The 54900-nt window shown below is 33.9% G+C and carries 70 protein-coding genes, 2 pseudogenes and 1 riboswitch (1 of these 73 only partly in view); of the genes and pseudogenes, 9 read left to right on the top strand and 63 right to left on the bottom strand.

Translation table 11 applies throughout. The features are described 5' to 3' along the window. The 5 genes in view from BN38_RS02555 to BN38_RS02535 are tightly spaced (at most 25 nt apart) and all read right to left on the bottom strand, a layout consistent with a single transcriptional unit that may run on beyond the window. Positions 1–335, bottom strand: the 5' portion of a protein-coding gene (locus BN38_RS02555; protein WP_044565357.1) for an HAD family hydrolase. It extends 304 nt beyond the left edge of the window; 335 of the gene's 639 nt are visible here — the first part of the coding sequence; its start codon is at positions 333–335; the stop codon falls past the left edge of the window. A 1-nt stretch (position 336) separates the two neighbouring features. Beyond that, positions 337–1299, bottom strand: a complete 963-nt coding sequence (locus BN38_RS02550) for an SIS domain-containing protein (RefSeq protein WP_044565355.1) — start codon at positions 1297–1299, stop codon at positions 337–339. A 25-nt stretch (positions 1300–1324) separates the two neighbouring features. Next, positions 1325–2134, bottom strand: a complete 810-nt coding sequence (locus tag BN38_RS02545) for a PTS system mannose/fructose/sorbose family transporter subunit IID (RefSeq protein WP_044565354.1) — start codon at positions 2132–2134, stop codon at positions 1325–1327. A gap of 8 nt (positions 2135–2142) precedes the next feature. After that, positions 2143–2961: a PTS mannose/fructose/sorbose/N-acetylgalactosamine transporter subunit IIC gene (locus BN38_RS02540; RefSeq protein WP_044565353.1), complete on the bottom strand. Its 819-nt coding sequence runs from the start codon at positions 2959–2961 to the stop codon at positions 2143–2145. 8 nt (positions 2962–2969) lie between these two features. Then, positions 2970–3443: a PTS sugar transporter subunit IIB gene (locus tag BN38_RS02535; RefSeq protein ID WP_044565352.1), complete on the bottom strand. Its 474-nt coding sequence runs from the start codon at positions 3441–3443 to the stop codon at positions 2970–2972. Between the two features lie 124 nt (positions 3444–3567). Here BN38_RS02535 and BN38_RS02530 point away from each other — a divergent pair, with 124 nt between their 5' ends. Then, positions 3568–3957 (top strand): PTS sugar transporter subunit IIA, encoded by a 390-nt coding sequence (locus BN38_RS02530; protein ID WP_044565351.1) that lies wholly within the window; start codon positions 3568–3570, stop codon positions 3955–3957. Positions 3958–3967: 10 nt separating this feature from the next. Continuing rightward, positions 3968–4705 (top strand): GntR family transcriptional regulator, encoded by a 738-nt coding sequence (locus BN38_RS02525; protein ID WP_044565350.1) that lies wholly within the window; start codon positions 3968–3970, stop codon positions 4703–4705. Positions 4706–4761: 56 nt separating this feature from the next. Here the strand turns inward: BN38_RS02525 and ald are convergent, their stop codons facing one another. The 6 genes from ald to BN38_RS02495 form a co-directional block, all read right to left on the bottom strand. Beyond that, the gene (gene ald, locus BN38_RS02520; protein WP_044565349.1) at positions 4762–5868 is read right to left on the bottom strand and encodes an alanine dehydrogenase; all 1107 of its coding nucleotides are present in this window, start codon (positions 5866–5868) and stop codon (positions 4762–4764) included. An 80-nt stretch (positions 5869–5948) separates the two neighbouring features. Then, a complete protein-coding gene (locus tag BN38_RS02515) occupies positions 5949–6605 on the bottom strand; it encodes a metal-dependent transcriptional regulator (protein WP_044565347.1) in 657 nt (218 codons plus the stop codon). 33 nt (positions 6606–6638) lie between these two features. Further along, on the bottom strand, positions 6639–7475 hold the full coding sequence (locus tag BN38_RS02510; RefSeq protein ID WP_044565346.1) for a metal ABC transporter permease: 837 nt from the start codon (positions 7473–7475) through the stop codon (positions 6639–6641). Between the two features lie 3 nt (positions 7476–7478). Continuing rightward, positions 7479–8327, bottom strand: coding sequence for a metal ABC transporter permease (locus BN38_RS02505; RefSeq protein WP_044565345.1), 849 nt, complete (start codon positions 8325–8327; stop codon positions 7479–7481). Between the two features lie 2 nt (positions 8328–8329). After that, positions 8330–9037 (bottom strand): metal ABC transporter ATP-binding protein, encoded by a 708-nt coding sequence (locus tag BN38_RS02500; protein WP_044565343.1) that lies wholly within the window; start codon positions 9035–9037, stop codon positions 8330–8332. A gap of 7 nt (positions 9038–9044) precedes the next feature. Next, positions 9045–10004, bottom strand: a complete 960-nt coding sequence (locus BN38_RS02495) for a metal ABC transporter solute-binding protein, Zn/Mn family (protein ID WP_044565342.1) — start codon at positions 10002–10004, stop codon at positions 9045–9047. Between the two features lie 138 nt (positions 10005–10142). On the opposite strand from BN38_RS02495, the gene BN38_RS02490 reads away from it, so the two are divergent. The 3 genes from BN38_RS02490 (at position 10143) to BN38_RS02480 (ending at position 12867) form a co-directional block, all read left to right on the top strand. Continuing rightward, positions 10143–10970, top strand: coding sequence for a Cof-type HAD-IIB family hydrolase (locus tag BN38_RS02490; protein WP_044565340.1), 828 nt, complete (start codon positions 10143–10145; stop codon positions 10968–10970). Positions 10971–11123: 153 nt separating this feature from the next. After that, entirely contained in the window at positions 11124–12038 is a 915-nt protein-coding gene (locus BN38_RS02485) for an ABC transporter ATP-binding protein (RefSeq protein WP_044565339.1), read from the top strand. After that, positions 12022–12867 (top strand): hypothetical protein, encoded by an 846-nt coding sequence (locus BN38_RS02480; RefSeq protein ID WP_044565338.1) that lies wholly within the window; start codon positions 12022–12024, stop codon positions 12865–12867. The genes BN38_RS02485 and BN38_RS02480 overlap by 17 nt, the downstream gene beginning before the upstream one ends. A 60-nt stretch (positions 12868–12927) precedes the next feature. Here the strand turns inward: BN38_RS02480 and BN38_RS02475 are convergent, their stop codons facing one another. Next, positions 12928–13488, bottom strand: a complete 561-nt coding sequence (locus BN38_RS02475; RefSeq protein WP_195890875.1) for a hypothetical protein — start codon at positions 13486–13488, stop codon at positions 12928–12930. A 102-nt stretch (positions 13489–13590) separates the two neighbouring features. Here BN38_RS02475 and BN38_RS02470 point away from each other — a divergent pair, with 102 nt between their 5' ends. Beyond that, positions 13591–14157: a DUF3783 domain-containing protein gene (locus BN38_RS02470; protein WP_044565337.1), complete on the top strand. Its 567-nt coding sequence runs from the start codon at positions 13591–13593 to the stop codon at positions 14155–14157. 58 nt (positions 14158–14215) lie between these two features. On the opposite strand, the gene BN38_RS02465 is transcribed toward BN38_RS02470, so the two are convergent. Then, on the bottom strand, positions 14216–15394 hold the full coding sequence (locus BN38_RS02465) for a cation:proton antiporter domain-containing protein (protein WP_044565335.1): 1179 nt from the start codon (positions 15392–15394) through the stop codon (positions 14216–14218). Positions 15395–15427: 33 nt separating this feature from the next. Beyond that, a riboswitch (Fluoride riboswitch) is annotated at positions 15428–15499 on the bottom strand. A gap of 82 nt (positions 15500–15581) precedes the next feature. On the opposite strand from BN38_RS02465, the gene BN38_RS02460 reads away from it, so the two are divergent. After that, entirely contained in the window at positions 15582–16727 is a 1146-nt protein-coding gene (locus BN38_RS02460; RefSeq protein WP_044565334.1) for a CD0519/CD1768 family membrane protein, read from the top strand. Positions 16728–17555: 828 nt separating this feature from the next. Here the strand turns inward: BN38_RS02460 and BN38_RS02455 are convergent. The 41 genes and pseudogenes from BN38_RS02455 to rpsJ all read right to left on the bottom strand — a co-directional run bounded on the left by BN38_RS02455 (position 17556) and on the right by rpsJ (position 43559). Beyond that, positions 17556–18140 (bottom strand): ribonuclease H1 domain-containing protein, encoded by a 585-nt coding sequence (locus BN38_RS02455; protein WP_044565415.1) that lies wholly within the window; start codon positions 18138–18140, stop codon positions 17556–17558. Next, positions 18137–19588 carry an alpha-amylase gene (locus BN38_RS02450; protein ID WP_044565333.1) on the bottom strand — a complete coding sequence of 484 codons (1452 nt, stop codon included), beginning with the start codon at positions 19586–19588 and terminating at the stop codon, positions 18137–18139. Before BN38_RS02450 ends, BN38_RS02455 begins: the two co-directional genes overlap by 4 nt. A gap of 8 nt (positions 19589–19596) precedes the next feature. After that, positions 19597–20229 (bottom strand): deoxyribose-phosphate aldolase, encoded by a 633-nt coding sequence (gene deoC / locus BN38_RS02445; protein WP_044565332.1) that lies wholly within the window; start codon positions 20227–20229, stop codon positions 19597–19599. Continuing rightward, positions 20229–21323: a PP2C family protein-serine/threonine phosphatase gene (locus tag BN38_RS02440; RefSeq protein ID WP_044565331.1), complete on the bottom strand. Its 1095-nt coding sequence runs from the start codon at positions 21321–21323 to the stop codon at positions 20229–20231. The genes deoC and BN38_RS02440 overlap by 1 nt, the downstream gene beginning before the upstream one ends. 207 nt (positions 21324–21530) lie before the next feature. Next, complete coding sequence (locus BN38_RS02435; protein ID WP_044565330.1) at positions 21531–22973, bottom strand: PTS transporter subunit EIIC; 1443 nt, start codon at positions 22971–22973, stop codon at positions 21531–21533. After that, positions 22973–23857 (bottom strand): N-acetylmuramic acid 6-phosphate etherase, encoded by an 885-nt coding sequence (gene murQ, locus BN38_RS02430; RefSeq protein ID WP_230197710.1) that lies wholly within the window; start codon positions 23855–23857, stop codon positions 22973–22975. The genes BN38_RS02435 and murQ overlap by 1 nt, the downstream gene beginning before the upstream one ends. Continuing rightward, a complete protein-coding gene (locus BN38_RS02425; RefSeq protein ID WP_044565328.1) occupies positions 23829–24812 on the bottom strand; it encodes a MupG family TIM beta-alpha barrel fold protein in 984 nt (327 codons plus the stop codon). The genes murQ and BN38_RS02425 overlap by 29 nt, the downstream gene beginning before the upstream one ends. Further along, a complete protein-coding gene (locus BN38_RS02420; RefSeq protein ID WP_044565327.1) occupies positions 24813–25658 on the bottom strand; it encodes a MurR/RpiR family transcriptional regulator in 846 nt (281 codons plus the stop codon). A gap of 86 nt (positions 25659–25744) precedes the next feature. Continuing rightward, positions 25745–26386 carry an HAD family hydrolase gene (locus tag BN38_RS02415; RefSeq protein WP_044565326.1) on the bottom strand — a complete coding sequence of 214 codons (642 nt, stop codon included), beginning with the start codon at positions 26384–26386 and terminating at the stop codon, positions 25745–25747. A gap of 150 nt (positions 26387–26536) precedes the next feature. Then, entirely contained in the window at positions 26537–28075 is a 1539-nt protein-coding gene (locus BN38_RS02410) for a GA module-containing protein (RefSeq protein ID WP_044565325.1), read from the bottom strand. Positions 28076–28534: 459 nt separating this feature from the next. Next, a pseudogene (tnpA, locus tag BN38_RS02405) lies at positions 28535–28996 on the bottom strand (IS200/IS605 family transposase). Between the two features lie 312 nt (positions 28997–29308). Beyond that, complete coding sequence (gene rplQ / locus BN38_RS02400) at positions 29309–29650, bottom strand: 50S ribosomal protein L17 (protein ID WP_044565324.1); 342 nt, start codon at positions 29648–29650, stop codon at positions 29309–29311. Positions 29651–29659: 9 nt separating this feature from the next. Continuing rightward, on the bottom strand, positions 29660–30619 hold the full coding sequence (locus BN38_RS02395) for a DNA-directed RNA polymerase subunit alpha (RefSeq protein WP_044565323.1): 960 nt from the start codon (positions 30617–30619) through the stop codon (positions 29660–29662). 33 nt (positions 30620–30652) lie between these two features. Next, positions 30653–31246, bottom strand: a complete 594-nt coding sequence (gene rpsD, locus BN38_RS02390; protein ID WP_044565322.1) for a 30S ribosomal protein S4 — start codon at positions 31244–31246, stop codon at positions 30653–30655. Positions 31247–31258: 12 nt separating this feature from the next. Beyond that, positions 31259–31651, bottom strand: a complete 393-nt coding sequence (gene rpsK, locus BN38_RS02385) for a 30S ribosomal protein S11 (RefSeq protein ID WP_044565321.1) — start codon at positions 31649–31651, stop codon at positions 31259–31261. Positions 31652–31660: 9 nt separating this feature from the next. Continuing rightward, on the bottom strand, positions 31661–32005 hold the full coding sequence (gene rpsM / locus BN38_RS02380) for a 30S ribosomal protein S13 (protein ID WP_044565319.1): 345 nt from the start codon (positions 32003–32005) through the stop codon (positions 31661–31663). Positions 32006–32014: 9 nt separating this feature from the next. Beyond that, positions 32015–32128, bottom strand: coding sequence for a 50S ribosomal protein L36 (gene rpmJ, locus BN38_RS02375; RefSeq protein WP_004818043.1), 114 nt, complete (start codon positions 32126–32128; stop codon positions 32015–32017). Positions 32129–32148: 20 nt separating this feature from the next. Next, the gene (gene infA, locus BN38_RS02370) at positions 32149–32367 is read right to left on the bottom strand and encodes a translation initiation factor IF-1 (protein ID WP_044565316.1); all 219 of its coding nucleotides are present in this window, start codon (positions 32365–32367) and stop codon (positions 32149–32151) included. Between the two features lie 121 nt (positions 32368–32488). After that, complete coding sequence (locus BN38_RS02365; protein ID WP_044565314.1) at positions 32489–33148, bottom strand: adenylate kinase; 660 nt, start codon at positions 33146–33148, stop codon at positions 32489–32491. Between the two features lie 3 nt (positions 33149–33151). Then, on the bottom strand, positions 33152–34426 hold the full coding sequence (gene secY / locus BN38_RS02360) for a preprotein translocase subunit SecY (protein WP_044565313.1): 1275 nt from the start codon (positions 34424–34426) through the stop codon (positions 33152–33154). 15 nt (positions 34427–34441) lie between these two features. Next, the gene (gene rplO / locus BN38_RS02355) at positions 34442–34933 is read right to left on the bottom strand and encodes a 50S ribosomal protein L15 (protein WP_044565312.1); all 492 of its coding nucleotides are present in this window, start codon (positions 34931–34933) and stop codon (positions 34442–34444) included. 9 nt (positions 34934–34942) lie between these two features. Beyond that, the gene (gene rpmD, locus BN38_RS02350) at positions 34943–35125 is read right to left on the bottom strand and encodes a 50S ribosomal protein L30 (protein ID WP_044565311.1); all 183 of its coding nucleotides are present in this window, start codon (positions 35123–35125) and stop codon (positions 34943–34945) included. A gap of 10 nt (positions 35126–35135) precedes the next feature. Then, positions 35136–35645 carry a 30S ribosomal protein S5 gene (gene rpsE / locus BN38_RS02345; RefSeq protein ID WP_044565310.1) on the bottom strand — a complete coding sequence of 170 codons (510 nt, stop codon included), beginning with the start codon at positions 35643–35645 and terminating at the stop codon, positions 35136–35138. An 11-nt stretch (positions 35646–35656) separates the two neighbouring features. Then, positions 35657–36022, bottom strand: coding sequence for a 50S ribosomal protein L18 (gene rplR, locus BN38_RS02340; RefSeq protein WP_044565308.1), 366 nt, complete (start codon positions 36020–36022; stop codon positions 35657–35659). 10 nt (positions 36023–36032) lie between these two features. Next, positions 36033–36572: a 50S ribosomal protein L6 gene (gene rplF / locus BN38_RS02335; protein ID WP_044565307.1), complete on the bottom strand. Its 540-nt coding sequence runs from the start codon at positions 36570–36572 to the stop codon at positions 36033–36035. A 10-nt stretch (positions 36573–36582) separates the two neighbouring features. Then, positions 36583–36978 (bottom strand): 30S ribosomal protein S8, encoded by a 396-nt coding sequence (rpsH, locus tag BN38_RS02330; protein ID WP_044565306.1) that lies wholly within the window; start codon positions 36976–36978, stop codon positions 36583–36585. An 18-nt stretch (positions 36979–36996) separates the two neighbouring features. Then, a complete protein-coding gene (locus BN38_RS02325) occupies positions 36997–37182 on the bottom strand; it encodes a type Z 30S ribosomal protein S14 (RefSeq protein WP_044565305.1) in 186 nt (61 codons plus the stop codon). A gap of 11 nt (positions 37183–37193) precedes the next feature. Further along, on the bottom strand, positions 37194–37736 hold the full coding sequence (gene rplE / locus BN38_RS02320; protein WP_044565304.1) for a 50S ribosomal protein L5: 543 nt from the start codon (positions 37734–37736) through the stop codon (positions 37194–37196). 12 nt (positions 37737–37748) lie between these two features. Further along, entirely contained in the window at positions 37749–38057 is a 309-nt protein-coding gene (rplX, locus tag BN38_RS02315) for a 50S ribosomal protein L24 (RefSeq protein WP_044565303.1), read from the bottom strand. 9 nt (positions 38058–38066) lie between these two features. After that, on the bottom strand, positions 38067–38435 hold the full coding sequence (rplN, locus tag BN38_RS02310; RefSeq protein WP_044565301.1) for a 50S ribosomal protein L14: 369 nt from the start codon (positions 38433–38435) through the stop codon (positions 38067–38069). 18 nt (positions 38436–38453) lie between these two features. Further along, positions 38454–38714: a 30S ribosomal protein S17 gene (gene rpsQ, locus BN38_RS02305; RefSeq protein ID WP_044565300.1), complete on the bottom strand. Its 261-nt coding sequence runs from the start codon at positions 38712–38714 to the stop codon at positions 38454–38456. A gap of 5 nt (positions 38715–38719) precedes the next feature. Continuing rightward, positions 38720–38926 carry a 50S ribosomal protein L29 gene (gene rpmC, locus BN38_RS02300; protein ID WP_044565298.1) on the bottom strand — a complete coding sequence of 69 codons (207 nt, stop codon included), beginning with the start codon at positions 38924–38926 and terminating at the stop codon, positions 38720–38722. A 2-nt stretch (positions 38927–38928) separates the two neighbouring features. Continuing rightward, positions 38929–39357 (bottom strand): 50S ribosomal protein L16, encoded by a 429-nt coding sequence (rplP, locus tag BN38_RS02295; protein WP_044565297.1) that lies wholly within the window; start codon positions 39355–39357, stop codon positions 38929–38931. 24 nt (positions 39358–39381) lie between these two features. Beyond that, positions 39382–40128, bottom strand: coding sequence for a 30S ribosomal protein S3 (rpsC, locus tag BN38_RS02290; protein WP_044565296.1), 747 nt, complete (start codon positions 40126–40128; stop codon positions 39382–39384). A gap of 9 nt (positions 40129–40137) precedes the next feature. Next, positions 40138–40476: a 50S ribosomal protein L22 gene (gene rplV / locus BN38_RS02285; RefSeq protein WP_044565295.1), complete on the bottom strand. Its 339-nt coding sequence runs from the start codon at positions 40474–40476 to the stop codon at positions 40138–40140. Between the two features lie 9 nt (positions 40477–40485). Continuing rightward, on the bottom strand, positions 40486–40773 hold the full coding sequence (gene rpsS, locus BN38_RS02280) for a 30S ribosomal protein S19 (RefSeq protein ID WP_044565294.1): 288 nt from the start codon (positions 40771–40773) through the stop codon (positions 40486–40488). A 9-nt stretch (positions 40774–40782) separates the two neighbouring features. Next, on the bottom strand, positions 40783–41616 hold the full coding sequence (rplB, locus tag BN38_RS02275; protein ID WP_044565293.1) for a 50S ribosomal protein L2: 834 nt from the start codon (positions 41614–41616) through the stop codon (positions 40783–40785). An 11-nt stretch (positions 41617–41627) separates the two neighbouring features. After that, positions 41628–41921 (bottom strand): 50S ribosomal protein L23, encoded by a 294-nt coding sequence (rplW, locus tag BN38_RS02270; protein ID WP_044565292.1) that lies wholly within the window; start codon positions 41919–41921, stop codon positions 41628–41630. Then, positions 41921–42544, bottom strand: a complete 624-nt coding sequence (gene rplD, locus BN38_RS02265; RefSeq protein ID WP_044565291.1) for a 50S ribosomal protein L4 — start codon at positions 42542–42544, stop codon at positions 41921–41923. The genes rplW and rplD overlap by 1 nt, the downstream gene beginning before the upstream one ends. Positions 42545–42555: 11 nt before the next feature. Continuing rightward, on the bottom strand, positions 42556–43191 hold the full coding sequence (rplC, locus tag BN38_RS02260) for a 50S ribosomal protein L3 (RefSeq protein WP_044565290.1): 636 nt from the start codon (positions 43189–43191) through the stop codon (positions 42556–42558). A 56-nt stretch (positions 43192–43247) separates the two neighbouring features. Further along, positions 43248–43559 carry a 30S ribosomal protein S10 gene (gene rpsJ, locus BN38_RS02255; protein ID WP_044565289.1) on the bottom strand — a complete coding sequence of 104 codons (312 nt, stop codon included), beginning with the start codon at positions 43557–43559 and terminating at the stop codon, positions 43248–43250. Positions 43560–43930: 371 nt separating this feature from the next. Between rpsJ and BN38_RS02250 the strand changes: the two genes are divergently transcribed. Together BN38_RS02250 and BN38_RS02245 are read left to right on the top strand one after the other, a co-directional pair. Beyond that, positions 43931–44275, top strand: coding sequence for a CidA/LrgA family protein (locus tag BN38_RS02250; RefSeq protein ID WP_044565288.1), 345 nt, complete (start codon positions 43931–43933; stop codon positions 44273–44275). A 1-nt stretch (position 44276) separates the two neighbouring features. Beyond that, positions 44277–44981 carry an LrgB family protein gene (locus tag BN38_RS02245; RefSeq protein WP_044565287.1) on the top strand — a complete coding sequence of 235 codons (705 nt, stop codon included), beginning with the start codon at positions 44277–44279 and terminating at the stop codon, positions 44979–44981. Positions 44982–45082: 101 nt separating this feature from the next. Here the strand turns inward: BN38_RS02245 and BN38_RS02240 are convergent, their stop codons facing one another. The 9 genes and pseudogenes from BN38_RS02240 to BN38_RS11650 form a co-directional block, all read right to left on the bottom strand. Further along, positions 45083–47230, bottom strand: coding sequence for a hypothetical protein (locus BN38_RS02240; protein ID WP_044565286.1), 2148 nt, complete (start codon positions 47228–47230; stop codon positions 45083–45085). Then, entirely contained in the window at positions 47223–48134 is a 912-nt protein-coding gene (locus BN38_RS02235) for an ATP-binding cassette domain-containing protein (RefSeq protein ID WP_044565285.1), read from the bottom strand. Before BN38_RS02235 ends, BN38_RS02240 begins: the two co-directional genes overlap by 8 nt. Positions 48135–48164: 30 nt before the next feature. After that, positions 48165–49322 carry a hypothetical protein gene (locus tag BN38_RS02230; RefSeq protein ID WP_044565284.1) on the bottom strand — a complete coding sequence of 386 codons (1158 nt, stop codon included), beginning with the start codon at positions 49320–49322 and terminating at the stop codon, positions 48165–48167. A gap of 349 nt (positions 49323–49671) precedes the next feature. Beyond that, positions 49672–50136: a hypothetical protein gene (locus BN38_RS02225; RefSeq protein ID WP_049944423.1), complete on the bottom strand. Its 465-nt coding sequence runs from the start codon at positions 50134–50136 to the stop codon at positions 49672–49674. Between the two features lie 43 nt (positions 50137–50179). Then, complete coding sequence (locus BN38_RS02220; protein WP_044565283.1) at positions 50180–52147, bottom strand: FtsX-like permease family protein; 1968 nt, start codon at positions 52145–52147, stop codon at positions 50180–50182. Continuing rightward, on the bottom strand, positions 52144–52902 hold the full coding sequence (locus tag BN38_RS02215; protein ID WP_044565282.1) for an ABC transporter ATP-binding protein: 759 nt from the start codon (positions 52900–52902) through the stop codon (positions 52144–52146). The genes BN38_RS02220 and BN38_RS02215 overlap by 4 nt, the downstream gene beginning before the upstream one ends. A 99-nt stretch (positions 52903–53001) precedes the next feature. Beyond that, complete coding sequence (locus tag BN38_RS02210; RefSeq protein ID WP_195890874.1) at positions 53002–53754, bottom strand: sensor histidine kinase; 753 nt, start codon at positions 53752–53754, stop codon at positions 53002–53004. Positions 53755–53941: 187 nt separating this feature from the next. Continuing rightward, positions 53942–54622, bottom strand: coding sequence for a response regulator transcription factor (locus BN38_RS02205; RefSeq protein ID WP_044565281.1), 681 nt, complete (start codon positions 54620–54622; stop codon positions 53942–53944). Positions 54623–54791: 169 nt separating this feature from the next. Continuing rightward, positions 54792–54900: pseudogene (locus tag BN38_RS11650) on the bottom strand (IS200/IS605 family transposase); the annotation flags it as partial.

Below are 54900 nucleotides of genomic sequence, written 5' to 3'. Positions count from 1 at the left end.
CTGCTTCCTGCTGATGCAAGGATTATTCTTATCCTTTTTTCATCTAATTTTTGAAAAAGTTCTTCCAAACTTGGTCTAGAATACTTCTTAAAGTCAATTTGATGAGTTTTTTCATAATCATCTAAATATGTTTTTTTAAGCTTTTCTCTAAGTCCCTCATCATTAGGAACAAGAGTTTCCCATATTTTTATAACATTACTTCCTACAAAATCATTGATATCAGTAGAACCAGGCTCAATATTATTTTCTTTAAAGAAATTCATTCTTCTTTGAAAATAAAATTCCTCCGAGTTTACCAATACACCATCAATATCAAAGATAACAGCCTTAATCATATTAATAGTTTAATTTCCACATATATCTACGTTTAGATAAAGAGTGTCCACGTACTTCCGCTAATTCTTCAGCGTATACTCTCATTACTGATGAAAGAATTAGTGGGTTGAAGTAGTCCACTACTTCTGGATCAAACTCGCTTGATAAAGCATAGTCTTTTCCATCAATTACTGATACATTTGCATCAAATCTTAGTAGGAATTCTAATAATCTTTCATCAAGTTTTCTTGTTTTACCATCGGCCATGAATACTAAGAATGGTACATCTTTATCTGTAATTTCAAGTGCCCCGTGGAAGAACTCTCCTGAGTGAATGCTAGCTGAATCTATCCATTGCATTTCTAGAAGTAAGCACAAGCTTGTAGCATAGGCAGCTTCAAAGTTAGGACCACTACCTAATACATAAATAGGAGAAGCTTCTTTAAATGATTGTGCAAATTTTATAGCTTCATTTTTTGCGGCTTTTGCTGATTTTTCAGAAACTTCTGCAACTTTTGCAAATCCTTCTTGGAATTTGTCGTAATGTTCAACGCCTTCAATTTGATTTACTATCTCAACTGCTAATTGCAAACAATATTGCATTTTTTCAAGTTTTTCCCCGTAATTAGCATGGAATCCATGAACGATTGGGTATTCAGCAGCTTCTGCTATTGGGGATTTACCATCATTGGTCAGACAAATTGTTGTAGCTCCTAAACTTCTTGCTTTTTTGGTTGCCTCAACAGTTTCTGGTGTAGTGCCACCTAATGATGCAGAAATAACTATTGAAGATTCTCCAATATCTTTTGGTGTGTCATAATTGAATTCATTTGCTGTTAGATGACCAGTTTTTATATTTGAGTTTCTTGAAACAAAATAAAATGCTGGATAAAGATCAGCTTTTGAAGCTCCACAACCTACAAAATAAATATTATTTTTTGTGCCTTTTTTTAATACTTCCTCGATTAATGATTTAAATTCCATTTTTATCTCCTTTTAACTTTCTTTTCTATCCTAAAATTCCAAAGTAACTTAAAACAATTCCACCGACAATAATTAATGTGAGTATTAATCCTGTATTAACGTGCTTCTTGTTTAATTTATACATAAGCATCGTAAGAGCAAGTGGTAAAATACCTGGCATTATTGAGTCAAGTGTTTCTTGTAATACAAAACCCTCTCCAAATGTAATTGGTGTAGTAATGTTAACAAGATTTGAGATCATTCCTCCCACTACTATAAGCCCCATTAGACTTGTAACGTAGAATACTTGGTCCATCATTCCGCCTTTAAGAAGTCTATCTAAAGATTTTGTACCTTGTTCATAGCCTAATTTACCACCGTACCATGTGACTAATATTGAAGGTATAGCAGAAATAATCATTGCTAAAATAGGCCCCAAGATACTTCCTTGTTGTGCTAAAGATATTCCTAGCCCAAAAGCTATTATCCTAACTGTTCCCTGAAAGAACGAATCTCCAATACCTGATAATGGCCCCATAAGTGATGTCTTAATATTACTGATAGCTTCTGGAGGCACGTCTTCAGGATTGTTATGTCTCTTTTCCTCCATAGCTGCGGTTATTCCCATTACAAATGAGGTAGTTTGAGGGGTGCAATTAAATAATTGCATGTGTCGTCTATAAGCTTCTTTTTTTGCTTCAATTTCAGAAGAGTCTTTATAAATTTCATCTAGTATAGGTGCCATTCCGTGCATATAACCCATGTTCATCTGACGTTCATAATTCCATGTGTTTTGAATAGCCCAGGAAGACCAAAAGAATTTTTTATATTTCCAATTATTATTTTTCTTATTCATAAAATCTCCTAAAAACCATCTGGTGTATCAAGAATATCCATATCGTCTGATTCTATTGTAACTTCCGGACCTTCTGTACTGGTATATGCTTTGCCTTTAGATCCGAACTTTAGTTCTCTTAATATTAAGGCTATTACAATAGCAAATAGGGATATAGCTGTTAAATCTAATTTAAAGTATGCGGCCATTAAAAATCCAGCAAACATATAAACAGCATTTTTGTTGTTCATCATCATGCTCAATAATAAAGCAAGTCCATATGCAGGCATTATAGCTGCAGCTACTTGTAGACCGTTTGTCAACCACTCTGGTATTATCTCAATGAAATTTTTAACAGCATCTGTTCCTAAATATATTGAGAAGAATATAGGTATAAAATATGATAGTGAGTATAAAACAACTCCCCATGTAATGTGAGCTCTGCTAGCTTTAGCAAATTGCCCATTATCTATTAAGTCATCGACTCTATGATTTAGTCCTGATAGAACAGTTCTTAATAGGGTTCCTAAAAATTGTCCTAAAACAGCAATTGGAATAGCAATAGTTAAAGCTTCCTCAGGACTAGCACCCGTTAATATAGCAAATGAAGATGCTATAATAGAACCAAGCACCATATCAGGTGGAGATGCTGCACCTATATTTACCAAGCCTAATGATACCAACTCAAGTTGAGCACCAATCAATAAACCAGCTTGAACATCACCTAGCACTAGACCAACTAACGTTGATCCTATAAGTGGTCTTTCAAAATTTAATCTTCCTAAAAGCCTAGAATCCAGCATACAGAAGATGCCGACTAGACCAACCAACAAGGCCTTTATGAACATAAGTCCTCCTATAAAATATTTGTAAGTTCTTTCCTTGGTGAACTTGGAGTTTGTTGAGAATAAATTTTGTATCCAAGGCTTACAAGTTCTTTTGAGTTCTCAACATCTTCATCTGTTAAGAAAACTGCTTTATCAAACTCATTTGATCCATCTTTTTTAGGAATTGCACCGTAATTAATTTCTTTTAAGTTAGAATTAAAAACTTTCATAAACTCTAAGCAAGTATATGTATTAGCAAAAATAATAGCAGTTTTTTCTTTCAACTGAGACAATTTGACTTTTCTATCCAATGCTTCTTTTAAAGTAAAGATATGCATTTTCTTTCCTTCAGGTTTTGCAAGAGATAGAATAGATTTTTCTGCATCACTTGATCCAACTCTGTCATCTATAACCACTATTCTTTCAATCCCTAGTGAGTTCAGCCAACCTACGACTACTTGACCATGTACTAGTCTGTAGTCAATTCTAATAAGACTAATCATATAACCTCCAATCTTTATGGTATGGTACCATCTTCATATTGGTATGATACCATCACTAAAATCATCTGTCAAATGTTGTAACCTTTTTTAAAAATGGTATGGTATATTTAACAAAGGAGATTATATGAATACAGGATTAATAATATGTACACACAAAAGAACTGGAGTCGAAATCAAAAATTCAGTTGAAATGATTACAGGAATGGGTGACAACATTGAAGTTATTGAATTTCTAGAAGATAATAGTCCAGAGGAAGTTAGAGAAAAATACCAAAGTGCAATAGAAAAATTAAATTCTAATAAGGTTATTTTTCTAGTTGATATTAAGGGTGGGACCCCATTTAACTGTGCCGCAAGAATGAAAATAGAGAATCCTTCTTATGAAGTTATTACAGGTGTCAATATACCAATGGTTATATCATTTCTAATGGCAGGTGAAAACGAAGATATAGAGCAAATAATTGAAAATTCAATCAAAGAAGCTAAAGATTCTATTGAAAGATTAGCTTTTTAATAGGAGTGAAATGGAAAAATTAGATACCAAATCAACAATACCATTATATAAACAAGTTGCTGATATAATGATCAAAGAACTAGATAAAGTTAAATCAGAAAATAAAAGTGAAATTATAGGTACTGACGACAAACTATTAGCCGAAAGAAATCTTTCTGAGCATTTCAACGTAAGTAGAATAACTATTAGACAAGCAATGGATATGCTTGAAGAAAAGAACTATATAAATCGAATACAAGGTAAGGGCACTTTTGTTAATAGAGATAAAATTGTAAAGCCACTACAAGAATCCAAAAGTTTTACTAGCTTAATCTTAGATAGCGGACATATGCCTGGTGCTAAGCTAAAAAGCGCTAGTATCCAACTAGCTAATGAATTAGACCAAGAAGTATTTAATATAACTAAAGAAGACTACGTATTTGTAATGAAAAGATTAAGATTTGTAGATGATGTACCATGTGCATACGAAGTCACTCATTTTAAGAAGACTTTTTCAAACCTGGGAGACTTAGATTTTGATAATAAGTCTCTATATGATTTTATGCAAAAAGAAATGGGATATGACTTTCACACTGTAGAAAAGACAATTGAAATTGTATATGCAGATGAAGAAATATCAAAAATTTTTAATATAGATCTCAATACACCAGTAGTTTTATTAAAGGCAATAGTAGCAAATCAAGATGGTGAAATTACTAACAATGTATTCGAGTACCTTTTATCTGATAAATTTATTTTCAAAGTATAAGACTCATTAATTGAGCCTTATTTTTTTGAAAATTTTATAATTATTTTATTTATTTACTATAAAGCAGCTTCCTTGTATTCCATATCCAAGTCTTCAGCTACTGGTTCGTAGGCTATGTAGCCATTGAATGTATTTATTCCTGATTTGATTTCTGGGAATTTTTCGCTTGCTTCTTTTAGACCCATTTCTGCTACAGCTTTGGCATATCTTGTTGTCGCGTTTGATAGGGCGTAGGTTGATGTCATTGCTACAGCTCCTGGGATATTTGCTACTGCATAGTGGGTTACTCCGTATTTTGTAAATATTGGGTCAGTGTGGCTGGTTGGGTGGTTTTTGGTCAAATCTGTTGATCCACCTTGGTCTATTGCCACGTCCACTATTACTGAACCTTCTTTCATTTCTTTAACATATTCTTCTTTGATTAGTTGAGGTGCTTTTCTTCCTGGGATTAGGACTGTAGATATTACAAGATCTGCTGTTTTTACACTTTCTTCTATATTTAGTGGGTTTGAGTATAGGGTTTCAATCTTATCTTGGAAGATATTTGTTAACCTTGTTAGAGCGTCAATATTTACATCTAATACTGTTACCCTTGCTCCCATTCCAACAGCTATTCTGGTTGCTCCAGTTCCTACAACACCTGCTCCTACTATTACAACGTGTGCTGGTCTAACTCCTGGTACTCCTTGAAGTAGGATTCCCCTGCCTCCTGCTGGACTTGTAAGGTATCTTGCTCCTTCTTGGACAGCCATACGTCCAGCTATCTCTGACATTGGCCTTAGTAGTGGGAGTTTGCCATCTAAGTTTAATGTTTCATATCCTATTGCTGTAACTTTTTTGTCTACTAATTCTTTGGCTAATTTCTCGTTGCTTGCCAAGTGCAAGTATGTATATAGAATTTGTCCTTCTCTTAGGTATTGGTATTCTTCTTCTAGTGGTTCTTTTACCTTGTATATGAAATCAGCCTTTTCCCATACTTCTTTGGCAGAGTCTAATATTTTGGCACCTGCTTCTATGTAGTCGCTATCTTCTATGCCAGAACCAAGGCCAGCACCTTTTTCAATATAAACTTCGTTATGTTTAGCTAGCTCTGCAACTGCTCCAGGTATTACAGCAACCCTGTTTTCTTGGTCTTTGATTTCTTTTGGTACTCCTATTATCATTTATAACTCCTTGTCGTTAATTCATAAGCATCTGTATTTTCATTTATATACTATATCTTACCCAATATATTAAGCTTATTTCAGTCAAATTTTAATTCTCGCAAATATATATCTTTGCTAGCTTTTGGAGATATTCTCTTTTTTTGGCCCTTGCTTTCTATTATTACCGTATTATCAAAACTATCGTAGGCTAGAAGTTTTATTTTGCTACCAATTTTTATGTCCATGGACTCACAGTAGTCAAGTAGTTCTCTTTGGTCTCTGATTCTTTCAACTGTGTAGGAAGTTTCTGGACTTGCTTGGTTCATCTTTACTAAGTGCCTAGGGGTCTTTTCGTTGTTTATAAATATTACAGATCCATGCGGACAATAGTCTGGATATCCCAGGTATGCATTCAATTTATCTAATAATTCATCATTGGTTACAGATTGCAAGGCGTTTGCTACAGAGTGGACATCTTTCCAAGAAAATTCTAATTCCTTTTCCAAAAAATACTCCCATAGTCGGTGCTTAGACAAAATATTTTTTGTTATTTGCACCCCCTCATTTGTAAGTAAGTTTTCTTTGCTATCTTTTACAAGGCCTTGTTCCTTTAATTTTTTTAGCATTTCTGTAACCGATGATGGAGCTAAATCTAGATGGGTGCTTATAGATTTGTTGGTTACTTTTTCTCCCTCACTCATAAGCTTATAAATGGTTATTAAATATTCTTCTTTTTGTGAATTTAGCTCTGACATTTTTATATCCTTATCTATACCTAATTACTAGCCTTAACTTGTATATTTAGTATACTTCTTAGCAATAATTATAGCTAGATAAGTGAACATATTGATAAATGCAATGAAGCCTGCTATGGATACATTCAAATATATGGCAAGATAAAATCCTATTATGGAATTGATGCTTGCTATTAAGCTAGCTGCGATTAAGCTTGCTTTTAAATTTTTACAAATTTCTAAACTACTTGCTCCAGGCCCAATAAAAAATGATATGACTAAGATAGCACCTACACTATTGAAAGATACAACAGCACTTATACTTGTTAGGCTCATCAAACCATAAAATAGAAAGCTTGTTGGTATACCTAGTAAGTATGCAAAGTCCTTATCAAAGGTTGAAATTTTAAGTTTTTGATAATTACTTATTATAAAAATAAGGGTTAATAGCATAATTGCTAGTCCATATAAGATGGATGTAGGAAGCTGATGGCCAAATATATTCGTGGTTACTAAAGAAGAGAATAAAACTTCTCCCATCAAGACCACATCTGTATCTAGATGAACATTTCTAAAAAATTTACTAATAAGTATAACTGCAAGTGCAAATAGTATTGGGAATACCATGCCAATTGCATCGTCATATTTGCTTATCCCTTTTTTGCCAATGGATTCTACAAGATATACAGTAAGCAAACCCATTAGAGATGCCCCTATTATTAGTAAGGGAGAGTCTAGGTCTTTTACTAAGAAATAAGCTAAAACTATGCCCAATAATACCGTATGACTTATGGCATCTGTAAGCATAGATAGATTTCTTAATATCAAAAATACGCCTAGTAAGGAACAAGTTATTGATGTTATTATCAAAACTATCAGTGAATCAATCATAACCTAACTCCTTAGCTTTAAAATTCTTGTAAATGTTATTATAATAATCGCTATTATTCCTTGGCACAAAATAATAGTAGGTCCTGTCGAAAATCCTGCATACGCTGTGGAAATTATGGATCCAAATGTCGAAGCAATTACGGATAAAAGGCTAGATAAGGCTAAAACCCCAATAAACTTATCTGTAAGCTTAGAAGCAGTAATAGTAGGTATTATTAATAGTGAGCTAATGAGTATGACACCACAAGTTTTTATACCTAAGCCTATTACTAAGATTGTCATAAATAAAATTAGATAATCTAATTTATTTGTATTAATCCCCATTAAATGTGCAAATTCCTTATCAAACAAATAACATTTTATATCCCTGTAGTTAAAAGCAACTATTAATAAACATAGCAAAAAGGCTATAGCAAGTAAGATTATATCTTCTTTCATAAGATAGGCCGCTTGGCCAAAAATATATTTATCAAGCCCCGCCTTGCTAGCTTTTGAGTAAGACGGATTACCTTGAATATAGGACTTGAGTACCAAACCCAAGCCGAATAATCCAGTCAAGCAAATAGCCATATTTGCATCAGGTCCAATTTTGCTGTTTTTATTGAAATATTGGATCAAAAAATATGAAAGACTTGCTGTAATCATTGCCCCTAGCAGCAAAATAGCGGGATTTCTTTGATTGCTTAGCATAAAGCTTAAAATTATGCCTGGATACGTTGAATGACCCAAAGCATCTCCAATAAGTGATTGAGACTTATATACATTAAGAGAACCTACTATAGCAGATATCATAGCTAGAAGAGAAGTGCCTATTAGTATTATTCTAAAAGAATATAAACTTAAAATTTGCATAACTAGCTCCTAAAACCACGGTTTATAACTTCATCTATATCATTAATAAATAATGGCCCACTGTATTTGATATCCTTGTTTAATACAACTAGCTGATCAAAGTATTTATTTAAAGTATATATATTGTGGTGAACAGCTAGGACTGTCTTGCCTTTATTTTGTAATTTCAAAAACTCATCTGCAATTATATCCTCAGTTTTCATATCGACTCCAGTTAAAGGCTCATCTAGTATATAAATATCAGCGTCAGAAGCCAGGGCCCTAGCTAAAAAGACCCTCTGCTTTTGTCCACCTGATAAGTTATTTATCTGCCTATTAGCTAAATCTGATATGCCCATCTCTTCTAGGGAAGCTCTTGCCTTATCTTTATCTTCATCAGATAAGCGGCCAAATGTCCTCATATTCTTATAAAGACCCATGGTTACCACATCCATTACAGTTGTGGGAAATTGCCAATTTACAGCATCCTTTTGAGGTACATAAGCTATAGATTTTCTCACTTGGTCCAAATCTTTGCCCAAGATTTTAACTTCACCCTTATCTTTTTTTATAAGGCCAAGAATAGCTTTAATAAAAGTGGACTTGCCAGCTCCATTTGATCCAACTATTGCACACCTTGTATTAATGGGAATTTTTAAATTTATATCATTTAAAACCAAATTATTCCCGTAGGAAACTTTAAGATTTTTTACTTCTATAGCATAATCCATTGTTAGCCTACTTCAAATTATCTACAATCAAATCTATGTTGTGCTTATACATTTTTATATATGTGTCGGCCTCTCCACCTTTACTAGATAATGAATCTGAATAAAGTTCTTGTCCATCTCCGCCAACTACCTTTGTTTCAAATCCCTTGCTTTTGACTATATCAGCCAATTTTTGCATTCTTTCAGGATTTGTTGTTGACTCTGCAAAGATAGCCTTTATCTTCTTGTCGGCAATAAATGTTGCCGTATCTTCTAAGTCCTTGTTTGATAGCTCAGAATCAGTAGATACTCCTTGTGGTGCCATAACCTCTATGTCATATTTTCTTGAGAAATAATTAAAAGCATCGTGAGGCGTTATAAGATATCTTTTATCTTCTGGCAATTCATTTAATCTATCAACTACATAAGTATTTAGATCATCAAGTTCAGCTAAGTATTTACTACAATTATCATCAATCATATCCACTGTTTTTTGGTCATCTTTATATAGTTCTTTTAACTTATTAGCTGTATTAGTAAAAGCCTCTTTATAAAGATCAATATTGAACCAAAAATGTGGATCCACTATTGTTTCTCCATCTTCATCCATTTGACCTATATCTTTTTGATCAAATGTCTCTGTTATAGGATATCCCACACTTTCCAAAGCATCTACCATCTTGCCTTCAAAATGAAGACCGTGATATAAAACAAGGTCAGCTTCTTTAAGCTTCTTTAAATCCTCTGGTTTTGCAACATATAAGTGTGGATCTTCTCCAGCAGGGATTATCAAATTGACATTGGCCTTATCTCCAATAAGTTCATTTACCATATCTTCTATAAAAGTTGTAGTAACAGTAACTGTTTTCTTATCAGCTTGCTCATTTGTACTAGAATCTACTCTTTCACTATTCGATTTTGATTGATTATTACCACAAGCAACTAAACATGATAACATTAAAAATATAGTTAAAATTCTTTTTTTCATATATGACTCCTTTAAATTAAAAATTTATTTAATAATATTATAATATCTTTTTAGATGATTGCAAATATATTTTTAGGTTCGCCTAAACATTTTTATCTTATACTATGTTTCTGATAATTATGAAGGTATAGTCATAGTATGATTAAACTAATAACCATTGATGTGGATGGCACCCTAGTTACTCCACTAAAAAGACTTACGAAAGAAAATATAATAGCCATTGACAAGGCTCGTGACATGGGTGTGCACATAGCCTTAGCTTCTGGTAGACCTTATTCTGGGGTAAGGGGGCTAGTCAAAAAGTTGGGTCTAGATAGGAAAGATCATTTTTCTGTTTGCCAAAACGGATCTTATATATTTGATAATCTTACAGAAAAGCCAATTTCTGGGACCTACCAATCCCCATCTGATTTTGAAATAGTAGATGATTTGGTTAAGAATTTTAATGTAGAAGTTTCTGCTATGGATCATGAGGGATTTTATTCTCGCCACAAAAACCCTAGCATTTACACAAGGATAGACGCAAAAATCTCCAAATTACCCATAACTCGTATCAATTACAGCGACTTTCCAAAAGATAAAAAATTGGGTAGAATTTTAATTTTGGGTAGAAAGTCTGCTATTGATAAACTTTACAATAATATGCCCAAAGAACTTCAAGAAAATTACTATGCAGTTAGAACCGCACCATTTTTGATAGAAGTAATGAACAAGAAAACCAACAAGGGTTATGCTATAGGAGTTATGGCTAGCAAGCTAGGGATTAGCCAAGATGAGATAATGAGTATAGGAAACGAAAGAAATGATATACCTATGCTAGAACAAGCAGGTTTTGCCGTGGCCATGGAAAATTCCGTCGAAGAATTAAAACCCCACGCAGATTTTATTACCAAAAGTAATCTAAAATCCGGTGTCGGTTATGCTATAGAAAAACTTTTAACTAACAATTTAGAAAAATTTATTTAAACGCTGATTAAAACAATCAGCGTTATTTTTATGTCCATTTATTATTTGGCTTTTATTAAATTATTTCATTTTAATTTTACATTATATAAAATTATGTTATACTATATTTATAAAATAATATAATAACATTAAAAAAAGTAAGGTGGTATATTAATGAATGATATAGTCTTAGAAACTTATGAACTAGAGAAAAGATATGGTAAATTTATTGCAGTGGACAATATAAGTCTAAAAATAAAGGAAAAATCTATCTATGGTTTAGTAGGCGAAAATGGAGCTGGTAAATCCTCTCTTATGAAGATGCTATCAGGCTTATCTAATAAAACAAAGGGAGAAATCAAATTATTAGGAAAGGATGTCACTCGTCATTCATTGGAGTTTATGCAAGTAGGCAATTTAATTGAAGCTCCTTGTTTATATGATAATTTAAATGCTTATGAAAATTTAAAGTTAAAGTCCTTAGCTTATGGAATTAAAGATGAAAATAAAATTTCATCCATTTTACAAACTGTAGGTTTATATAATCAGAATAATAAAAATGTTAAAAGTTTTTCTTTAGGTATGAAGCAAAGACTTGCAATAGCTATGGCTATGGTCAATTCACCAAAATTATTAATCTTAGATGAACCAATCAACGGGCTCGATCCTCAGGGTATTATTGATATAAGAAAAACACTCCAATATATAAATAAAAAATATGGAACTACTATTATCATTTCTAGCCATATTTTAGATGAACTTGCTAGACTTGCAACTGATTTTGGGATAATCTCTCACGGAAAATTAATTGCAGAATTTAGTTCAAAAGATTTGCACGATAGATGTAAATCAAGAATAGAGATAACTTGCAATGATGTAAAAAAAGCTTCTTATATATTAAGAGAAAATACCTATCAAAATGAAATTATTAGTAATAAAAAGTTAATTATGACAAATCACTTTAATAAAACTCATCTAATAAATTCTTTACTAGTGAATAATAATATTGATGTCTATTCAATCTATCTAACAGAAATGAGTTTTGAAGAATATTACATGGAGGTGATCCAAAATGAAAAGAGCAATTAACTTAGAGATATATAGGATAAAGAAAAACAAATACCCTTATATAATAATTATTTTAAGCATATTAATGATGGTAGGATCAGTATTTATGACAAGTTCAGATTATCACTACTACCTTTATAATCAAGATGCTTTTAATAATTTAAAGACCACCTACGAACAAGTCAACTGGGGTATATACGCAGGTAGCGTTATACCTAACTGGGTTGAGCTTAAAAGTATACCTATCACTGAATTATTTATGAGAAATATTCAAAGTAAAATTTTATTAATGTTTCAAACAATATTTGTAGTCCTATTTATAGGCGAAGAAATAAGATCTAAATTTCTTAAAAATATAATAGCGGCTTTCCCTAAAAAGATAGATCTTATACTTGGAAAAATTGTAGTTATAGCTTTATTTACTCTACTTTTATTTATCAGCAACTTTTTATTTATGATGTTAACATTTTATTTGCTAGAAGGATATATAGTATTTACTAATCTAAACTATTTTTTAAAATATGTACTAGTAGAATACTTACTATATTTATCTTATAGCAGTCTAATAATGCTTTTAGTGTATCTGATTAAAAATTCTGCAGCTAGTCTTTTAATAGGAATTCTTGATGCTTCAGGTATCCTTGAAATTGTTGATACCATAATTCACTCATCAATTAGTAATTCAGATAGTTTTTCAATAATGAATTATATAGTAACTGGTCGTATTGTCTTACTTTCTATAAATAGCAGTAGGATAATGTACTTAAATAGTATAATAATCGCTATAATATTTCTTATAATATCTATTGCAGGAACTTATTTACTTTTTAGAAACAAAGATGTGTGTTAAAATCTTTAGATAAAATTTAGACCTCCATAAAACAGAAAAAATGAAATGGAGGTCTAATTTTTATTTATTTTTTTTATTCTTTTTCTTATCTTTCTTAGGATCTATCAAAGCGCCCTTATAATCATTTTTGGTATATTCATCAAGCTCTTTTTCTTTTGCAATATCGTAGTAAACTTTTTTCTCTTCGCTTTCTAGTCTTCTTATAACAGTTTGCAAGGATCTTTTTGCCTTTGTGATGTCAAATTGTTTAAGTCTCATATTTGTTCTGATGGCAATGTCGCTTGCCTTGCCATTTGCTGATGAAAATTCGCTCATCTTGCTTGGCAAATAAATTTTCTTTGCTAAGTCTTCATCAAATAGCAACAAGTTGGCATGAAGGTCTAATAGAGCTTGTTGGGCACGATCGATATTGCTATTTACTGCAGATACTTTGTTGCCTCTTAGGAAGTTTCCAAAAAAGTTGCCTCTTAGCAAGCTATGTGAATTAAAATCATATTTGCCTTCTATTTTTCTTTCTGATCTTTCAAGTTGACTTAGTACATCCTTTGCTTGTCTTAATATACTTTCTATTTTTCTTAAATAATCTGGTCTTTGGTAACCAGCGCTTGTCTTAATAGCCATAGTCCCTCCGTTTGTGTGGTATTTATAGATATTTATACCCAGTTTGAAAATTTGTTTATCATTTGCTTATAAAGTATAGTTATTTTAGCAAAGAGAGGTAATATGGCAAAAGTTTTATTATACAATATCAAAGAAGATTACGATATAGAAAAATTCGAAAAATTAGCGGCTGACCAAAATGTCGGCATTATTAGAGTGGAAAAAGATAGCATAGACCAACGTATTGGTTATCTATTGGACTTTGATGGTTTTGAAAAAAGTGACGAAAAACTAGAAGATGACCCAAATCTCGATTTCCCTTTTATACTTTTTGTTGGCTTTGACAGAGATCATTTGTTTGATTTCTTGGATTTGATGCGTGAAAACGACTTAGCCATCCAACATAAGGCAGGAGAAACTGAAAATAATGTCAAATGGACCCTAAGAGAACTCCTTACAGAAAATGACAAAGAAGCAAGGACTATGGGCCTTATTCATAGGATAAATGGCCTAGTAGCCAGAGCCAAAGATTTAAAGGAAGCTCACGGCGAGGACCCTAGATTAAAAGAATTAATAGATGAAATGCAAGCATACTTTGACGATTCTAGCCTATTTGAACTAGAAGTCGCCCAAAAGTACTATCTAAAACTTGCAGATGAAATCATAAGAGTAGAAGAATCTTACAAATAAAAATTTACCCGAACCCCAAAATCCTGATTGAGGATGGAGGGGTTCAGTTTATTTGTAGTTAACTCTTTTTTAGTAGCTTATCATAGGTCCTATCAGTTAGGATAGCTCCTAGTGGGGCTGTTACTAATATTGCTATGACAGATACTGATAAGATAAGATTGCCTGAAGCAAGTCCCATGGATAGAGCCACAGGACCTATGGCGGCTTGTACAGTTGCCTTTGGCAGATAGGCAAAGGACGTAAATAATCTCTCGTCCTTGTTTAAATTTGTACCAATAAGTGATATATTAACTCCGACCATCCTAAAGATTAGGCCGATTAGTATTAGTAAAACTGCCAGAAATCCTGCTTCTTTTACATAGGCCATGTCTACAGATATGCCAACCAAGACAAATAAAAACACTTCAAAAACCTTCCACAATCTTCCAAAGGATCCTAAAAGGTCACTAGTCAATCTCTCATCTTCCATATTTATAGCCATGCCGGCCGTCATAATAGAAATCAAAGCTGATATTGCTATATAATCTCCAACAAGCTCTTGAAATCTCAAGGTCAAGAAGCCAAGGCTTATAAAAATCATGGCCTTATAAATCGGATCTATTTCAAATCTAACAAGTATTTTTCCTAGTATTTTCCCAATAAAAAGCCCTAAAATTATGCCAGTAATTATGGAAATTGGAATATTTAAGAAATTCATAAAAGATAAATCTCCACCTGTTTTTAATGCCAAAAACGAAGAGAAAAATACAATTACAAAGACATCATCAACACTTGCCCCAGCTAAGATCATCTCTGGTATATGCTTATCCTTACCGTATCCCTCGTTCATAAGTCTAATCATACGTGGCACCACTATGGCAGGACTTACAGCAGCAAGGACAGCAGCAAGGATGCCAGCATCAATAGTGTCAATTTTAAATATCATCTTTCCAAAGATAATAATTCCTAGCATCTCTATAGAAGCAGGCACAAAACTTAATAAAATTGCAGGTCTGCCTACTTTTTTAAGCTTGTCAAAATTTAGAGAAAGTCCTGCACGGCTAAGTATAGTCACTAGGGCAATCTGCCTCAAATCGCTACTAATGTTTACAATATTATCACTGACCAAGCCCAATTGATTTGGACTTATTAAAATACCTGCAATGAGCATGCCAATTATTGGTGCCAAGCCAATTTTTTCTGCAAATTTTGCCAATAAAATTCCTAAAATAAAAATAATTCCTATATCTACTAACATAAATCTCCTCAAAAAAAAAAGCTGGTGAGCCCTACAAGTGTAGAAGTCATCAGCTTTTAGCGGTTTTAAAATAAATTATGGAAGAACTTCATTTCCATTACTTATTATATTTTACTTATTACAATATCTATTACAAGCAAATAGACATAAATTTTATAATCAATTATAATTTAGTAAGAGGTATTATATGGAAAATCAAGGAAAATACACTAAAAATATTAGCAAAGAAAACTTTATATTTGTAATCCTATTTTTTGGATTTTTTATCCCCCTTGGAAAAACCATGGGTCTATACAATATGCTGTCAACTATTATGAACCAAGCCTTTGACTTGTTGATAAATACTTGTTTTTACCTGACAGCCATATGTGTACTAACAGGAGCCTTATCAGCACTTTTTGCTGAATTTGGTTTTATATCGCTTATAAATATTATGCTTGCAAAAATAATGAAACCAATCTACAATCTGCCAGGAGCAGCTTCTCTTGGCATATTAAATTGCTATCTTTCAGACAACCCATCAATCTTAACCCTGGCTGGTGAAGATAATTTTAAGATGCTTTTCAAAAAATATCAGCTACCATCGCTCACAAACCTTGGTACAGCCTTTGGTATGGGACTAATCGTTACAGGTAGCATAGGATCTCTAAAAATCCCTGGAGCTGGCAAGGCAGCAATGATAGGAAACCTAGGTGCTCTTATCGGATCTATAGTAAGTGTAAGGATAATGCAAAGTTTTTGCAAAAAATACTATGGCACAAGCGAAATGGTAACAGTCGAATCTCTTAATGACATACCTGCTAATTCTAGAATAATTAGAGACGGATCTGTTGGACTCAGATTTATACAAGCCCTCCTTGAAGGTGGCAAATCAGGCCTAGATATGGGTCTTTCAATAATCCCAGGAGTAATAAGCATCTGCACCATGATAATGCTTTTGACAAACACAGCACCAGCAGATGGCATCTACACAGGAGCAATCAACGAAGGCGTCCCAGTCCTACCTTGGATAGGCAACAAATTGTCCTTCATCCTAAACCCACTATTCGGCTTCACCTTCAGCGAATCAATAGCAGTCCCAATAACAGCCCTAGGATCAGCTGGAGCAGCACTTGGAGTAGTAAAGGGTCTAGTAGCAAATAACCTAGCCACAGCAAATGACCTAGCAGTATTCACATCCATATGCATGTGCTACTCAGGCTACCTATCAACCCATGTAGCAATGATGGACGCCATAGGAGCAAAAGAGCTTACTGGTAAAGCTATTTTATCGCATACTATTGGAGGCTTGGTTGCCGGGGTTGCAGCGCATTTGTTGTTTGGTATTTTTTAGAAAAATACTGGTAAAGATTTGATAATTATATATTTTTTAATGTCTTTAGATTAATCCGTTATTTTAGGGTATAGCTTCGTCCTAAGGGGGAAAACCCAGGGGAGTTCCGATTCTCCCCAACCGGTTTTCCCCCTTAAACCCTCTTTTCCGCTACCCCTCGAAACGGCCACTGCGTGGTGCTAAAACTTGTAAGAATTTGCTATGCAAATTCTGGCGATTTTATAGGGTGAAATCATATTATAAACTAAAAAAATTGGTGTTTTCTAAATCTTGAATTTCTAAAATCGCAAACTCGCTACGCTCAAACAGTGCGATTTCTTAACGAAATTCTGCAATTTGAAAACAACACAATTTCCCCACCTCTAAGCACTGTGGATGCAGTATTTGTAGGATTAGTGGTGCAGTATATATTGTATTAACAGTCCAAACAAAAGAATTCGCGAAGCGAACTTCTACTAATCATTGCCCCACGCAGTGGCGGAGGGGGTAAAAAGGGTTTGGGGGTGTAAGGGGGAAGGGACGTAGGGGTCTCCGTTACCCCTCGACCCTACCCCCTTAGTGCAACGGTATTACCTAAAATTACCAAAAGAATAAAAGACACTCATTAAGTAAAATAATAAAAGCATTTTCATATTTTTAAAAATATATTTCAAGTAACTCCCCTGGGTTTTCCCCCTTAATGCAACGGTATAGCCTTAAACAATAAAAAACTATAAGACATATAATCAAAATATACAATATTCTACATGCCGCATAAAACTAATAATTATAAAAATAAATTTTTTTGCAAAAAATCAGGATTTTAAAAGGCGGGATTTCTCCTGCCTTTTATCCTATACCTGCTGCTTCTTTGGCTAGCTGGTCTGCTTTGTCGTTGTATTTGTCATTGGAATGACCCTTTACTTTTACAAAGTCTATTTTTATTTTCTTTCTTGCTTGATCTATAAAGCTTTTATATGCTTTGGTTAAGTCATTGTTTGTTTTCCAATCTCCATTTGCCCAGGATGCTATGCCTTGGTAATCGTGGTAGATTATGATTTGATCTTTTTTATCTTCTATGGCTTTTTCTATGGCTAGCTCGCTTGCTTTTACTTCACCTGCCACATTTCTATGGATATGGTATGAATCGTCGTAGGATTTCATTAGTTCAAGCTCTTTATCATCTGTTATATAGACTACACCTGATCCGTATACTTTTAGCTTTTGGTTGTAGGAGCCGTCTACATAGGCTATGACTGAATTCGCTCCTATTTCTAACTCTTTTTTTTCACCTGCCATATAGATTTCGGCTTCTTCCTTAGTTTTGAAGGACTTATAGATTGCTCCACTGTATCCTTTTACTTCTTTTAAGCAAGAATCCCAGGATGTATAAATCCCAGGATTTCTGCCTTTTTTTACTGCGTAATATTTCATAAGCTTTCTTTGTTTGCCCAATATGTCACCTGGCCTGGTCCTACTGTGAAGACTCCGTTGCCAGCTTCATCTATTGTCACATCTTCGTTTTTGCCAGATAGGTCAACATAGGTTGCTCCTGCTTCGCCTTCTCCCACGTGCATTTGTTTTTCTGCCATATCTTTGATAGATATTAGAACTGCAAGTGGCTTGTGGTCATTATCACCACGTCTTACCCATCCTATTACTGCTGGGTCGTCAAAGTAGTCGTCTTGATCGCCGTAATTGTATTTCTTTCTGACACTTATCATATTATTGATCATTTGATCTAGTGGGTCGGTTTTTACTGGTCCACATAGGCCGTAGTAATCTCCTGCAAATATGCAAGGGTATCCATCTTTCCTAAATAAGATAAGGGCATAGGCTATTTCCTTAAACCATGGCTCGATCCAAGATTCCAAGCCTTGACCTGGTTGGCTGTCGTGGTTGTCTACAAAGGTTACAGCTTCTGCTGGGAAGTCTCTAACAATGGTATTGTCAAAGATCTTTCTCATATCGTAATTGCCCATTGACTTGCTGGCTTCTTCCATATGGAAGTGAAGTGGCACGTCAAATAAGTCTATTTGATGATTGGTTGCACCTAGATAATGTTCTATGGCTTCTTTGGAATATTGCCAGAATTCACCAAACAAGTAGAACTTATCCATGCCTTTTTCATCTATGATGTGACTTGATAGGCTGTGGATAAATTCTTCTGATATGTGTTTTAATGCATCGTATCTGAAGCCATCTACTTTTGTTTCTTCTATAAACCAATCTGCCCACTTAAATAATTCTTCACGAACTTCTGGGTGGTTGTGGTCGATGTCGTTGTTCATAAGGTAGTCGAAGTTGCCCTTTTCGTTGGAAACATCAGTATCCCAATATTTGCCATCGCCAACTATACGATAAATTGCAGATGTGCCAGACAAGTTATCGTAGTCAACTCCTGTAAAATGGTACCAGTGCCACTGCATGTCAGAGTATTTGCCATTTCTACCAGGGAAGGTGAAATGGGTCCAAGCTTCTATGTCAGTCGCATCGGCTACATCCAAAGTCCTGTTGTTTTGGTCTACCATTATTGCTTGGAATTTTTCTTTCTCATCGCCGTTGCCCTTGTGGTTTAATACTACGTCTGCATAGCATTTGATTCCTGCATCATGGAGGGCATCTATAGCTTGGTGGAGTTCTTCTTTGGTACCATATTTGGTTCTAACAGTTCCTTTTTGGTCAAATTCTCCCAAGTCCCATAGGTCATAGGCTCCATAGCCCACGTCCATGTCTGACCCACCCTTAGTCATAGGTGGAAGCCATAGGGCGTCGATTCCATTTTCCTTTAATTTTTTTGCATTCTTTGTTAGATTTTTATAAAAACTGCCGTCAGCCCAAGTGTCCCACTCGAAAGACTGCATCATTACTTCATTTGCCATGAATTATCCTATTTACAAATTTCTATGGACTTGCTTGCACCAATTCTACTTGCGCCAGCTTCTACCATTTCTAGTGCTTCTTCTTTAGTGTGGATGCCACCAGATGCCTTTACACCAATATCTGGACCAACTGTCTTTCTCATAAGGGCGATATCGGAAGCTTTTGCTCCTCCTGTTGAAAATCCTGTTGATGTTTTTACAAAGTCTGCCCCAGCTTCTACAGCAAGTTCGCAGGCTTTTACAATTTCTTCTTCAGTTAATAGGCAAGTTTCGATTATAACTTTTAGGATTTTGTCTCCGCAAGCTTCTTTAACTGCTTTAATATCATTTAAAACATAGTCATAGTCTTTTTCTTTTAGGCGGCCAACTTCTATAACCATATCTATTTCACTTGCCCCATCTTCGATGGCACACTTTGTTTCATAGGCTTTCGCGCGTGTTGACATAGCTCCTAGAGGAAAGCCTACAACAGTTGCAATTTTTACATCTTTGTTATAATCATTGATAAATTTAACAAAAGATGAATTTACACATACACTAAAAAACTCATGTTCAACAGCCTCATCAACTAGCTTTTTGATATCTTCGCTTGTTGCTTCAGCCTTCAAATTTGTATGATCTATTAATTTATTTAATTCCATTATTTCTCCCTATAAGTAATCATAGCCAAGGTTATATCGTCCTTTTGTTCTCCCCGGCTAAAGTCTTCTATTTCATCGTATATCTTATCAATTTGCCTATGCTGGCAAAAAGCTTCTTTTAGTCTTGCCAGACCAAACTCTTTATTATCCTCATTAGTAGCTTCGATAACGCCATCAGTGAAAAAGAGAATCAGGTCTCCTTCTTTAAGCTCAGTAGTAACCTCATTATAGACATCTGGTTCTATAATATTTGAAATCATCCTGCCGCTGGCGTGCAAATATTCGCAAGCCTTTGTATCGGATTTAAAAATCATAGGCGGACAATTGTGACCAGCATTTGAAAAACAAAGGGTATTGTTGGTCAAATCAAATATTCCTAACCATGCTGTAAAATATTGAGATGAATCTATATCAAGGTCGTAAAAACGGCTTCTTAGTTTTAGCAAGGCTTGGCTAGGAGTGTAGTCAGGATACTTATCAAATATCGAACTTATAGACACCTTAACAAACATTGTAAGAATAGACGCCTTAACTCCATGGCCCATAACATCGGCAATGTAAAAAGCGTACTTGTTATCATCAAGCTTTATCACATCAAACATATCACCCGAAACATTGGAGCTTGGATTGTAATAAGCCTTGAGATCAAGTTTGCCATAAACTTTATTTTTTGGCAAAATCGAAGATTGGACTTTCCTTACAAATCTGACATCATCGAGCATATTTCTATTGGTATCAAAAAGGTCGATTTTCATATTAGTTTCGCGGGTAATATCCCTAAAAACTTCCACAATACCAGAATAATCCCCATCAATGACAATAGGAGAAGCCTTGATACTATAGTATCTGTCATTTATCAGCTTTTCTTCAATCACAGTAGTATTTCTTATGGAATCATTCTCGCTAGCTAGGTTTAAGGGTATATTTTCATCAAGATAAATTCTTAAGCTTTCAGATTTTTGCCTAGCAAGGTCTAGCGAATTATTGACGAAAACTGTCTTTGCATTTGAATCGACAACTCTCACCCAATCATCCATGGAATTTAACACTGCGAAATTCTCATTATTAACTTTATCAATCAGTGTCTTTTTCATACCCTTACCCTCATTTTTATAAAAGTATAATTTCTTATATTTAACTATATCATTTTATATGTCCTTTGGCAAATAATTTCACAAGGGATAAAGCTTGTAATTTCAAGCATTTGAGCCAATAGCTAAAAACTATAGGAAAATAAAAAGAAGCCCTAAGAAACAAAGCTTATCACTAAGCCTATTTCCTAGGACTTGCCATTATATTATCTATTTAAATTCAAATTTACTAGTATTATCAAGGCTTGCTCCATCTACATATTTCTGATCAACTCCAAAGAAATATGTCAATACGAATCCACCTATATAGCCTGCGATAAGACCAGCTAGATAACCCAGCCATCTATTTTGGTAAATAAGTGGGATTAGTGCAAGGCCTGATGGTCCAATAGCTGTTGAACCAATTGATCCTATAGCTCCTATGACAGCTCCACCTATACCACCACCAAGACATGCTGTGATGAAAGCCTTGCCCATTGGTAGTGTTAGGGCATATATAAGTGGTTCACCGATTCCTAGGAAACCTACAGGAAGTCCACCTTTGGCTATGGTTGTAATTTGTTTATTGTTTCTACATTTCACAAGTATTGCAAGTGCAGCTCCTACTTGTCCAGCACCAGCCATTGCAAGAATTGGCAATAGGTATGTTGCACCTTGTTGTTCAATCATCGCTACATGTATTGGTGTTAGGATTTGGTGAAGGCCAAGCATTACCATAGGTAGGAACAAAGCACCTAAGATAAATCCTGATACTGCACCACCGATATTTATCACTCCGTTAATAAAACCTATTAGTCCATTTGATATAAGTCCAGCAAATGGCATTATTATAAACATCGTTAGAAGTCCTACTGCAAGTAATGATAGCATAGGAACTAAAATAATGTCTAGAGAATCCGGTATTATTTTGTGGAGGGCATTTTCAATCTTTGATAATAGGAAAACTGAAATTAGTACACCTATTACTCCACCCTGTCCTGCTGCAAGAGGAGTTCCCAAGAAAATATTGCTTATAGGCATATCTGGATTCATGCCTGTAAGGTAAACCATACCTCCAACAACTCCACCAAGTCCCTCATTTGCTCCAAAGACTTTTGCTGTATTTATTCCTATAAAAATATTTAGGTAAGCGTAAAGACCATTTTTCATGACATTTAAAATCTGAATAAGGTTATTTACACCATCACCTGTTAGAGTTCCAGCTGTTGCCATATTTGACAAAACTGATGCTATACCACCGATAAGGCCAGCGCCAACAAAGGCTGGGATTAGTGGAACAAATATTGAAGCAATGGTAGCTGTGAACTTCTTAAAGCCACTTTGTTTTTGTTTTGCCTTATAGGCTTCTTTGTTTTCTCTAGTTCTTTTTTCAAGGTCAGTGCCTGCTGCTAATTCTTCTGATAACTTTGCATTTGAAATTTCTGCCATAGCCTTGGCAACTTTTTCGCTTTTGCCTGGTCCTAATACTACTTGTATTTGGTCTCCTTCAACTAGGCCCATTACGCCCTCACGAGATTTGATGGCTCCGTAGTTTACCTTGCTAGAATCTTTGACTTTTACTCTAACTCTTGTCATACAATTAATAACTTCTATGAGGTTAGCGCTACCTCCAAAGTCATCGACTAATAATTTTGCTAATGTATTATTATCCATTACAAATCCTCTCTTATAAATCCTTTATTATTTTCAAGAATTTTTATAGACTCTTCATAGTCTACATTCTTTGTAGCCATTATTATTGCAGCTTTTACATTATTGTTGGCTTGGCTTAGTATCTTTTTTGATGATTCATAATCATATCCACTAATTTCGCTTATAATTTTTGTTGCCCTATCTACCAGCTTCTCGTTAGTTGGTTTTAGATCGACCATAAGATTGTCATAAACTTTTCCAATTTTAATCATGGCAGTAGTCGTAATCATATTTAGAACCATCTTTGTTGCTGTACCAGCTTTCATACGAGTTGATCCGCTCAATACTTCTGCACCGGTTTCTACTTCTATTGGATAGTCAGAATATTCAGAAATCTTAGCATCCTTGTTGCAAGCAATAGAACCGGTCTTTGCTCCGATTTCTTTGGCATATTCTATAGCTCCAATAGAATACGGCGTTCTCCCACTAGCAGCAATACCAATTACAAAATCCTTATTAGTTAAATCTGCTTTTTGTAAATCTACTTTTGCAGCTTCTTTGGAATCTTCTGCATTTTCTATAGGGTTTCTCAGAGCGTCATCGCCCCCTGCTATAAGACCTGTTACCATATTGGGATCTACTGAAAATGTTGGAACTGTTTCAGATGCATCCAAAACTCCTAACCTACCACTTGTGCCAGCACCTAAGTAAAATAATCTACCACCTTCGGAAAATATATTGATAAGTTCATCTACCAAAGCTTCAATTTGATCCATGGCATCTTTTACTCTATCGGCTATTTTCTGATCTTCTGTATTGATAATTTCCAAAATTTCTCTAGTTGATTTTAAATCCAAATCATAACTTATAGGATTCCTATCTTCTGTCGAATTCAATAATATCACCTCCTTTTATCAAATCTAAAATACCTATATAAGACTCATCAACCCTGCCAATAAGATTTCTATCTTCACATATGCCTAGGTCTTTTCTTACAATTTCAATCTCTCCTGCATATCGTCCTGACAAATTGTTCAAAATAACAAGGTCTCCCCTCTTGATTTGCCTTGGCTGGTCTGGACTGACATCCTTTTTCTCTCTTTCATTTCTAATTATATAGTCACTTATATCATTCCTAACTTTTATTTTTGATAAATACTCATAATCATTTTCCCAAATAATAGGTAGGCATATAATTCCATCATTTATAAATTTAACTATGCAATTTTTGCTATAATGATCTACATCTTCAGCCAATATAATTTCATCTATTTTATATTTTCTTTTATGTTTTACTAAAGCTAGATAGGGGTTTATATACCTATCGTCTTCTAGTGTAGGTAAGCCTTCAAAAACTGGCCCACGAAGTTTTGTGTTTCCTTGGATAAAGCTTGCAACTCTTATTCCAAAAGAATTTATAAGTTCATTTTGACTTAGGAAATATTCTTGGGGTAGACCAGAAAAAACTAGCGGATAGTAATTATGAATTGCTATCATATTTGCCATATTTGCACCTGATCTTGCCAAGTCTTCCAAAAACTTGTAATTAACAGTAGAGGCGTTTATGGCTATTTGACTCTTCTTTGAAAGACTGGCAATCTCTCTTGGATTAAATCCAAAATCCAGTCTAATAATCAAATCCATATCTAGTAAATCTGGATGATCCTTTAGGGTTTGATTGTTGATATCTACACAAATGTCAAGATTTTTAGCTCTAGATTTTAAATTCAAAAACCTCTCATAAGTTTGATCACTTGCTGGATAGTGCAAGGATGTAAATAACAAATCAAAGCCCTTAAATTTCTCTATTTGTTTTTCAAAATCACTTTCTTTTTCAAAGTATAAAGAAAATCCTAACATTTAATTATCCTTTAGTTTGTTCGTCAGTAGTTTTGATGTTCTCATATTTTCATTAACTTTTTCTGTGTTTGCAGCAACATAGCCATAATAAAGAATATCTGTTATTATCTGTGATGATAGTCGCGAAGAAATAGCACCATATCTCATTTCTCTTTCTATTTCTGGAATAAGCAAAAGTTCATTGGAATTGTTAGCCAAAGCACTATTTTGAGTCTTGCTAATGCTTATAACTTTTGCCCCTACCTTTTTGGCATATTCTGATGCAATCAAAATTTCCTTAGTTAGTCCAGAATAACTAATGGCTATCAACAAATCGTCCTTATCTATATTGCTAACTAGGGCAAGATTGGTATGGGCATCTACTTGGTAGAAGACCTTTTTACCAGATCTTTGTAATTTGTAGGAAAAATCCTCACATATTAGTCCAGAACTTCCTACTCCAGCAAGATAGATATTACTAGCCTTGTTAATATCTGCTATAGCCCTATTTATAGCTTCAGTATTAATGAGAGCATATGTTTTTTCCACAGTAGCTAAAACATTATTCTTACTTTTTGAGATAATATTTTCTATGCTTTCATTTTTTGATATGACCTCATCCAATAGGAATTCATTTTTTTCTTCAAGCGATTTTGCAACATCGATTTTAAAATCTATATATCCCTTGTAGCCTATCTTTTTGATAAATCTTATTATAGCTGATTGACTAGTTTTGATAATCTCTGCAAGTTGTAAGGTATTATAATTTACTATTTGCTCGGGATTATCTATTATATATTCACCTATTTTTTTATCAGATGGAGTAAAATCATCCCATCTTTCTTTGATTTTTATTAAATAATCCATATTACTCCTGTAAAGAAAAGCTTTTCTTAAGTAAATTATAGCGTATTAAATAAATATTTCAAGATGTTTATTATAATATTAAATAATTATTTTATATATTCAATCACATCTAATAAAGAATCTAATTCTCTGTCGGCTGTAAAAGTTTTATGAAATGATGTATCGTGGATTATGAGATAGTCTATTCCACTTCTCTTTGCTGCCAAGTATCCATTGTGGGAATCCTCAAGTATTAGGGCACGACTTTTATCAACATTAGCTATTTCTGCGGCTTTTTCAAATATTTCTGGATTAGGTTTGCTATTTTCAAAATCTCCCCCAGATACTACAAAGTCAAAGTAGTCTTCTATATTTTCTTTTTCTATTAAGTATAGGATTTTTTCTTTGTCAGAAGATGAAGCTATACATGCTCTTATGCCATTTTCCTTTAGAAAATCCAATAGCTCAACAAGTCCCTCTTTTTTTAGAGAATCATTGTAGTTTTTTAATCCTTCTTTCCTATAAGCATTAATTTCATCACGCAAATTCTTAGCTTTATCATAGTCCCCTAAAATTTTGGCAAACTCATCTCTAACATTGTCTTCATTCATTCCGGCAATTCTATTGCGCGTTTCTATGTCAAAGTTAAAATTATATTTATCTTCAAATGCTTTCCAAGATTTGTAATAAAAAATCTCAGTATCAAACATCAACCCATCCATATCAAATATTATCAAATCATATTTCATATCAACCCTCCTTTATGTCTATTATTTACCCAATGTAAATTTTCACAATATCTCTACATATTTTTTAAAAGAGAAAAACTCACAATACTGTATAATACTGTGAGTTTTCCCCTAAATATATTATTTACTATTTTGTTGGATCCTATAGAATTAGTATCCTAGTATACTTTCATATTCCTTTAGAACAAGTTTTGCTTGTTCCTGTAAATCTACAGATTCTTTGAGCAAACTTTCAAGTTGGCCTCTTACATCTTTTACTGTGTTCGGTGTATATTTTAGTAAAATTCTTATAGCCTGAGCATAGATTTCATTCTCATTTAGGGCAAGTTTTAGTTTGTAGTAAGAATCTTCTAAATCTAATCTGTGATAGAAACCTTCACTAACGTACTTATAACCTTTTGCTACGTATATTAAATCACTTGATGAATCTTCTGACTCGTACTTGCTGTGAGGAGGTTTTGCTGGATTGATTGGATTTTCACTTTCATTTTCTTTTGTTGGTTTTTGCTTGCGAGAAGTATTTAAAGCTACCGCCTCATTGTATATATCGTAAATCTCAGCATTAGTCTTTGCCTTATCCATTCTTTCTTTGAATGATTCTTTTTCTGCATTGCTTAGTTTAGACAAGGTCAAAAGATTATTTAGGAACATTTCTTTGTAATCTTTATTTACAGACGAGTCTTCAGGCTTCTTGTCTCGTGAGTTATTTAAATCAATAGCTTGGTTATAGATATCATAGATTTCACCATTGGTTTTTGCTTTTTCTATTCTCTCTTTGAATGCTTCCTTTTCCTCATCTGTTAATTTTGATAGGCTTAGAAGGTTTTCTAAGAACATATCCTTGTAATCCTCATCTATTGTTGGTGTCTCTGGATCTTGAGGATTTTCTGGTTCTTGAGGGTTTTCTGAGGCTTTTTTAGCTTCTTCTAATATACCAGTTATAGCGCCTTTTGTTGGTGCCTTGTCTATTTGCTCTTTGAATGATTCTTTTTCTTTTTCTGTTAGTTTGTCTCCGTAATCATCTATTTCTTTTTTTGCATTTTCTTTATCTTTTGCAAAGTTTTCTTCTCTTTCTTTCTTTTCTCTGTCGTATTCTGCATCTTGGTTTGCTGAGTATGCTTTGTTATATGCTTTGTTTACTTCAGCTTCACTTGTTGCATTTGCTATTTCTTCTTTTGCTGCTGCTTTTTCTGCTTCTGTTAGGTCGGATAGACCATCTATTTTGTCGCTATATTTCTTTTTATAGTCTTCAAATTCCTTAGCTTTGTCTGCTTCTGTTGAACCATTGCCTGGATTTTCTTCACCTGGTGTTGGTGAATTTTCTAAAGCTTTTATTTGTTCTTGAATGGCTGCAATTTTTTTATCCAATTCAAGCATTTGTGCATCACATTCTTCTATTACCTTTCTGTCTTTCTGATCCCATATTTCATATTGTTTTAATTTTTCCTCAGGTAATTCGGATACCTTTCTATTATCTTCTCTCCAATTAATAGCATTTTTAGATTGAGCTTTTTTTCTATCTATCTCATTTTTTTCATTTTTTAGTTGTGTAATTTGAGCTTTAAGCTCTTCTATTGTTGGTTGACTTTCTGAAGCATAGGCAACATTTATATTGCTATTAGCTAGGTATGCTCCACTAAAAACTAAACCTGCTGATAATGCTACAGCTAATACTTTATTATTTTTCATATTGTTCTCCTATTATAAAATTTAATATATTAATTCATTATTACTGTATGCCGATAATATAAGTTTACAACGGAAATATGTAAGGTTTGTGTTAAGTTTTTGTAATGATTTTGAAATTTTTATATTTTGAATAAGTTTCATTAAAAGTTTGTTAGTATTAATTTTTATTATTAAACAATGATTATAATAATTATTTACTTGCATTGCTGTAAATCATAATACATCTTCTCAGTGTCAAATATAAGTCCATCCATATCAAAAATTATAAATTCATAGTTCATATTATCTCCTCATAATAACTTTACGCTAAAATCGGCAAAATCAAAACTACCAGATTAGCTGGTAGTTTGCACAGCGCCTATAAGGCGCGAATACCGGCACGCCCCTTTTGGGGCTGTCGAATATTCCATCACATGCGCCACTATCTCAACTACTACTTAAGCAGTTTTTTATTTGTTTTTATTCGACTTTCTCTCCCGTAAACGGGTCATAGTATTCCTTTATACTTATTTGGTCTGCGTAATAGTCTTCTTTTAATTGATTTTGTATTTATTCTTTTATTTTCTTTTCATTTCTACCCACTGTATCCACATAGTATCCTCTACACCAAAAGTGTCTGTTTCCATATTTATATTTTAAGTTGGCGTGTCTACCGAATATTATCAATGAACTTGTTCCTTTTAAATATCCCATGATTTATGATATTGAATATTTTGGTTGTATTTCTACAAGCATATGGACATGATCAGGACATAGCTCTGCTTCTATTATTTTTATTCCTTTTCTTGAACATAGTTCTCAAAGTATGCTTCCTATATCTTTACTTAGTTGCCTATATATAACTTGTCTTCTATATTTTAGCACAAATACTATATGATATCTGCATCTTAAGCTTGTATGTGATAAAGTATTTTTATCCATGAGTGCCCCCTTATTTTATTGTGCATGTGATTATCACAATTATACTTTAAGGAGGCTTTCTTGGTGCTTGAAGCTAAAGCTAAATGCCTCCACCTGCATAGCAGGTGGTTTATTGTTTCGCTCTCTTTCGTTCGCTCAACTCACTTAAGTGGACAATAAAAAAGCACCTTTGTTTTACAAAGATGCTAGCTCTCTACTTTAAAATTGGCATTTTAGATTTGACATATTTTGACGCACAATTTCTTGGCATATAAGGCCGAGTTTGCGGTCTTATATGTAACAGAGATTTAATATTTTATTTTCAATAGATTATTAAACTAACTCTAAAATAGCCATTTCAGAGCCGTCACCTCTTCTTGGTCCTAGTTTAAGTACTCTTGTGTATCCACCATTTCTTTCGGCATATTCTGGTGCGATTTCATCAAATAGTTTTTGTACTGTTGATGGTTTATATATATAGCTTGCAGCTTGACGTCTGGTGTGAAGAGTGTTTGTTTTACCAAGTGTGATCATTTTTTCAGCTACTTTTTGTGTTTCTTTTGCACGTGTAACTGTTGTTTCAATTCTACCATTATCAAATAATGATGTAACTTGGTTTCTTAGCATTGCGTTTCTGTGGTCACTTCTTCTGCCAAGTTTTCTTTTGTTTGCCATTCTTACCTCCTATTCATCTTTTAGTGTAAGGCCCAGATCATGAACCTTATTTTTTACTTCTTCTAAAGACTTTTTACCAAAGTTTTTGATAGTTTTTAGTTCTGCTTCAGTTTTATCAACTATGTCACCTACTGTATCAAAGCCTGCTCTTTTGAGGCAGTTAAATGAACGTAAGGATAGGTCTAATTCTTCTATAGTTTTATCTAGGTTGCTATCACTTACTTCTTCTTCGGTGATTTCTTCTTCTACTTCTTCACTTTGGTCTTCTTCTACGAAAGAAGCGTTTGGTAATTCTTTAAAGTAGTTAAAGTCATCTATTAGGATACCTGCTCCTTCTGCAAGGGCTTCTTGTGGAGTTATTGTTCCATTGGTCCAAACTTCGATTATAAGTTTGTCATAGTCTGTGATTTCTCCAACTCTGGTATTTTCTACATAATAGTTTACTTTTTCTACTGGTGTAAATGAAGAGTCGATTGCTATTGTTCCAATTGGATCTGATTCAGATTTGTTAAATTCTGATACTCTATATCCCTTACCGTTTGTAACTTCTAGTGAAATGAATAGTCTGGCTTTGTCATTTACTGTAGCTATATAATGGTCTGGGTTTGCGATTTCAATTGAAGCATCTTTGCTGATATCTTTAGCTGTTACAATCTTTGGTCCTTCGATTTCTAAAAATAATGTTACATCTTCATCAGAATGTTTTTTTACATCAAGACCCTTGATATTTAATATTATTTCAGGAACGTCTTCTACTACTCCATCGATAACTGAAAATTCATGAAGTACGCCTTCTATGAGTATTTTAGAGACGCTAGAACCAGGTAAGGATGATAATAACACCCTTCTCATACTGTTTCCAATGGTTGTACCATAGCCTCGTTCAAGTGGATATAAAGCAAATTTGCCGTAGTTATCTTCTTCGTTTATATCCAGAATTTCTATTTTTGTATCTAATTTTTCGATCATGGTATCTCCTTGAGTCTCAACTATTTTTATTTATTATTTAGAGTAGAACTCTACGATCATACGTTCTTCAACTGGAATATCAATATCTTCTCTTTCTGGGAATCTATTGATTGTAACTTTTAAGTTTTCTAAGTCTGAAGTCATCCAATCAACTACACCAAATGTAGCGTTTACTTCTTTGATTGTTTTAAATAAAGTATTGCTTCTAGATTTTTCACGAACTTCTATTACATCGCCTACTTCTACTAAGTATGATGGGATGTCTACTTGTTTGCCATTTACTAGTAAGTGGCCGTGTGTTACGATTTGTCTTGCTTCACGTCTTGTTCTTGCAAGTCCTGATCTAAATGCTATATTATCTAATCTTCTTTCGCAAAGGATTATAAGTTGTTCACCTGTTTGTCCTTTGATTTTTGTAGCTTTATCGTAATATCCTCTAAATTGTTTTTCAGATACACCATAGATAAATTTAGCTTTTTGTTTTTCTCTTTGTTGCATACCGTAATCAGAAAGTTTACCACGTCTTTGTGGTAATTGTCTTTTTGACTCGCCTGTATAACCTAAGTATGCTGGAGAAATTCCTAAAGCTCTTGCTCTTTTATATACTGGATCTTTTGATACTGCCATTATTTCTCCTTATTAAACTCTTCTTCTTTTTGGTGGTCTACATCCATTGTGTGGGATTGGAGTTACGTCTTTGATCATTGTAACTTCAAGGCCAGCTGCTTGTAAGCTTCTGATTGCTGATTCACGTCCAGAACCTGGTCCTTTAACGTACACTTCAACAGTTTTTAATCCTTGATCCATTGCTTTTTTTGCAGCTACTTCTGCAGCTTCTTGTGCAGCAAATGGTGTAGATTTTCTACTTCCTCTAAATCCTAATTGTCCAGCTGAAGCCCAAGATAATGCATTACCTTGCATATCTGTTAGTGTTACCATTGTGTTGTTAAATGTTGAGTTAATGTGAGCTTGGCCACGTTCAACGTGTTTTTTAACTCTTCTTTTACGAGATGTTTTTGCTTTAGTTGCCATTTATTCTCCTTAACCCTTTCTGTTTTTTCTTGTTCTAGCGTTGTTTTTTGTATTTTGTCCTCTTACTGGAAGACCTGCTTTGTGTCTTAATCCTCTGTATGAACCAACTTCACGAAGTGCTCTTATGTTCATTGATGTTTCACGACGAAGGTCACCTTCGATTGTGTAGTGGTTTAGTTGTTCACGGATTTTACCTAATTCTTCTTCAGTAAGATCTTTCATTTTAGTATCAGGGTTGATTCCTGTGTTTTTTAGTATTTCGTTTGCAGTTGCACGTCCTATACCATAGATATAGGTAAGGCCAATTTCTGCTCTTTTTTCTCTTGGTAAGTCTATACCAGCTAATCTAGGCATTAAACCCTCCTAACCTTGTCTTTGTTTGTGTTTTGGATTTTCGCAAATTACCATAACTTTTCCGTTTCTTTTGATAATTTTGCATTTATCACACATTTTTTTAACTGATGCTCTAACTTTCATGTTATGCTCCTATCTGTTAACTATTTACGGCGCCAAGTAATGCGTCCTTGGCTTAAGTCGTATGGAGATAGTTCTACTGTTACTGTATCTCCTTCTAGTATTCTTATGCTGTTCATGCGGAGTTTGCCTGATATGTGGGCTTGTATTTCGTGTCCATTGTCTAGTTCTACTTTAAATATTGCATTTGGTAGAGCTTCTGTGACAACTCCTGTAACTTCTATAGCATCTTTTTTTGACATATATAGAACCTCCTTTAATTCTTCAACATGTCTTAAAAAATTTTACTTTTGCCTTAACTTAATAAGACATATCTTAGAAACTAATTAAAGATTCTAATGTAACTTTTGTTTTTACCATAAGTTAGTTAATTTCCTCTAACTTATCTTCGAATTCTTTGTATACAAGATCTGGTTTTTTGGTGCCATCAATACTCTTTAATATACCTTTATTTGTGTAATATTCAATGAGTACAGAGGTTTGTTTGTTGTATACTTTGATTCTATTTTCAACAGTTTCAATTGTATCATCTGCTCTTTGGATTAACTTAGTTCCACATTTGTCGCAAACATCTTCTATCTTTGGTGGATTGTTTGTGATATGGTATGTTGCTCCACATTGTGGGCATGTTCTTCTGCCTGTTAATCTTTGGATCAAGATTTCATCGTCTACATCAAAGTAGATTACCATATCTATCTTTTGATTTCTTTCTTCCATTCCTTCATCTAGCGCTTTTGCTTGACTGATGGTTCTTGGAAATCCATCAAATAGTATTATTGAGTCTTTGTGATCTTCGCCAAGGGTATCGAACTTGTCCCACAATAAATCTATTGTTAGTTCATCTGGGACCAATTCTCCCTTGTCCATGTAAGCTTTTGCTTTTAAACCAAGTTCAGTTTCATTTGAAATATTATATCTAAATATGTCTCCAGTTGATATTTGAACTGCTTGTTTGTTTTCAATGATTTTGCTTGAAAGTGTACCTTTACCAGCTCCTGGAGGCCCTAACAAAATTATATTCATCTTTTACCTATTTAAAAACCCTTTATATTGCTTCATAGTCATCATTGCTTCAAGTTGTTTGATAGTTTCGATTATTACACCTACTACGATTATTACTGATGATCCACCAAATGATATTGATAGTCCTAGTAATTTTGAAGCTATAGCTGGAATTATTGTTAGTAGGGCTAGTGCAATTGAACCAATGAATGTGATTCTTGTTGCAACTTTTCCTAAGTAGTCACTGGTTGGTTTACCAGGTCTAATTCCAGGTACGAAACCACCGTTTTGTTGAAGTTGTTTTGCATATTCTACAGTGTTAAATTGAATTTGATTGTAGAAGTAAGCAAATATTAATATTAGTGCAGATTGGATTACTAAGTATAGTATGAATCCAACTGTTGTATTTTGGAAGAAATTTGTTATTCCAGATTGACCACCATTTCCAAAGAATAAGGAAACAGTTGATGGTATTGCTAGTACTGCTGATGCAAATACTATTGGCATTACTCCGCCCATGTTTACTTTTACTGGGATGTGAGTAGATTGGCCACCATACATCTTACGTCCAACAACTCTTTTGGCGTATTGGACTGGAATCTTTCTTTCACCTTCTGATATTAATACTACGCTCATTACTATTAAGATTACTAGAATAACCATGATTACTATTGGTAAGTATCCTACTAGTCCATAGTGAACTTGGTCTTTCCAACGAGCGATAGTTTTTGGAAATGAAGCTATAATACCCATAAAGATTATTAAACTTGTACCATTTCCAAGTCCTTTTTCGGTAATTGTTTCACCCATCCATGTTACAAACATTGTGCCACCGATTAGGACAACATTCATAACAATCTTTTGAAATGTTGTTGCATTTGATAAGGCAGATCCATATAGACCATTTGTTACTGCTATCGCTTGGAATATGGCCAAAACAATAGTCATATATCTGGTGTATTTTTGGATTTGCTTACGGCCTTGTTCTCCCTCACGTGTCAATTCTTCTAGTCTTGGTATTACAACTGTTAATAGCTGCATTACTATAGATGAAGTGATGTAAGGTTGTACACCTAGGGCAAAGATTGATAGGGTTGATAGGCCCCCACCTGTTAGCATGTTAAGATAATCAACTAATGTTCCTTCTACATTTGAATATGCATCACGAAGGGCTTGTGGATCTATAAATGGTATTGGAATATTGTTTCCAAGTCTATAGATTACAAGCATTAGGATTGTAAACCAAAACTTTTTCTTAATTTCTGGCTCTTTAGATGCTTTTTTTATTGTTTCTAGCATTGCTCACCTCGCAGATTATTCACTAACTTTATCGTTCTTAGATGGTTTTACCCATTTTTTAACTTCTATTTCTTCGAATGATCCGCCTGCTTGCTCAATTTTTTCTTTTGCACTTGCTGTAAACTTGTGAGCCTTAACGTTTAGTTTAACATTTAGCTCACCATCGCCAAGGATTTTAACTCCGTCTTTAGCTTTGTTCTTGTTTAATATTTTGTTTTCGAATAATAATTCTGGTGTTACGTCAGTACCATCTTCAAAGATGTTTAAGCTTTCAACATTGATGACTTCATATTGTTTTTTGTTGATGTTCCTAAATCCTCTTTTTGGAAGACGTCTGTATAGTGGCATTTGTCCACCTTCAAAACCTGGTCTTGTTCCTCCACCAGATCTTGAGTTTTGTCCATCTTGTCCACGTCCTGCGCGTGTACCATTACCTGAACCTGGACCTCTACCTTTTCTCTTTTTCTTTTTTAGTGGTTGGTTAGGTTGTAATTCATGTAATTTCATCTTACACTCCTAGTTTAATTCTTTTACTTCAAGCATAAATGGAATTTTGTTAATCATTCCTCTTACTGCTGGATTATCTTCTCTTACAACGCTTTGGCCGATCTTTCTTAGACCTAGAGCTTTAGCTGTTGCAATTTGATCATCTTTTCTGCCGATAAAAGATTTTTTAAGTTTGATTTCTAATTGTGCCATAGTCTTCTCCTTAATAATCGAATTCTTCTACCGGAATACCACGAAGTTTAGCTACATCTTCAACAGTCTTCATCTTAGCAAAAGCGTCTAGACAAGCATTGATGATGTTTCTTGGGTTGTTTGATCCTAAGTTTTTAGCACGGATATCTTTGTAACCAGCAAGTTCGCATATAGCACGTACTGGACCACCTGCGATAACTCCAGTACCTTCTTTAGCTGGCATTAGTAATACATGTCCTGCGCCTTTTACTCCTTCGATTCTGTGAGGAGTTGTTGTTCCTACTAGTGGAACTCTGATCATGTGTTTTTTAGCATCTTCGCTTGCTTTTCTGATTGCTTCTGGTACTTCAGTAGCCTTACCTGTTCCTACTCCAACTACTCCGTTAGAGTCTCCAACAACTACTAATGCAGCAAATCTCATGTTACGTCCACCTTTTACAGTTTTAGCAACTCTGTTGATTGATACTACTCTATCTTCGAGGTTTAGTTTTTCTACTTCACTTCTTAATAAATAATTCATCTAATAGCTCCTTAAAACTTAAGACCAGCACTACGAGCGCCTTCAGCTAAAGCTTTAACTTTACCGTGGTATAGGTTACCATTTCTGTCAAAGGCTACTTCGCTAATTCCTGCTTCAATAGCTTTTTTACCAATAGCTTCGCCTACTTTTGTTGCAGCTTCGATGTTAGATTTACTTTCTAATCCGCCTGCTACATCTTCTTGTAAAGTATTAGCACTTACTAGTGTAACGCCGTTTACATCGTCAATTATTTGTGCATAGATGTTGGCATTTGATTTGTATACTGATAGTCTTGGTCTTTCAGGAGTTCCGCTGATTTTTGCTCTAACTCTTTTTTTACGAGTTAAAAGTCTTTGTCTTTTATTATCTTTAGCCATTTATTATCTCCTACTTACCTGTCTTACCAACTTTACGTCTTACATGCTCGTTTTCATATCTGATACCCTTGCCTTTGTATGGTTCAGGTTTTCTCCATTTTCTGATGTTTGCAGCATGTGAGCCTACTAATTGTTTATCTACACCTTTTACAACAATTGTTCTATCGTTTGGTACTTCTACTTCGATTCCTTCTGGATCAGCCATTGTTACTTGGTGAGAGAAACCTAGGTTCATTACAAGGTTGTTGCCTTGTTTTGCTGCCCTGTATCCTGTACCTTCGATTTGTAAAGTCTTGCTATAACCTTCAGTAACACCTGTTACCATGTTAGCAATTAGTGATCTAAATAAACCGTGGTCTATGTTTTGTTGTTTTGTATATTCTTCTGGAATATTTACAAGTATTTGATTGTCACTTTCAACAACTTCGATTGTTGTTGGGAATTTTTGAGCTAGTTTTCCTTTTGGTCCTTCAACTCTAATTTCTTGACCATCAATATCAACTGTTACTCCAGATGGTATATCGATTGGTTGTTTACCTATTCTTGACATATATTTCTCCTTACCATACGTAACAAATAACTTCGCCGCCTACATTTTCATGTCTAGCTGCTTTGTCAGTTAAAAGTCCTTTTGATGTTGAAATAATTGCTGTTCCAAGACCGTTTAATACCTTTGGTACTTCGTTTGCTTTTACATAAACACGAAGACCTGGTTTACTGATTCTTCTAAGTCCTGAGATTACTTTTTCACCGTTTTCTGTATATTTTAAATCTATTGTAAGAATTCCTTGTTTATTGTCTTCTTCTACGTTAAATCCGTTTATGAAGCCTTCATCAAGAAGAATTTGTGCAATAGCTTTCTTTTCATTAGAAGATGGTAAGCTAACTTCTTTATGATTAGCTTTGACTGCATTTCTAATTCTTGTTAGCATATCCGCAATTGGATCTGTCATCATAATATTTATCCTCCCTAATTACCAGCTTGATTTTCTTACTCCAGGAATCTTGCCTTCGTTTGCTAGTTCTCTAAAACAAATACGGCAAATTCCATATTTTCTTAAATAACCATGTGGTCTACCACAAATTTTACATCTATTATATTCTTGAGTTGAAAATTTATGTGGTTTTTTTTGTTTAGCTATCATTGACTTTTTAGCCATTTAGCGCTCCTTTATTTTGTAAATGGCATTCCCATTAGTTCTAAGAATGCTTTAGCTTCTTCATCTGTTTTAGCTGTAGTAACAATTGTAATATCCATACCGTGGATGAAATCAACATCATCGTATTTGATTTCTGGGAATATCAATTGTTCTTTGATTCCTAGTGAATAGTTTCCACGACCATCAAATGAGTTTGGATTGATACCTCTAAAGTCACGTACACGTGGTAGTGAGATTGAGATTAGTTTGTCTAGGAAATCATACATTTTTTCACGTCTTAGTGTTACTTTTGCTCCTATAGCTTGACCTTCTCTAAGTTTGAAGTTAGCTACTGATTTTTTAGCGTGAGCTTCAATTGGTTGTTGACCAGTAATTAAAGCAAGTTCGTTTTTAACAGAATTTAGTAGGTTTTGGTTGTCTTTTGCTTCACCAACACCAACGTTAACTACTATTTTTTCTATTTTTGGAACTTCCATTACATTTTTGTAGTCAAATTTTTCAATTAATGCTTTTACTACTTCATTTTCGTATTTTTCTTTTAATCTGTTTGCCATAATATCTCCTAACTAGTCAAATTTCTCGTTTGTTTTATGGTTTACTCTGATTTTTTTACCATCTTCAAACACTTTGCTAGTTCTAACACCTTTTTTAAGTTCTTCTGAATAAAGTAGAACTTTTGAAGCATCAATTGGGCATTCTTTTTCGATTCTTCCACTTTCGCCACCAAGTTGAGTTGCTCTTTGGTGTTTGATTCTAATGTTAGCACCTTCGACTATTACTTTATTTTCTTTTGGGAAAGCTTTAAGTATTTCTCCAACATGACCCTTATCTTGGCCTGATATTATTTGAACTTTATCGCCTTTTTTAACGTGCATTTGTGCCTCCTATAAAACTTCTGGAGCAAGGGAGATGATTCTCATAAATCCCTCTCTTCTTAGTTCTCTGGTAACTGGTCCAAATATACGTGTTCCTACTGGTGATTTGTCGTCTTTGATGATTACTGCTGCATTTTCGTCAAAGTTAATTTTTGATCCGTCAATTCTTTTTAGACCTCTTTTGCTTCTAACTATTACAGCTTTAACAATGTCACCTTTTTTTACCGCTCCGCCGGGTGTTGCACTTTTAACTGAACAAACTACAACATCTCCAATGTTTGCGTATCTTATACCTGTTCCACCTAGAACTTTAATTACTGATAATTCACGAGCTCCGGAGTTATCTGCAACTCTCATACGAGTTTCTTGTTGTATCATTATAATCTCCTTAATTAATTAAATAATTTCAGCAGCTTGTGCAATTCTAACAAGTCTCCATCTTTTTGTCTTTGATAGAGGACGAGTCTCCATAATTACGACTGTATCGCCTACTTTAGCTTCATTATTTTCATCATGAGCTTTGTATTTTTTACTTCTGTTGATTCTTTTTTTGTAAACTGGGTGTGAGATTTTTTCCTCTACTAAAACTGTAATTGTTTTATCCATCGCATCGGAAACTACAACACCACGCTCTACTCTTCTGCTATTTCTTTCCATGAAATTTAAGCCTCCCTATTTATATTAAGCTTTCTTTCAGTTTGAATTGTTTTAACTCTTGCGATGTCTTTTTTGACATTTCCAATTTCTGATGGATTTTCTAATTGGCCAGTTGCAAGTCTGAAACGAAGATTAAAAAGCTCACCTTGTAAATCATATAATTTTTTATCTAAATCTTGGTCTGATAAACTTCTGATTTCTTTTGCTTTCATTATTATTCCTCCGTACCTGTCACTTCAAGTCTCTTGATGAATTTTGTCTTAACAGGAAGTTTTTGTGCAGCAAGCCTCATAGCTTCTCTAGCAACCTCTTCGCTTACACCACTCATCTCAAATAGTACACGGCCTGGTTTTATAACTGCTACCCAATATTCTGGAGCACCTTTACCAGAACCCATTCTTACTTCTGCAGGTTTCTTAGAAACTGGTTTATCTGGGAATACATTGATCCAGATTTGACCGCCTCTTTTTATATATCTTGTCATCGCACGACGAGCAGCCTCGATTTGGTTAGCTGTCATCCAAGTAGCTTCTAGTGATTGTAAGCCGTATTCACCGTAAGCTAGTTGGTTTCCTTTTTGAGCTTTACCTTTCATTCTGCCTCTATGTTGTCTACGATATTTAACTCTTTTAGGCATTAACATAAGTTATCTCTCCTTATATAAATACTATCTGTTAGTATTTTCCTTGTTGTTTCTATTAGGACGTCTGTTATTATTTCTTCTTTTTTTGTTTCTGTTATTTGGTTGATTTTTCATCTTTGGTTCACGAACAGCTTTTTCTCCTGGTAGGATTTCGCCTTTGTAAATCCAAACTTTACAACCAATTTTACCATATTCTGTATCTGCTTCTGCAAATCCATAATCAATGTCAGCTCTTAGTGTTTGAAGTGGAATTGTTCCTTCTGAATATCCTTCACTTCTTGCCATATCAGCTCCACCAAGACGTCCTGATACCATAGTTTTGATACCCTTAGCTCCCGCTCTCATTGTTCTTTGGATTGGTTGTTTCATAGCACGTCTAAATGCAACCCTGTTTTCAAGAGCAGATGCTATATTTTCTGCAACTAATTGAGCATTTAGGTCTTGATATCTGATTTCTTCTACGTTGATGATTGTTCTTTTAGCTGGAGCAACTTTTTCGATTTTTTTCTTTAGTTCTTCGATTCCTGCTCCACCTTTACCTATAACCATTCCTGGTTTTCCAGCAAAGATTGTGATTTTAAGGTTATTTACAGCTCTTTCGATTTCAATATCTGCAATACCTGCATCATACATTTCTTTTTTGATTAATTTTCTGATGTTATAGTCTTCCACTAGTAGGTCTGAGAAGTCTTCTTTGTCCGCAAACCATTTTGAATCCCAGTCTTTAATAACACCAACTCTAAATCCCTTAGGGTTTACTTTTTGGCCCATTTTTTCCTCCTAGTCTTCTATATTAGTAAGAACCACACCAATGTGGCTGTTTCTCTTAAGTATTGGATAAGCTGCACCTTTAGCTTTTGGATGCCATCTTCTAAATGTTGGAGCATCGTTAGCAAATGCTTTTGATACTATTAGGTTTTCTCTATCTAAACCATTGTTGTTTTCTGCATTTGCAATAGCACTTTTTAGTACATCTTCAAGTAGTCTAGCACCTTTTTTGTTTGTAAATCTTAGAATGTTTAGTGCTTCATCTACTTGCTTACCTCTGATTTCTTTACAAATATAGTTAACTTTTAGAGGAGATATTCTTTGATATTTAGCTGTTGCTTTAACTTCCATTTCTATCTCCTAACGCATTTTCGCTTTTGCTTCAGTAGCTTTTTTAGCATGGCCTCTAAATGTTCTTGTTGGTACGAATTCACCTAATTTGTGTCCTACCATATCTTCTGTGATATAGATTGGCACGTGTTTTCTACCATCGTGAACTGCTATTGTGTGTTCTACAAATTCAGGGAATATTGTAGAACGTCTTGACCATGTTCTAATAACTTTTTTCTCATTTTTTTCATTTAATTCGTCAATTTTCTTCATTAAATGATCATCGACAAATGGTCCTTTTTTTAGTGATCTAGCCATTATATCCCCCTATTTTTCGTCTCTTCTTCTTACGATATATTGATTAGAAGCTTTTTTCTTATTACGTGTTTTAACACCGATAGCTTTTTGGCCCCATGGTGTCATTGGTGCTGGACGACCAACTGGTGTTCTACCTTCACCACCACCGTGTGGGTGATCTACTGGGTTCATAGCAGAACCACGAACGTGAGGTCTTCTTCCTAGGTATCTAGATTTACCAGCTTTACCAAGTCTTACTAATTCGTGTTCTTGGTTACCTACTGTACCAATTGTTGCCTTGCAGTTTAGATGTATTAGTCTTGTTTCACCTGAAGGTAATCTTAGTGTTGCAAATTTACCTTCTTTAGCCATAAGTTGTGCTCCAACTCCGGCAGACCTTACAAGGATTCCGCCTTGACCTTGGCGTAATTCGATGTTGTGTACTGTTGTACCAACTGGGATATCTTTAAGTTCAAGTGCATTACCTGGTTTGATATCAGCTTCTGGTCCTGAAAGTATTTCATCTCCAACTTTAAGTCCTCTTGGAGCTAGGATATATCTTTTTTCACCATCAGCATAAGCAAGTAGTGCAATGTTAGCTGATCTGTTTGGATCGTATTCAATTGTCTTTACTCTTGCTGGGATGCCGTCTTTATTTCTCTTAAAGTCAATAATTCTATATTTTCTTTTTACTCCACCACCTCTAAATCTTACTGTGGTTCTACCTGTATTGTTTCTACCACCTTTTGATTTAAGGTCAGTTAGAAGTGATTTTTCTGGTTTGTTTGTTGTAATTTCTTCGAATGTAGAAACAGACATATTTCTATGACCGTTTGAGGTTGGTTTTAATTTTCTTATAGGCATTTAAATCCTCCTTATAAACCTTCGAAGTATTCGATTTCTTGGCTATCATCTGTTAGTGTTACGATAGCTTTCTTCCAGTCTGCTCTTTTACCATAACCATATTTTGTTCTAACTTTTTTGCCTTCATAGTTCATGGTTCTAACTTTTTTGACTTTTACACCGTCAAATATAGCTTCGATAGCAGCTTTAATTTCTGGTTTGTTAGCATTTTTATCTACTTCAAAAGTGTATTTGTTTTCATCAAGCATTCCCATGCTTTTTTCTGTTATAATTGGTCTTTTGATTACTTCATAAGGTGATTTCATTAGATAAATACCTCCTCAAGTTTAGCAATAGCATCTTTTGTTATTACTAACTTGTTATGTCTTACAAGGTCATATACATTTACTAAGTTTGCAGGAGCTACATCTACGCCTTCGATATTTCTAAATGATCTATAAACTACATTGTCATTTTCAGCTGTAACAACATATGCTTTCTTACCAGCATCTATTGCACTTAAGATGTTTGCTGCTTCTTTAGTTTTAAATGTATCCATCTTTAATTCATCAAGTACTACTAGTTCATTTTCGTTAGCTTTGCTTGTTAGTACTGAATAAAGTGCTTTACGTCTAAGTTTCTTTGGAACGCTGTAGCTATAATCTCTTGGCTTTGGAGCGAATACAACACCACCACCTGTGTAGTGTGGAGCTCTTATAGAACCTTGACGAGCTCTACCTGTTCCTTTTTGTCTAAATGGTTTACGTCCACCACCACGTACTTCAGCACGTGTCTTAGCAGATTGTGTACCTTGTCTTTTATTTGCTAGTTGGTTTTTTACAACTTCGTAAACAGCTTGCTTGCTGATATTAGTTGCAAATAGAGTTTCATTTAACTCGATTTCGCCAACATTTTCTCCTTTAATGTTTAAAACGTTAACTTTAGGCATTACTGTCCTCCTTAGTTTTGGCCTTTGACAGCTTGTTTAACTTCTACTACGCCGCCTTTAGGTCCTGGAACCGCACCTTTAACTAGGATGTATGAGTCGTCAGCACTAACCTTAACCACTTTTAGGTTTTGGATTGTTACGCGTTCATTTCCCATTTTTCCTGAACCTTTTCTACCCTTGAATACTCTAGCTGGATCTGAACCTGCTGCACGAGCACCGGCAACTCTGTGTGATTTAGAGCCGTGAGATACTGGACCTCTACCATAGTTCCATCTTTTGATAGCACCTTGAGTTCCTTTACCCTTGCTTGTTGCAACAACGTCTACGATTTCGCCTTCTTCAAAGATATCAACACTTAGTGTGTCACCTGCTTTAAGTTCAACTGCTTCATTTCCGAAGTTGATTTCTTTAAGGTGTCTTTTGTAAGGTGCACCTGCTTTGTCAAAATGAGCTTTTTGTGGCTTTTTAACATTCTTTTCTTTTTTGTCTATGTAGCCGATTTGAGCTGCGTTGTAACCGTCGATTTCTTCTGTTTTAACTTGTACAACTACATTTTCTTCAGCTTTTAGAACAGTAACTGGAGTAATAACTCCATCTTCGTCGATGACTTGAGTCATGCCTACTTTTGTTGTAAATATACTCTTCATTCGAGTACCTCCTTAATTACAGCGGATTGAATATCCAATCATTCTAATTACAGTTATTATAACTTAATCTCGATATCAACACCTGCAGGTAAGTTTAATTTCTTAAGTGCATCAAGTGTTTTAGCATTTGGATTTATGATATCGATTAATCTTTTGTGTGTTCTTTGTTCAAACTGTTCTCTAGAGTCTTTGTATTTGTGAACCGCTCTTAAGATTGTAATCTTTTCTACTTCTGTTGGAAGTGGGATTGGTCCAGATACTTCTGCTCCGCTTCTTTTAACCGCTTCTACGATTTTCTCTGCTGAGCTATCGATAACTTCGTGATCGTAAGCTCTTAGTCTAATTCTGATCTTTTGTTGATTAGCCATTTTTCCTCTCTCTTTCTTTGCCACGCTTCCGGGCGTTTGATATTTTTTGGAAAGCGCTTGAAATATATTTTCAAACTTGCTGGTCAAGAGTTCCCTTAGCTTGCGGCCTACAAACCAAGCAACATCTTGCTTCAAAGCACCATATAATAATACAACAAAAAACTTATAAAATCAAGCCTTAATTAGTAAATTTTACATAATTTTAGAAATATTTATGATAATATCTAAAAACGAACTTAAAAGCTTAATAATTAGCCTTTTGCCGGTTGCTTTTAAATATACTATGGAATTTTTACTTGTCAAGGGAAAAAATAATGTTAAAATCTTATTAGCTTATATAATATATAAAGGAAAGAAAATAAGGAGTTTATATGAATTTTTTAGAACAATTTGCAATTTTAATCGCAGCCCTATTTGCCGGCAGCGTCTTAAAAGCAATATTACCCCTACCAATACCAGAAACAATTTATGGGATGGCCATACTCTTTGTCTTATTTTTGACCAAGGCCCTAAAAACATCCGATGTCAAAAGAGCCTCAGAAACCATACTTGAAAATATGAGTTTTCTCTTTGTCCCAGCTGGTGTAGGCATCATAGAAAATTTTGACTTATTTAGGCAAAATTTCTTTGCTATGTTTGTTATCACTCTTATAACTGCTAGCATTGCCATGATTGTTAGTATGAAACTTGTCTCAATAGTACAAAAAGGAAAATAAGATGTTTGCTAATTCGTATTTTGGAATAATATTATCATTTGTAGTCTTTGAAGCTAGCAAAAAAATAAACAAGAAGATTAATAATGTGATTTTGAAAGCTATCTTTAACCCACTACTCTTATCTATAGTTACAATCTCTGCTATTCTATCATTGGCTGGCATATCCTATGCAGATTACAATATGGGAGGATCAATCATATCCTTTTTCATAGGACCTGCAACTGTAGCCCTAGTAGTTAGTCTTTATGAAAATATCGATATATTAAAAGAAAATTTTAAAGCAATAATGATTGGAATCATAGGAGGAAGTTTCATCTCCATGTTTCTTACGGTAATACTTGCTAAAATTTTTGGAGTAGAATTTGTAATGACTGTAACCCTCTTGCCAAAGTCTGTAACAACAGCCATAGCCATAGGTTTGTCTGAAGAATACGGTGGCATAGTATCCCTAAGCGCTATAGCAGTTATAATTCGTGGAATTGTAGGCATCATAATAGCACCGATTATAATTAAAGTATTCAAAATCACAGATCCAGTCGCCCAAGGAGTTGGCATAGGAACAGTAGCCCACGCCCTAGGAACAACCAAAGCCCGAGATATGGGAGAAGTCCAAGGCGCTATGAGTGGCCTATCAATAGCTGTAGCAGGAATTGTAACAGTAATCCTAATGCCTCTAATGGTCTTTATCACAAACATAATAAGTTAAAAGCCTGCAAGAAAAGAGTCCTTGCAGGCTTTTTATTAGTCTAAAACTATGTTGTTGAAGGTTTTTCTGTTAGTTTGAATTCAAGTATGAAAATTTAAATTTCACATAGCTTGCCACAATCTTTTTATTCTATGAGCCGATATTATTGCCAATACGACACTTAATAATATTTGTATTAATAAAGTGACAATATTTATCCAAGATAAGGTAAATCTTATTGAAAATATATTAGATAAAGGATTCATATTTAGAAATTTTAAATCTGGGAAAAATATGAATATTAGATTTGGTAAAATCATCAATATGAATGTTGTAAGATATACCCCTATTCTCCTTTTAATCTTTAGATTTACCAATATTATCGTGTTGACTAGTACAATTATGCTTACAAGACCATAAATCACCAGAAAAACACTTAGAGCCAAAAAGTTTATATTAATTCCATAGTTAAATAGGGCAGGCAGAGATTGAACTACAGCTTCATAATTTAGTCCATAGCCTTGGGATAAGGAAGATTTGTACAAGTAGCTTTGACATATTATGTAATATATTATAGCAATTATGTAAGAGTTGGCCATTCTATTAATTATTACATCTACATGACCTCTTTTTGTTGATTTTATTAGCCTACTTATCTTTAAGGATTCATCTTTTATATAGATCTCACTAATCACAATTATTAATAATAGATAGAATAATACAGAAGCTATTAAGGTGTAATTATTATGGACAAAATGATAATTTCCAATTTCTTCATCCATTATATAAAGATTTTCTGTTTCGCCGGAACAGGCGACAGATTTTTTAACTTGATCATATAACTTAGAAAAACCAATTTCTTTTGATTGTTCCCTTTCTAAGTCCTCTATCATCCTATCTCTTTTCCTATAGTTAATCTTACCCTCATCAAAATCTTCATTTATCTTTTGTATTTCAGAGTCAATGCTAGCAAAATATTCTTTTTTATCATCTAAAGCTTCTATTTTTCCTTTATCGACTTTGCCTTCAAACTCGTAAACAAAAGACCTGTAAGTCATTCTTACAAAATCGTAAGTTTCTGTTCTCTCTTGTGGTATTGATTTTAGACCAATTACAACAAGCAAAATAGCTCCTACTAATCCCATGGATTCTACAAAAATCCTATAACTTTCAAACGTAAATAATGATTTTGGATTAATAGCAAATTTTAGTGTATGGTTAGAACTTTTTCTAAGTGGAATTTCATCTCTTAAAATATTATAAGAGACCAAATTAGTTAAAACAAAAACAAACACGCACACTGTAATACTATAGACATATCTTTTAACAAATCCTACATATACAAAAACATCTGAGTACTTACCGTACAAGTCAAAAACATTGTAGTGAGAAAATAATGACAAGTATTTTACACTAGAAAAAACTGTGTATTGGTCAATAAATCTGTAAGATAAATAATTTATTAATACGAAAATCATTGAAGAAAGTACTTGAAATCTCATATCCTTAAAAACAGAAAATATGAGGGCAAGTATTGAGCTATAAAATAAAGTTCCTAGAATTTTTTGACCAATGAATACCAGAATATAATCTCTAATACTTAAACTAAGACTAGCATCCCTAAAAATCATCAAAGATTGTATACTTCTATTAAGACTTCCAAAGCCAAAAAGTGTTTTTACATTTATAATTAATAAAGTATATAAAAAAGTGGCAGAAATTATTGTTATAATTCCAAAGAGAAGCAATTTTGATTTAGCTCTATTTTTTGAACCATCTTCAATAGACGCTATAAGCCCTATGCAATAATTTTCCCTATCAAAGTTAAATACCATATATCCTATTATGAATATAAAAACCATCAAAAGAATATCCAAGTATTTACTATCTACCAAAAGCTCCAAGGCTCTCTTGTCCTCAAATTTCAAATCTAGCTTTTTAGTTTTAAGTATTTCGTACTGGTCTGCTTGATTTTCTATAGATCTTCTCAATATTTCATTTTGTCTCACAAGAGGCGATCTTGTACTTCTCCTTAGATTATCTATTGACTTAGCAAGCTCTTGGTCATAGTTTTTTACATATCCTCTCTCAACTCCTATATTATCCTCAACTTCAAATATATCTACATAGGTCTGCTCGTAATATCGCTCATAAACACTTGACATAGAAAGTATGATTATTTCTGCAAGCAAAAAAAAGCCTAGAACTGACACGAAAAATAATTTCTGCTTTCTTAACTTGAAAAATTCTTCTTTCAGATTTCTAAGCATTCTTATCTCCTTCAAATAGATACAGGTAAACATCCTCAAGATCTACTTTGCCCTTTTCAAACTTTACTCCTTCAATTAGAGGTGGTTTATCAAAGTCTCCTGTTATCTTGATATAGTTTAAGCCATTTGCTCGTATTTGCATTTGGCTGACATTTGTATTGTCAAGAAAATATTTTACTTTGCCAGGTTCTATCTCTGCCTCAAAAGCTATATTTTCATATTCTTTGAGTATGTTTTCAGGAGTATCTTTTAATATTAGCTTGCCTTCTTTTATAATAATTATTTCTTTGGAAATATGTTCTATATCGGATACAACATGGGTAGAAATCAAAACTATTTTATCTGCAGAAATCTTTGACAAAAAGTTTCTAATAGCAATCCTTTGTTTAGGATCAAGACCTGCTGTAGGCTCATCTAGGATCAATATATCAGGTTCTTTGATCAAAGCTTGGCTTATAAGCAATCTTTGCTTCATGCCTCCACTTAATGAAGATATTTTTCTTTTCCTCAAATCTAATAGCTCTGTTACTTCTAGCACCCTAGTAACTTCATCTTTTATATCTTTCCTACCAAGTCCCTTTAAAGTTCCTACATAGGTCAAGAACCTCTCCAGAGTATATGATGGATATAGGGCTTGATTTTGTGGCATATAGCCTATATGACCCTTGAATTTCTCTATATCCTCACTAACGTCTTCACCCTTATAATATATAGACCCTTCTGACTGCGGAATCAAGCCTGTAAGAATATTGAAAAATGTAGACTTGCCAGCCCCATTTGCTCCAAGAATTCCATATATACCTGGTGAAAGAGAAAGGGAAAGATTATCTAAAGATTTAAAATCATTTCCCTTGTAAGTTTTGCTTAAATTTTCTATAAGTAAATATTTATTAGAATCATCCATATCACGCCTCTACATAGATTTATAAACTTACTATTCAGATACTATAGGCTCTTTAAAAACTTCTATAAATGAGCCATCTTTAATCAAAATTAAGTCTCCATTGGTATATGAAAGTAATACATCACCCTGGTTATTGAGCTTTATAGTAAATTCACTTCCCAGTTTAAAGAAACTTTCTGGAAGAGTAAGCTCTTTTTCATCTTGATTTATAGTAAAAGGAGTTTCTATCAAACCATCCTCCTTGATGTCATAAGTTTTATAGGCAGACAAGGCCGGAAAAGATGACTCAATTACATCATTGTCAGAATACACCAAGGTTTTTAATATTGGTATTTCTTTTTTATCACCATCACTTAAGGCGAAGCCAGGAATCTTGCTCCATGCACTCTCATCTGTTTCAGATCTAGCAGCGTATAAGCATATAAGTTTGCTATCAGATATATAAAAATTTGATAATTCATAGGCATCAATCTTTTCATCTATGAAATCGATTTCATTACTTGTCAAGTCAATCTTAGCTAGCTTATATTCTATATCATCGTCATTTTCCAAGAGCATAAGCATATATAAATTATCATCGTATATATAAGTCTTTTGCGGGGCTAAGCTTGTATAGCCTAATTTTTCTATCTTATCTCTAAGGCTAAGCAATTCTTGGTCATCCTTCTTTGCAATATGGTATTTTTTCAAAGTAAACTTATTTTCTTTTGAAGGATCCAAGTCTGCCTCTATATAATATAATGATCCCTTATAGATATTGACAGGGTACAATAATGGCATATCGTGCATACTTCTAGCATAGTTTTCTTCACTAACTACAGCTAGGCCTTCATCACCAGCAATGTAGATATTGCCCGCTTCGTAGAAGACTTCACTGGCATTGGAAAAGTAAGCATCCGAATTTTCCCTCTTGCTAGGATCTGCTAGCAAGTCCTCAAGACTATTTTTTTCTCTAGATACCAAAAACATTTCATTAGTTTCCTTATCTACAAATACTAGCAAATTATTTATTAGAGTGTAATATCCCATATCACTTTCAGCCAAATTATGATAATGTGAATCATAATAAGAACTGTTATCATATTTGTTTATACTTATGTCTTCGTTGGCCTTCTTGGAACTACTATTAGAGTTAGAGCATGCAACAATTGTTATAAAAGATAAGAGAGTAAGTAGAAGTTTTTTCATAGCATCGCCTCTTTATAAAAATATTAGTTTTAGTTTCCTATTGCTATCAAGATAATAAATCACAACATAGAAAATTATTCTTATTCTAAAAACGTTTTCTTGTTATCCCTATACCCTCACATTTATTTTTTAAACAAATCTATCATAAAAAATCTAATTTATTATCTATTAATGCTAAAAACCTGCAAGAAATGGGTCCTTGCAGGCTTTTTATTAGTCTAATACTATATCAGATGCTAAAATAAGAATCCCATAGAGCAATTAATTTTATAATGCTTTATGGGATTTTATATTAAAATTTTAACGTAGAATAAGCCAAAAGCTTAAATTCTAATTAATAAATTTTAAATTACTCTGTTTCAATTTCTATATTTCCTGTAAAATTATCACATTTTATTATTATATAGTTTCTACCTGCAGATAAATTTAAATTTTCTTCTATACTTCCATTACCTTCTAATATAGTTTCCTCGTCATTATCATCTTTGGATAAAATCACTTTTGCATCTCCGCTTTCAGAAATTATGTTACATTTTATGCTTAGATCTTCAGATGTTTGTATAGAGGTTGTCCCAAAGATACACTCTTCACCTGTAAAATTTTCGTAATCAGATGTATATACACCTCTAAGATCATCAGCTCCCCCTGATTTTTCTCCCTTTAATTTGAATTTAGGTGTTAATTCGATTTTCCCCGCTGATTCAACAATATTATTATAGCTACCTAATATATCGTCTTTATTTAAGTCACAAGATGATACAAAAGCAAAAGACAAAATTACTAGTAGGCTTAAAATTGTTTTTTTAATATTCATATTTCTCCTTTAATCAAATACAACGAATTTAAATCATTATATATTAGTCTAATACTATGTTATTATAGGTTTTTTCTGTTAATTTGAAGGTCATAAAATAAAATATTATATAGAAGGCAAAGACTGATACTAGGCATATCATGTATAGGCTTGTGTTTGACAGGCTTAATAATTCCAAGAACTTGGTAATTATTGGTATGGCAAATAGGGAGTGGACAAAGGCAAATATTAGTGGTAGGAAAAATACTAGGCCCATTTGTTTGGATATGGATTTTTTGGCTTCCCCATCTGTCATGCCAAGTTGGCGCATGGTCTTAAATCTATTTTTATCTTCTATACCTTCGGAAAGCTGTTTGTAGTAAATTGCAAGTACTGTTGATACAATAAAACCTAGGCCAAGTATAATCCCTACAAAAAATATTCCTGCATAAATGGCCATAAATTCCTTCCTACTACTTATGTCATCATTTAAACCAAACCAATGGTCGCTAAATTCATCCATTAGTTTATCACGTAGGACTTCTATTAATTTTGGATCGTATGGGCCATCTACATCAAAGTTAATATGCCAAGTAGGCTCATAGCCCCCATTATCATCTAAGGCAAGAGTCTCTTTAACCTTGTCAAATTTGTCTGAATCCTTAAATACTAGCATATCCTTATTGGTCATTGTAATATCTGCTACGGCAAAAGTAATTGGATAATTTTCTCTTTTTTCCTTCTTAACTTTTAGGTCCATATCTCCGATTTTTGTGATGTCAGTATGATCATCTTTGGCAAATAATATTGCATCGTAGTCCCCAAAGTCGTAAGTAGATTTTTCATCCAAAAATGTATGGATCCCATCAACTTCTTCATCCAAAGCAAAGTTAGGATCATTGTCCATATGATTAATCTTGCTACCATCTCTACTTACAGGTAAGAAATTGCTCTTATAAGCATAAATCTTTCCAGCTTTATTGTTTTCTTTTAGAGTATCACCTATCAATTTTTCAAAGTAGGAAACATCATAATCATTTGCTGGAAAAGACATGCTGTAGTCTGTTGGAAATAGACTATCTTGGACTTCGCTTATTCCAAAATATAGGGAAAAACCAGAAGTAAGGACAATAATTACCATGGTTGATAGGATTGCTATACTTGCTAGGGTCTTGGCACTATTTCTTACCCTGTAGATAAGGCCAGAAACAGCTGTAAAGTTTTCTTTTTTATAATAGAAACTCTTTTTCTTTTGTAAGACTTTCAAAATTCCAGAAACAATTACAGTAAAGGCAGCGTAAGTTCCAATTATTACAAGAATAACTGCTAAGAAAAATGTCTTTAAGGCTTGCATAGGGTTTTGGGTTGTAAGGCTTATATAATAGCCAGCACCTATGCATAAAATTCCAAATATACCGATGGCTATAGGGTTTCTTGGAGCTTTTTGTCCAGCCTTTGATTCATATCTAAAGGACATAGGGGTAAAGTTTCTCATCTTAATAGTTTGAGCTACTAGTAATAGAATGAAAATTCCCAGAAAGATTAATGCAGTGAGAAGTAGTGGTTCTAGTATTGGTAGGACTCCACTATCCAAAACATTCAATTTCAAATTCATTAATCTTATAAATCCAGCAAAAACCAATTTGTATATGACAGCTGAAATAAGTGTTCCTATAAGAATTGATCTTAAGTATAAATTTACTAGTTCGTAGATGTAAATCTTAATTAAATGCTTTTTTTCCATACCCAAAGTCAAATAAAGAGCAGATTCCTCAGCCTTATTTTTTTGGATAAATTTGTAATTAGTAAGCAAGGTGATTAGGGCAAAGATCAGTAGAATGATGGACCCCAAATTCATAAGGGTTATAATTGTATTTGATCCAAAAAAGTTTTTCATCAATGGATCACCACTAATGGATATGCATATATTGATTAAAACTATGAAAAACACTGCAGTTCCAACAAAGGGATAGTAAAGTCTCTTGTGTCTTCTTATCCCATCTATTGCTAGTCTGTGATATAGGGAATTCATCTTATATCACCTCTTTGGAGCATTTGCATTGTGTTGGCGATTTTTTGGCCCATCTCATAGTCAGTAAAACCAGAATTATAAAGTTCGTGGAAAATCTTTCCGTCTTTGATAAACAAAACTCTCCTTGCTCCTGACGCCGCTTGGATGGAGTGGGTTACCATTATGACAGTTTGGCCGTTTTCATTTAGTTCTTTGAAAACTTCCATCAATTCCCTGGAAGAGTTGGAGTCCAAAGCACCTGTTGGCTCATCAGCTAGGAGCAATTTTGGATTAGTAATAAGAGCCCTTGCCACAGCACAGCGTTGCTTTTGACCACCAGAAACTTCATAAGGATATTTGTTTAATAGTTGGTCTATCCTTAGGGGCTTGGCTACGCTCATGAGTTTCTCATCAAAAGTTTTGGGGTCATCTTCTGCAAGTATTAGAGGCAAGAGAATATTTTCCTTTAGGGTTAGGGTGTCCAAAAGATTGAAATCTTGGAAAACAAAACCTAGGTGGTCACGTCTAAACTTTGATATTTCTGCATCCGCTATGGAAGAAAGATCCTTGCCCTCTAATATTATTTTTCCTTTGCTAGGCTTATCCAAAAGAGCTAATAGGTTAAGCAAGGTAGTTTTTCCAGAACCAGATTCCCCCATGATTGCTATGTATTCCCCCTCTTCTACGGAAAAGTTGACATTATTTAGGGCGTGAACTTGGTTGGTTGATAATCTTGACTTATATATTTTTTCTAAATTTGATACTTTTAATAACATATTTTCACTTTCCTTTCTTATCTTTTCTCTATATTACAACAGAAAAAAGAAAAAATCCTTGCATTAAAATAACACTTACAAGCTTAATGTGACAATATGTTAGTTTAGGGCATTCTTTAGGTCAAATATAACCTTTGTTCCCTGGCCAAGCTTTGATTCTATAGATACATCTATAGACAAATTTTCACAAGCACTTTTTACCAGACTTAGGCCGATACCTGTAGATTTCTTGTAAATCCTGCCATTGTATCCAGTATATGACTTGTCAAAAACCCTAGGCAGGTCTTCCTCTCTGATTCCTATTCCCGTATCTTTTATGATAAGTTTCTGACCCTCCATATAAAATGAAATTGTCCCAGCTTGGGTGTACTTGTTTGAATTTGACAAAATCTGATCTAAAATAAAGGCGAACCATTTTTTATCTGTTGTAAGCATAAGACCTGTAGGCTTAAAGTCAACCTTGTTTTTCTTTCTTATGAAGACTTTAGAATATTTTTTGATAGATGAACTTATAAGCTCATCAAGTGAAACTTCCTCAAAGACAAAGTCAGTAGAAAGGGACTCAAGTCGGGTGTAGGATAGGAGAGTTTCTATATATTCTTCTATGGCAAAAAGCTCGGCCTTGGCCGCATGATCATCTATGGGGTGGTCATTTAGTATCAAGTCCAGAGAAAAAAGTGGGGTTTTGATTTGATGGGCCCACATACTTACATAGTCCTTGAAAAGTCTCATCTTATCTTCAAAAGAATTTTCCATGTCCTTATTTTTCTCATAGATAGTCATTATGTTGCCATAAATTTTGCTTTTTTCTATTAAAAAATTTGGCCTAGATGAAAAGTCATTGGTCCACATTGTTATTTCCTTATAGGCTTTCTTAAATTTTATATAAGAAATTATAAGACTTAATACAAAGAAAAACGTGGCTAGTAGCAAGATATAATAAATATAGTTCCTGTCTATCCCAAAGGAAATACTAAAGATCATTAGGACAAAAAATATTATGAAAATCACCAGGCTATGGGCCTTAATTCTAATAAATTTAGACATCTCTTTCAATGTAATAACCCACCTTTTTCTTTGTCTTTATCAAATCGCCAAGACCTAAGTCTTCCAGTTTTTTCCTAAGTCTCATTATATTGACAGTCAAAGTATTATCGTCAATAAATTCGTCTGTTTGCCAGATCTTATCCATTATTTCTTCCCTCTTGTAGACTTTTTCTGGATATTCGAACATCATCTCAAGGATCAAATATTCATTTTTTGATAGGGACAAATCCTTGCCAGCAAAAGTTAATACCATCCTATTTCTGTCTATTTCTATATCTTTATAGGAAAGCTTGCTAACAGTTTCGCTGTATTGGTAGGAGCGTCTCAAAACTGCTTTTATCTTTGCAAGGAGCAAGTCCAAGTCAAAGGGCTTGGTAATGTAATCATCAGCCCCCATATTCATAGCCATAATCTTGTTTAGATTTTCATCTGCAGATGAAATGAAAATTATTGGCACATTTGATGAAGATCTGATTTTCTCACACCAATAATAGCCATTAAAAAATGGTAGGGACACATCAAGTAAGACCAAGTCCGGATTGATATCTAGGAAATTTTCGTACACAGAAGAAAAGTCATCTGGCGAAAATACTTCATAAGACCATGATTTCAAAAATTTCCCCAAAGATTTTAATATAACTTCGTCATCTTCAACTATATAAATTTTAACCATAAAAACCTACTTTCTACTATAATTATAAGGCAAAATCAGCAAAATCAGAACTACCAGCTTAGCTGGTAGTTTCCACAGCGCCTAGAAGGCGCGAATACCGGCACGCCCCTATTGGGGCTCCGAGTATTATCTCCACATGCACCACTTTCTCAGCTTCTGCTTAAGCAGTTTATTTATTGCTTCTTTTTACTGACTCTCCCGTAAACGGGTCATAGTATTCCTTGATACTTATTTGATCCGCATAATAGTCTTCTTTTAGTTGATTTTGTATATATTCT

The sequence above is a fragment of the Anaerococcus provencensis genome (assembly GCF_000312365.2).
GTDB classification, from domain to species: Bacteria; Bacillota; Clostridia; order Tissierellales; family Peptoniphilaceae; genus Anaerococcus; species Anaerococcus provencensis.
This window is presented reverse-complemented; position numbering and strand designations above follow the sequence as displayed.

What these genes read in the sequence shown, in the direction of transcription:
- BN38_RS02550 (WP_044565355.1), bottom strand. Translation starts at nt 1,299, where the DNA reads ATGGAATTTAAATCATTAATCGAGGAAGTATTAAAAAAAGGCACAAAA.
- BN38_RS02545 (WP_044565354.1), bottom strand. Translation starts at nt 2,134, where the DNA reads ATGAATAAGAAAAATAATAATTGGAAATATAAAAAATTCTTTTGGTCT.
- BN38_RS02540 (WP_044565353.1), bottom strand. Translation starts at nt 2,961, where the DNA reads ATGTTCATAAAGGCCTTGTTGGTTGGTCTAGTCGGCATCTTCTGTATG.
- BN38_RS02535 (WP_044565352.1), bottom strand. Translation starts at nt 3,443, where the DNA reads ATGATTAGTCTTATTAGAATTGACTACAGACTAGTACATGGTCAAGTA.
- BN38_RS02530 (WP_044565351.1), top strand. Translation starts at nt 3,568, where the DNA reads ATGAATACAGGATTAATAATATGTACACACAAAAGAACTGGAGTCGAA.
- BN38_RS02525 (WP_044565350.1), top strand. Translation starts at nt 3,968, where the DNA reads ATGGAAAAATTAGATACCAAATCAACAATACCATTATATAAACAAGTT.
- ald (WP_044565349.1), bottom strand. Translation starts at nt 5,868, where the DNA reads ATGATAATAGGAGTACCAAAAGAAATCAAAGACCAAGAAAACAGGGTT.
- BN38_RS02515 (WP_044565347.1), bottom strand. Translation starts at nt 6,605, where the DNA reads ATGTCAGAGCTAAATTCACAAAAAGAAGAATATTTAATAACCATTTAT.
- BN38_RS02510 (WP_044565346.1), bottom strand. Translation starts at nt 7,475, where the DNA reads ATGATTGATTCACTGATAGTTTTGATAATAACATCAATAACTTGTTCC.
- BN38_RS02505 (WP_044565345.1), bottom strand. Translation starts at nt 8,327, where the DNA reads ATGCAAATTTTAAGTTTATATTCTTTTAGAATAATACTAATAGGCACT.
- BN38_RS02500 (WP_044565343.1), bottom strand. Translation starts at nt 9,037, where the DNA reads ATGGATTATGCTATAGAAGTAAAAAATCTTAAAGTTTCCTACGGGAAT.
- BN38_RS02495 (WP_044565342.1), bottom strand. Translation starts at nt 10,004, where the DNA reads ATGAAAAAAAGAATTTTAACTATATTTTTAATGTTATCATGTTTAGTT.
- BN38_RS02490 (WP_044565340.1), top strand. Translation starts at nt 10,143, where the DNA reads ATGATTAAACTAATAACCATTGATGTGGATGGCACCCTAGTTACTCCA.
- BN38_RS02485 (WP_044565339.1), top strand. Translation starts at nt 11,124, where the DNA reads ATGAATGATATAGTCTTAGAAACTTATGAACTAGAGAAAAGATATGGT.
- BN38_RS02480 (WP_044565338.1), top strand. Translation starts at nt 12,022, where the DNA reads ATGAAAAGAGCAATTAACTTAGAGATATATAGGATAAAGAAAAACAAA.
- BN38_RS02475 (WP_195890875.1), bottom strand. Translation starts at nt 13,488, where the DNA reads ATGGCTATTAAGACAAGCGCTGGTTACCAAAGACCAGATTATTTAAGA.
- BN38_RS02470 (WP_044565337.1), top strand. Translation starts at nt 13,591, where the DNA reads ATGGCAAAAGTTTTATTATACAATATCAAAGAAGATTACGATATAGAA.
- BN38_RS02465 (WP_044565335.1), bottom strand. Translation starts at nt 15,394, where the DNA reads ATGTTAGTAGATATAGGAATTATTTTTATTTTAGGAATTTTATTGGCA.
- BN38_RS02460 (WP_044565334.1), top strand. Translation starts at nt 15,582, where the DNA reads ATGGAAAATCAAGGAAAATACACTAAAAATATTAGCAAAGAAAACTTT.
- BN38_RS02455 (WP_044565415.1), bottom strand. Translation starts at nt 18,140, where the DNA reads ATGAAATATTACGCAGTAAAAAAAGGCAGAAATCCTGGGATTTATACA.
- BN38_RS02450 (WP_044565333.1), bottom strand. Translation starts at nt 19,588, where the DNA reads ATGGCAAATGAAGTAATGATGCAGTCTTTCGAGTGGGACACTTGGGCT.
- deoC (WP_044565332.1), bottom strand. Translation starts at nt 20,229, where the DNA reads ATGGAATTAAATAAATTAATAGATCATACAAATTTGAAGGCTGAAGCA.
- BN38_RS02440 (WP_044565331.1), bottom strand. Translation starts at nt 21,323, where the DNA reads ATGAAAAAGACACTGATTGATAAAGTTAATAATGAGAATTTCGCAGTG.
- BN38_RS02435 (WP_044565330.1), bottom strand. Translation starts at nt 22,973, where the DNA reads ATGGATAATAATACATTAGCAAAATTATTAGTCGATGACTTTGGAGGT.
- BN38_RS02425 (WP_044565328.1), bottom strand. Translation starts at nt 24,812, where the DNA reads ATGTTAGGATTTTCTTTATACTTTGAAAAAGAAAGTGATTTTGAAAAA.
- BN38_RS02420 (WP_044565327.1), bottom strand. Translation starts at nt 25,658, where the DNA reads ATGGATTATTTAATAAAAATCAAAGAAAGATGGGATGATTTTACTCCA.
- BN38_RS02415 (WP_044565326.1), bottom strand. Translation starts at nt 26,386, where the DNA reads ATGAAATATGATTTGATAATATTTGATATGGATGGGTTGATGTTTGAT.
- BN38_RS02410 (WP_044565325.1), bottom strand. Translation starts at nt 28,075, where the DNA reads ATGAAAAATAATAAAGTATTAGCTGTAGCATTATCAGCAGGTTTAGTT.
- rplQ (WP_044565324.1), bottom strand. Translation starts at nt 29,650, where the DNA reads ATGGCAAACAAAAGAAAACTTGGCAGAAGAAGTGACCACAGAAACGCA.
- BN38_RS02395 (WP_044565323.1), bottom strand. Translation starts at nt 30,619, where the DNA reads ATGATCGAAAAATTAGATACAAAAATAGAAATTCTGGATATAAACGAA.
- rpsD (WP_044565322.1), bottom strand. Translation starts at nt 31,246, where the DNA reads ATGGCAGTATCAAAAGATCCAGTATATAAAAGAGCAAGAGCTTTAGGA.
- rpsK (WP_044565321.1), bottom strand. Translation starts at nt 31,651, where the DNA reads ATGGCAACTAAAGCAAAAACATCTCGTAAAAGAAGAGTTAAAAAACAC.
- rpsM (WP_044565319.1), bottom strand. Translation starts at nt 32,005, where the DNA reads ATGCCTAGATTAGCTGGTATAGACTTACCAAGAGAAAAAAGAGCAGAA.
- rpmJ (WP_004818043.1), bottom strand. Translation starts at nt 32,128, where the DNA reads ATGAAAGTTAGAGCATCAGTTAAAAAAATGTGTGATAAATGCAAAATT.
- infA (WP_044565316.1), bottom strand. Translation starts at nt 32,367, where the DNA reads ATGTCAAAAAAAGATGCTATAGAAGTTACAGGAGTTGTCACAGAAGCT.
- BN38_RS02365 (WP_044565314.1), bottom strand. Translation starts at nt 33,148, where the DNA reads ATGAATATAATTTTGTTAGGGCCTCCAGGAGCTGGTAAAGGTACACTT.
- secY (WP_044565313.1), bottom strand. Translation starts at nt 34,426, where the DNA reads ATGCTAGAAACAATAAAAAAAGCATCTAAAGAGCCAGAAATTAAGAAA.
- rplO (WP_044565312.1), bottom strand. Translation starts at nt 34,933, where the DNA reads ATGAAATTACATGAATTACAACCTAACCAACCACTAAAAAAGAAAAAG.
- rpmD (WP_044565311.1), bottom strand. Translation starts at nt 35,125, where the DNA reads ATGGCACAATTAGAAATCAAACTTAAAAAATCTTTTATCGGCAGAAAA.
- rpsE (WP_044565310.1), bottom strand. Translation starts at nt 35,645, where the DNA reads ATGAATTATTTATTAAGAAGTGAAGTAGAAAAACTAAACCTCGAAGAT.
- rplR (WP_044565308.1), bottom strand. Translation starts at nt 36,022, where the DNA reads ATGGCTAAAGATAATAAAAGACAAAGACTTTTAACTCGTAAAAAAAGA.
- rplF (WP_044565307.1), bottom strand. Translation starts at nt 36,572, where the DNA reads ATGTCAAGAATAGGTAAACAACCAATCGATATACCATCTGGAGTAACA.
- rpsH (WP_044565306.1), bottom strand. Translation starts at nt 36,978, where the DNA reads ATGATGACAGATCCAATTGCGGATATGCTAACAAGAATTAGAAATGCA.
- BN38_RS02325 (WP_044565305.1), bottom strand. Translation starts at nt 37,182, where the DNA reads ATGGCTAAAAAGTCAATGATAGCTAAACAAAAAAAACCACATAAATTT.
- rplE (WP_044565304.1), bottom strand. Translation starts at nt 37,736, where the DNA reads ATGGCAAACAGATTAAAAGAAAAATACGAAAATGAAGTAGTAAAAGCA.
- rplX (WP_044565303.1), bottom strand. Translation starts at nt 38,057, where the DNA reads ATGCACGTTAAAAAAGGCGATAAAGTTCAAATAATATCAGGCCAAGAT.
- rplN (WP_044565301.1), bottom strand. Translation starts at nt 38,435, where the DNA reads ATGATACAACAAGAAACTCGTATGAGAGTTGCAGATAACTCCGGAGCT.
- rpsQ (WP_044565300.1), bottom strand. Translation starts at nt 38,714, where the DNA reads ATGGAAAGAAATAGCAGAAGAGTAGAGCGTGGTGTTGTAGTTTCCGAT.
- rpmC (WP_044565298.1), bottom strand. Translation starts at nt 38,926, where the DNA reads ATGAAAGCAAAAGAAATCAGAAGTTTATCAGACCAAGATTTAGATAAA.
- rplP (WP_044565297.1), bottom strand. Translation starts at nt 39,357, where the DNA reads ATGTTAATGCCTAAAAGAGTTAAATATCGTAGACAACATAGAGGCAGA.
- rpsC (WP_044565296.1), bottom strand. Translation starts at nt 40,128, where the DNA reads ATGGGCCAAAAAGTAAACCCTAAGGGATTTAGAGTTGGTGTTATTAAA.
- rplV (WP_044565295.1), bottom strand. Translation starts at nt 40,476, where the DNA reads ATGGAAGTTAAAGCAACAGCTAAATATCAAAGAATATCTCCTCTAAAA.
- rpsS (WP_044565294.1), bottom strand. Translation starts at nt 40,773, where the DNA reads ATGGCTAGATCACTAAAAAAAGGACCATTTGTCGATGATCATTTAATG.
- rplB (WP_044565293.1), bottom strand. Translation starts at nt 41,616, where the DNA reads ATGCCTATAAGAAAATTAAAACCAACCTCAAACGGTCATAGAAATATG.
- rplW (WP_044565292.1), bottom strand. Translation starts at nt 41,921, where the DNA reads ATGAAATCACCTTATGAAGTAATCAAAAGACCAATTATAACAGAAAAA.
- rplD (WP_044565291.1), bottom strand. Translation starts at nt 42,544, where the DNA reads ATGCCTAAAGTTAACGTTTTAAACATTAAAGGAGAAAATGTTGGCGAA.
- rplC (WP_044565290.1), bottom strand. Translation starts at nt 43,191, where the DNA reads ATGAAGAGTATATTTACAACAAAAGTAGGCATGACTCAAGTCATCGAC.
- rpsJ (WP_044565289.1), bottom strand. Translation starts at nt 43,559, where the DNA reads ATGGCTAATCAACAAAAGATCAGAATTAGACTAAGAGCTTACGATCAC.
- BN38_RS02250 (WP_044565288.1), top strand. Translation starts at nt 43,931, where the DNA reads ATGAATTTTTTAGAACAATTTGCAATTTTAATCGCAGCCCTATTTGCC.
- BN38_RS02245 (WP_044565287.1), top strand. Translation starts at nt 44,277, where the DNA reads ATGTTTGCTAATTCGTATTTTGGAATAATATTATCATTTGTAGTCTTT.
- BN38_RS02240 (WP_044565286.1), bottom strand. Translation starts at nt 47,230, where the DNA reads ATGCTTAGAAATCTGAAAGAAGAATTTTTCAAGTTAAGAAAGCAGAAA.
- BN38_RS02235 (WP_044565285.1), bottom strand. Translation starts at nt 48,134, where the DNA reads ATGGATGATTCTAATAAATATTTACTTATAGAAAATTTAAGCAAAACT.
- BN38_RS02230 (WP_044565284.1), bottom strand. Translation starts at nt 49,322, where the DNA reads ATGAAAAAACTTCTACTTACTCTCTTATCTTTTATAACAATTGTTGCA.
- BN38_RS02225 (WP_049944423.1), bottom strand. Translation starts at nt 50,136, where the DNA reads ATGAATATTAAAAAAACAATTTTAAGCCTACTAGTAATTTTGTCTTTT.
- BN38_RS02220 (WP_044565283.1), bottom strand. Translation starts at nt 52,147, where the DNA reads ATGAATTCCCTATATCACAGACTAGCAATAGATGGGATAAGAAGACAC.
- BN38_RS02215 (WP_044565282.1), bottom strand. Translation starts at nt 52,902, where the DNA reads ATGTTATTAAAAGTATCAAATTTAGAAAAAATATATAAGTCAAGATTA.
- BN38_RS02210 (WP_195890874.1), bottom strand. Translation starts at nt 53,754, where the DNA reads ATGTGGACCAATGACTTTTCATCTAGGCCAAATTTTTTAATAGAAAAA.
- BN38_RS02205 (WP_044565281.1), bottom strand. Translation starts at nt 54,622, where the DNA reads ATGGTTAAAATTTATATAGTTGAAGATGACGAAGTTATATTAAAATCT.